Origin of the sequence: Pseudomonas sp. dw_612 (assembly GCF_018449725.1) — a bacterium.
In the GTDB taxonomy this organism is placed as follows: domain Bacteria; phylum Pseudomonadota; class Gammaproteobacteria; order Pseudomonadales; family Pseudomonadaceae; genus Aquipseudomonas.
The window spans coordinates 288,358-345,400 of sequence record NZ_JAAVVC010000002.1; the positions used below are offsets into that span (position 1 = coordinate 288,358).

A 57,043-nucleotide genomic window follows, 5' to 3' on the forward strand; every position below is an offset into this window, starting at 1 on the left:
CAATGGCTGCCTTCGGATCGTTCAGCAGTTGATTACCCGCAGCGTTCAACTTTTGCTTCGCCGCCTGCGCATCGCCTTTGGCATCGAGCGTGCCATTGACCGTGGTCTCCAGGCCTTTGGCGATTTCCGTCACCGCGCTTTCGCCCAACTTGCCGGCATCGTTGAGAATGCCCGCCAGTTTGGGTTGTGCCTGCGTCACAAAGTCATCGATGGTGCCGACGATCGTGGCATTGAGGTGCCCGACCAACACCTCGATCATGGAATCACCCAGCAGCATCTTGGCGCTGTTGCGCAGTTCCTGACGCACCAGAAACAGGGTCGGGCGCAGGCTCATGCGTGCCGCCGCCATGGTCGGTGGCGCGGGTAAAACTCCGATCAGGTTAATACCGAGGCTGACCCAGTCGAGCAACGCCCGTTGCTTGCTTTTGGCCAGGGTGACGATGTCGCCCAAGGCGTCCACCAGCGCCATGATATTGCCCACCACCGGCAGCGCGCCGGCGACGTTCCTGATCCGGTCGAGGGTGACGACACCGCCGCTGATGGACCGCAACCACGCATCAAATACCGCAGCGCCACGTCCGACGTCCTGGATATCGATGGTATTGAGCGGGACGACTGCGACCTGGGGCTCACGTTTTGCCGTAACGGTTTCAGTCGTCATGACAGCCACCCGCCTGCCAGGAGATGGGGTGCTTTGGGGGCCGGTGCGAACATTCCTTGTTCCTCGTGCGATGACGCAGCATTCGTCGACGGTGATTGGCTCAAGGGGCAGATCGGACGGCGTGATTGTTTGCCCCGCTGTCGAAGTTGAGTTCAAAACGCGTGCCAGCCATTGCCTAGCCTTTACGTTTCAAAGATTTAGGAAAAACCCTCAGCCGTATTCAGATGTTTGCCGTGGAAAATCACCGCCAAGTGCGCAAGAAGTTGCGCAGTACTGCGCAACTTCTTGCGCACTTGGCTGCAAGCCTCTAACAACGTGGCTTGTGGCGGTTTCCGTGTATAGATGCCAGCCGCCACTGCGCAACTTCTTGCGCACTTGAAATCCCTGGTTCGGCTAGCGCTGTATCGCCCAAGCGGATTTTCATCGTCGCCACCGTCTGAAACCACCACAAATCCTGTGGGAGCGGGCTTGCTCGCGAAAGCGGTGTGTCAGGCAACATCAATATCGACTGACACGGCCCCTTCGCGAGCAAGCCCGCTCCCACATTTAATCTGTGCATCAACACAAATCCACTGTGTGCGAGCCCGCTCGCGAGGGCATCAGACCAGCCCCTGCAAACTCAGGCGTTCACTCCCGCGACTCAACCCCCAACTCATCCCACACCGATTCAGCCAGGTGGAACGTGGCATTGGCCGCCGGGATTCCGCAGTAGATCGCGCTCTGCATGATCACTTCCTTGATCTCGCCCCGGGTCACGCCGTTGTTGGCGGCGGCGCGCAGGTGCAGTTTGAGTTCTTCGTTGCGGTTCATGCCGATCAGCATGGCGATGGTGATCAGGCTACGGGTGTGGCGCGGCAGGCCCGGGCGGGTCCAGATGTCACCCCAGGCGTGGCGGGTGATCATTTCCTGGAACTCCGAGTTGAACTCGGTCAGCGCATTCAGGCTGCGGTCGACATGGGCATCGCCAAGCACGGCGCGACGGACTTTGAGGCCTTCGTTGTAACGTTGTTTCTCGTCCACAAACAGTCCCTCAATGATTCGTCAGAAACGCCCGCACCCGCTCGCTGAACGCGGCGCCAGCCTGGACGTTGGACAGGTGCGCGGCATAGAACTCGGCGTATTCGGCGCCCCGCACATGTTGTTGAATAAAGTGCCCGCCAGACGGCGGCGTAACCGCGTCTTCGGTACCGGCGATCACCAGCAGCGGCACCTTGATCGAAGACAACTGATCACGGAAATCGGCATCCCGCACGGCCGCGCAATTGGCTGCGTAACCTTCAGGCGACGTGGCGGCCAGCATGTCGGTGATCTTCGCCGCCGCCGCCGGATTGGCTTCGGCAAAGTCCGGGGTAAACCAGCGCGCAATCGAGGCATCACGCAAGGCCACCATGGCCGCCGGACCGTCACGCAGCACGGTTTCGATCCGTGGGTTCCACACCGACGGATCGCCGATTTTCGCCGCGGTGTTGCACACGATCAATTTGTTCAGACGCTGGCCCGCGTTGATCCCCAGCCACTGCCCGATCAAGCCGCCCATGGACAAGCCACAGAAATGCGCACGCTCGATGTGCAAGGCATCCAGCAGCGCCAGCACGTCACGGCCCAATTGTTCGATGCTGTACGGCCCCGGTGTTACCAGCGACTGGCCATGACCACGGGTATCGAAACGCAGCACCCGGAAATGCTCGGTGAACGCGGCAATCTGCGCGTCCCACATGTGCAAGTCGGTGCCCAACGAGTTGGACAGCACCAACACCGGCGCACCTTCCGGGCCATCAAGCTTGTAATGCAGTTCGCCCTCGGCGAGTTGTACGAATGCCACAGCAGCCTCCTTCAGGCAGTCAACGCAAAATGTTCCGCCACCGCGCGCTCAACCCAGGTATGGGCCTGGCCGAGGTAGTGGGCTGGGTCCAGCAATTGATCCAGTTCAGCGTCCGAGAGGTGCGCCGTCACTTGCGGCTCATCCCCGAGGACTTCACGCAGATGACGTTGCTCAGCCACGGCGCGTTTGCAGCATTGCTCCAGCAGATGATGCGCGCTATCACGACCGACCCGTTGCGCGAGGACGATGCTGACCGCTTCCGCCAGCACCAGGCCTTGTGTCAGGTCGAGGTTGCGTGCCATGCGCGTCGCGTCCACTTCCAGGCCATCGGCCAGCAGCAGCGCTTGTTGCAGGCTGCCGGACACCAGGCAGCAAATCTCCGGCAGGGTTTCCCACTCGGCATGCCACAGACCCAGGCTGCGCTCGTGTTCTTGCGGCATGGCGCTGAACAGGGTCGAGAGCAGGCCCGGTACCCGCGTCGCCGCACTGATCAGCACGGCGGCGCCGACCGGGTTGCGTTTGTGCGGCATGGTCGAGGACCCACCTTTGCCTGGCGCCGCCGGTTCGAAGACTTCGCCGGCTTCGGTCTGCATCAACAGGCTGATGTCGCGGCCGAATTTGCCGAGGCTGCCGGCGATCAAACCGAGCACCGCGCCGAACTCCACCAGACGATCGCGTTGGGTGTGCCACGGTTGTTCCGGCAATGTCAGTTGCAGCTCTTCAGCCAAGGCCTTGGCAATTGGCATGGCCTGATCCCCAAGGGCCGCGAGGGTCCCGGAAGCGCCGCCGAATTGCAGCACCAGCAAGCGCGGCTTGAGTTCGCGCAAACGCTGGCGACTGCGAGTCACCGCGCCCAGCCAACCGGCGATTTTCATGCCGAGGGTCACCGGCGTCGCGTGTTGCAACCAGGTACGCCCGGCCAACGGCGTGGCGACGTAGCGCCAGGCCTGGGTCGCCAGGGTTTCCCCCAGTTGCGCCAGATCGTGTTCGATCAGCGCCAGGGCTTGGCGCAACTGCAGCACCAGACCGGAATCCATCACGTCCTGACTGGTGGCGCCCAAATGCACGTAGCGCTCGGCCTCGGCATCGTTCGCGGCAATCTGTTTACCTAACGCTTTGACCAGTGGAATCGCCGAATTGCCCGCCGTGGCGATCGCTTCACCGAGGGCGGCGAAATCGTAGTACCCGGCCTGACACGCCGCTTCAATAGCAGCGACCGCACTGTGCGGAATCAACCCGACCTGCGCTTCAGCCCGGGCCAGCGCCGCTTCGAAATCGAGCATGGCCTGCACCCGGCCCTGATCGCAGAACACGTCGCGCATATCGCGGGCAGTGAAATAGGCATCGAACAATTGATTGTTCGGTCGCTGGTTCATAAACAATCCTTGAGGGCGTGGGCCGCTGGGGCCCACGGGTAAAGATCAAAGGTCGTGGTGCAGATATTTCGCCTGTTTCGGCAGGCGCAGGCTGAACAAGAACGCCACCGCCATCATCACCGTCACGTACCAGTAAAAGGAGTTTTCCATGCCCACGGCTTTCAGGCTCAGGGCCACGTATTCCGCCGAACCGCCGAAGATCGCATTCGCCACTGCGTACGCCAGGCCGACGCCCAGTGCGCGCACTTCCGGCGGGAACATTTCGGCTTTCACCAGGCCACTGATCGAGGTGTAGAAACTGACGATCGCCAACGCCACGGTAATCAGCACAAAGGCCAGGAACGGACTGCTGACGCTTTTCAGGCTGAGCAGGATCGGCACGGTGAACAACGTCCCCAACGCACCGAACCACAGCATCGAGTTACGCCGGCCGATCTTGTCCGCGAGCATGCCGAACAGCGGCTGCATGCACATATAAAGGAAGAGCGCGCCAGTCATGATGTAACTGGCGGTTTTGGCATGCATGCCGGCGGTGTTCACCAGGTACTTCTGCATGTACGTGGTGAAGGTGTAGAAAATCAGCGAGCCACCGGCGGTGTAACCAAGCACGGTGATGAACGCGGCTTTATGGTCGCGGAACAGCGCCATGATGCTGCCGGCGTCCTTGTTTTCGCGCATTTCCTTGCTGGTGGTTTCCTTGAGCGAACGACGCAGGAACAGCGAGATCAACGCCGCCACCGCACCGACCACAAACGGAATCCGCCAGCCGTAGGCACGCAAATCATCTTCAGTGAGGAACTGTTGCAGGATCACCACCAGCGACACCGCCAGCAATTGCCCGCCAATCAGCGTCACGTACTGGAACGACGCAAAAAAACCGCGCTGGCCCTTGAGCGCGACTTCGCTCATGTAGGTCGCGGTGGTGCCATATTCGCCGCCCACCGACAAGCCCTGAAGCAGGCGCGCGAACAGCAACATGATCGGCGCCCAGACGCCGATGTCCTTGTAAGTCGGCAGGCAAGCGATGAGCAATGAGCCGAAGCACATCATCAGAATCGAGATCAGCATCGAATTCTTGCGCCCGTGCTTGTCCGCCACACGGCCGAAAATCCAGCCGCCAATGGGCCGCATCAGGAACCCGGCGGCGAATACACCGGCGGTGTTGACCAACTGCACCGTGGGGTTGTCGGACGGAAAAAAGGCTGGCGCGAAATAGATGGCGCAAAAGGCGTAAACGTAAAAGTCGAACCATTCGACCAGGTTGCCGGACGAGGCGCCGACAATGGCGAAGATGCGCTTGCTGCGCTCTTCCCCGGTGTAGTGCTCTGTTGAAACAGTAGTCGTTGTCATTGTTTTTCACTCAATGGGGACAGTGAGAGTCTAGACACACTTAGCAACAGTCCCGTTCCGCAGATGCATCGGCAACACAAATCCCTTGTGGGAGCGGGCTTGCTCGCGAAAGCGGTGTGTCAGTCACATTAATGTTGAATGTGCCGACGCTTTCGCGAGCAAGCCCGCTCCCACAGGGTTTGCGCTGATCACTCAATAATCAAAAAACACCGTCTCCGCATCAGTGCCCTGCAGAATCACATTCCACTGATAAACACCCGACGCATCCGCCTTCGCCAGCAAGGTGCTGCGGCGTTCAGCCGGCACGCATTCGAGCAACGGGTCCGAAACGTTCGCCGGTTCCCCATCAAAGTAAATCCGCGTCAGCAGGTGTTTCACCAACCCACGTGCAAACACCAGCACCACCAGGTGCGGCGCCTGGGTCGTGGCGTTCAGCCCTTCCACCGTCCCGGGCTTAATCGTGGTGAAACGAAACCGCCCTTCGGCATCCACCGGCACCCGGCCAAAGCCTTCGAAGTGCGGGTCCAGGGGTTTGTCCTGATCGTCGTCGGGGTGGTCGTATTTGCCGGCGGCGTTGGCCTGCCAGACTTCCAGCATCGCGTCGTTGACGAAATCGCCGTTGCCATCGACGACTTGCCCGGTGATCGCCACCCGTTGGCCGAGGGTTTGTTCGACGGTCAGGTCTTCGCGGTTCAGCCAGGTCAGGCCGATGTGGTAATACGGCCCGACGGTGTGGGACGTGGTCGCGTTCAGCGTCATCTTATTTCTCCATCGGCGTGGCTTCGCGGCCGCGCAAGACGATGTCCCAGCGATAACCGAGGGCATAGGAAGGGATGGTTTTTTCCAGGTCGAAACTGGCGATCAAACGCTCTTTGGCGCGGGTATCGGGTACGCAGTTGTAGATCGGGTCATAGGCCAGCAACGGGTCGCCCGGGAAATACATTTGGGTGACCAGCCGCGTCAGAATACTCGGCCCGAACAGTGAGAAATGGATGTGCGCCGGGCGCCAGGCATTGTGGTGATTGCCCCACGGATAGGCGCCGGGCTTGATAGTCTGGAATTGATACCAGCCCTCGGCGTCAGTCACGGTGCGGCCGGTGCCGGTGAAGTTCGGGTCCAGCGGTGCGTCGTGCAGGTCGCGGGCATGGTTGTAGCGCCCGGCGGCGTTGGCCTGCCAGATCTCCACCAGAATTCCCGGTACCGGCAAGCCATCTTCATCCAGCACGCGGCCGTGGATGATGATGCGCTCGCCCAAGGGCTCGCCGCTGTGCTGGACGGTCAGGTCGTTGTCGCGTTCGTTGATGCGCTCGGCACCGATGGTCGGGCCGGTGATTTCCGACAGCGAATGCGGCAAAAACACCAACGGCTTGGACGGCGCGCGGCGGTTGGTGGATTGGTAGGTCGGGTGCAAGTATTCCGGCTGGGTGCCTTCTTGCGGGCGACGGTAACCAGGCTTGTCAGTCATTTCGCTTTCCTCTGTTCTTATTGGTCGGCGGCTGTCAGACGCGTTCGATGGCGAGTGCCAGACCTTGGCCGACGCCGACGCACATGGTCGCCAGACCATTCTTGCCGCCGGTCTTTTCCAGTTGATGCAACGCCGTCAGCACCAGCCGCGCACCGCTCATGCCCAGCGGATGGCCCAAGGCAATGGCGCCACCGTTCGGGTTGACCTGGGCTGCATCGTCCGCGATGCCCAATTCACGCAGCACCGCCAAGCCCTGGCTGGCGAAGGCTTCGTTGAGTTCGATCACGTCGAAATCGCTGACCGCCAAACCGAGGCGTTCAGTGAGTTTGCGCACCGCCGGGACCGGGCCGATGCCCATCACCCGAGGAGCGACACCGGCGCTGGCCATGCCGAGCACTTTGGCGCGGGCAGTCAAACCGTGTTTTTTCACTGCTTCGGCGGACGCCAGGATCAACGCGGCCGCGCCGTCGTTCACCCCCGAGGCATTGCCGGCGGTAACGGTTTTGTCGGGACCGTTGACCGGTTTGAGTTTGGCCAGGGTTTCCAGGGTGGTGTCAGCGCGCGGATGTTCGTCCTGGGTGACCACGGTTTCGCCTTTCTTGTGGGCAATCCGCACTTCAACGATTTCCTCGGCGAAAAATCCTGCGGCTTGCGCGGCGGCGGTACGCTGCTGACTGCGCAGTGCGAAAGCGTCCTGATCCTCGCGGGAAATTTCGTAATCGTCCGCCACGTTGTCAGCGGTTTGTGGCATCGCATCGACGCCGTACTGGGCTTTCATCAACGGGTTGATAAAACGCCAGCCAATGGTGGTGTCTTCCAGCTTCATGTTGCGCGAGAACGCCGCATCGGCCTTGCCCATCACGAATGGCGCGCGGGACATCGACTCGACGCCGCCGGCAATCGCCAACTCCATCTCGCCGCTGGCGATGGCGCGGAACGCGGTGCCGATGGCGTCCATACCCGAGGCGCAGAGGCGATTGAGGGTGACGCCGGGAATGCTTTCCGGCAGGCCCGCCAGCAGCAGCGCCATGCGCGCCACGTTGCGGTTGTCTTCGCCGGCCTGGTTGGCGCAGCCGAGGAACACCTCGTCCACGGCGTTCCAGTCCACCGACGGGTTGCGTTCCATCAAGGCCTTGATCGGCACAGCGGCGAGGTCGTCGGCGCGAACCGCTGACAAGCCACCACCGAAACGGCCAATGGGCGTGCGAATCGCGTCGCAGATATAAACGTCACGCATCACGCTTCTCCGGGTGCTTGGCCGTGGGCGGCAGCGGTGCGGGCTTCCAGATCCCTTAAGGCTTTGAGTTCAACCTCGGATGGCTCGGCGGTGTTTTCAACGTGCTCGGCAAAACGAATCGCCCAACCGGTGGCGGCGGTCACTTGCTCGCGGGTCACGCCTGGGTGCAGCGCGGTGACCACGAATTCATGGGTGCCGGCTTCCGGTTCCATGATGCACAGGTCGGTGATGATGCCCACCGGACCGGCGCCCGGCAGGCCCAGACGTTTGCGCGAATCACCGCCCTCGCCATGGCCGACCGAGGTGATGAAGTCGAGTTTGTCGACAAAGGAGCGCGCCGACTGTTTAAGGATGATCAACACGCTCTTGGCGGAACCGGCAATCTCCGGCGCGCCACCGGCACCCGGCAGGCGGACTTTCGGCTGGTGATAATCGCCCACGACCGTGGTGTTGATGTTGCCGAAGCGATCGACCTGCGCCGCGCCGAGAAAACCGACGTCGATGCGCCCGCCCTGCAACCAATAGCGAAAAATCTCACCGGTCGGTACGACGGTGTCGGCAGTTTCCGCCAGTTCACCGTCACCGATCGACAACGGCAGTACGCTCGGCTTGGCCCCGATCGGCCCCGATTCGTAGATCAGGACGACATCCGGCGAAGACGTCAGCCGCGCCAGGTTGGCGGCTTTCGACGGCAGGCCGATGCCGACGAAGCACACCGAACCGTTCTTCAAACGGCGGGCGGCGGCGACGGTCATCATTTCATTGGTGGTGTACGTCATTATTTGGCCTCCGAAGCAGCGGCCAGCTTGGCCTGGAACTCGCTGAAGTCAGCGCAGCCGTGGATGTACTCGTTGATCCATGCGGTGAAGGTGTCACGGTCCCGGGCAATCGGGTCCCAGGCCTGGTAGAAGCGGTTGTCGCGCTCGTTGTAACCGTGGGCGTAGGACGGATGCGCGCCGCCAGGAACGTGGCACACCGCGCTCAAGGCCCAGGTTGGCAGTACGCAGGCATTCATCGGGGCATTGAGGTCGTCGACGATCTCTTCGACGGTGACGATGCAGCGCTTGGCCGCCAGCGCCGCTTCTTTCTGCACACCGAGAATGCCCCACAGCAGCACGTTGCCCTTGCGGTCAGCCTTCTGCGCGTGAATCACGGTGATGTCCGGGCGCACCGATGGCACGGCGGCAAGCACTTCGCCGGTGAACGGGCAGGTCACGGTTTTGATCAGCGGGTTGACCTTTGGCAGGTCGGAACCGGCGTAGGCCCGCAGCACCGCGAACGGTAGGCCGGAGGCGCCAGCGACGTAGGCGTTGGCCAGGTCGGCATGACTGTGTTCTTCGATTTCCAGTGGCTGCGGCCACTGTTTCTCAACGGCATCACGCAGACGGTGCAGCGAACCCACACCCGGATTGCCGCCCCAGGAAAAAATCAGCTTGCGAGCACAACCGGCACCGATCAGCTGGTCGTAGATCAAGTCAGGCGTCATCCGCACCAGCGTCAGATCTTTCTTGCCCTGGCGAATGATTTCATGACCCGCTGCCGTCGGAATCAGGTGGGTGAAGCCTTCGAGCGCGACGGTATCGCCGTCGTTAACGAATTGCTTCACCGCGTCATGCAGCGAAAGGATTTCAGCCATGGGGCAGGCTCCCGTTTTGTGGTGTACCGACAGTGGAAGAAAAAGGCGCGAGGTTCAGCGCCGAAGTCACTGAAGAGTAAGCCGCTGAAAATGGCCAAACAATCCGATAATCGACTGAGTGTTCGTTTATCGAACAGATTGTTGTCTGGCTATCATTCCGTGTTGCCCCAAAAAGATCGCAGCCTTCGGCAGCTCCTACAGTGGAATGTGCGCACCTGTAGGAGCTGCCGAAGGCTGCGATCTTTTCCTGCAACACCGCTACTTCAACCTGGAATCAGGTCGCATCCGCATGACTGACCATGCCCTTGATCACCACCGCCGTGGTCGCCAGTGCCGCCGGAATCACCAGCGCCGTCAGCACCTGCTCGAAATTCCAGCCCAGCCCCAGCAACGTCGCGCCCATCCACGCTCCAAGAATCGCGCCGAAACGGCCAATCCCGAGCATCCACGAGACACCGGTCGCCCGGCCCTGGGTCGGATAAAACCGCGCCGCCAGCGAAGGCATCGCCGATTGCGCACCGTTGACGCACATCCCGGCCACCAGCACCAACGTCGCCAGCAGCGTGATGTGCCCCAGGCTCTGCCCGACCGCGTAGGCAAACACCCCGGCCAGCAGGTAGAAAGTGCCGATCACCTTGTGCGGATTGAACCGGTCCATCGCCCAGCCTACGCCGACGGCACTCAGCACCCCACCAAACTGGAACAGTGCGCCGATAAACGCCGCCTGCTCCATGCTCGCGCCGCTGTCACGCATCAGCGTCGGCAACCAACTGGTCAACAGGTAAACGATCACCAGGCCCATGAAGTAGGTCAGCCACAGCAGCAAAGTGCCGGTGCTGTAGGTGCCATTGAAAATCACCGCGAACACATTGCGCGCCTTCACGGTTTTCTGTTCCGGCACACTAAAACTGGACGCCTGCGCTACCACCACCGGGTCAATCGGCGCCAGGGTTTTGCGCACTTTGTCGGTGCCGCGGTTGCGGACTACAAGGTAACGCGCCGATTCTGGCAGCCAGAACAGCAATACGACGGCAAGGATCAGCGGCAGAATCCCACCGATCAGCAACAGGCTGTGCCAGCCGAACGCAGGGATCAGCTTGGCGGATATGAATCCGCCGCCGGCCATGCCGAGGTTGAAGCCACAGAACATGCTGGTCACCAGCAGGGATTTCTTGCGCTCCGGGGTGTATTCCGACAGCAGCGTGGTGGCGTTCGGCATGCCGGCGCCCAAGCCCAAACCGGTGAGGAAGCGCAGCACCAGCAATTGGTCGACGTTGCTGCTGTAGGCCGAAGCCAGGCTGAAGATGCCGAACAGAAATACCGCGCCCACCAGTACGACTTTTCGTCCAAAGCGGTCAGCCAATGGCCCGGAACCCAGTGCGCCGAAGACCATGCCGATCAGCGCGGCGCTCATCACCGGGCCAAGGCTGGCGCGGTCGATGCCCCAGTCCTGGGACAGGGCCGGTGCGATGAAACCCATGGCCGCGGTGTCGAGGCCATCAAGGAAGACAATCAGGAAACACAGGATCACCACTCGCCATTGGTAGCGCGAAATGGGTTGGGCATTGATGAAGGACTGCACGTCGAGGCAGTTTCCTACAGCAGACTGAGGCTGATTCATTATTTTTATTCCACGCCCGGAACGCGTGGCCTCTTCTCATTGTTATGGGGGTTCGTCGTCCGGCGTGACCGAGGGTCAACAGCGCCGGATGACGCTGCCGCGACATTAATGATCCGAGGGAAACAGCGTCAATTCGATAAACGCGACTCTGTGCGTTTATCGAACAGCTTAGATGAATGCTGCTTATGCGAAGAGCTGCGCGCTGAGGTCGCGGCTGGCGCTCAGCAAACCGGGGAGGAAGCGTTGTTCCAACTCGTTGCGGCTGACGCGCCCGGCATGGGTACTGACATTCAGCGCCGCCACCACCTGGCCGGACGCGTCGTACACCGGCACCGCAATCGAGCGCAGGCCTTGTTCCAGTTCCTGATCGACGATGCACCAGCCCTGCTGTCGCACCGCTTGCAGGCATTCGAGCAACGCCTCGGGGGTGTGCAGGGTGCGGCTGGTCTTGGCTTGAAACTCCGCGTGATCGAGGTATTCGCCCAGCGTCGTGTCGTCCAGGGCCGCGAGCAGAATTCGGCCCATGGAGGTGCAATAGGCCGGCAAACGCCCACCGACCGACAAATCCACCGAAATCAGACGCTGGGTCGTTGCCGAACGGGCGATGTACAGAATGTCGTCGCCTTCCAGAGTCGCCATATTGCATGCCTCGTGCAACTGCTCGCTCATGCGGTCGAGATACGGCTGAGCGGACACCGCCAGTGGCGTCGAGGACACGTAGGCATGGCCCAGGGTCAGGACTTTGGGCAACAGCGAATAGGTGCGCCCGTCGGTGGTGGCGTAGCCGAGTTTGATCAAGGTATGCAGGCAGCGTCGCACCGCAGCACGGGGGATTTCCGTGCGGTGGCTGATCTGAGCGATGGTCAGGTGGCGCTTGCGCTCCTGAAACGCCTGCACCACCGCCAGGCCACGGGCCAGGGACGTCATGAAGTCGGGGTCGCCGGTCATGGCCTGGATCCGCTTGGCCGGCGAGGCGACGATCGGCGGCGCCACTGAAGCGAAGGAGTTGCGCAGTTGATCGTTCATATCAGGTCCTTTTCCTACACGGATCAGTGGCTATTACAAGCGGCTCTTGACTGAGACACAAGCCACTGGCTGCAAGATTGGGCGATTATCGAACCATCGACCGATAATCGCAATCGACGGCAGAGTCGTGCGGTGCGGCGCTGTTGTTCTTACTCAGAAGCGGCCCAGACTTACAGATAACTGTAATGGTTAGAACTTGTCCGACTTGTTGGCGTCAGAAACAGGGCGCTGAAAAGTAGCATGCCGGAACACTCTAATTACCCGTAAAAGTTGCGAGTAACAAAATCATCACACACCAGGAACCACTTTTAACTCTCTGGAGATAGTGTTCTTCAAATCGACCGCTATAATGCACCTCAGTGGCCCGCCGGTTTCTTACTTGCGATTAAGCCATCCGGAGCGCGATGTCCCATCGCCGCCGCCCGCAGCAAGCGCCTGACGCTCATTCTTTATGCAACGCCAACGCGCGCGCTGAAACAGGACACTGAAGCTACGTCAGCTGTTTTCTCTGGTGCCGTGGCCGCCTGCAACATGGAAGTGTTGATTATTGTGTCGTAAAAAGGCCGATGCCCTTTCAGGTATTGTCCTTTCTACGAGCGTGGTCAATAAACTCGCTGCAGCGCGTTTCACCAGAATTTATCTCAACTCAATCAGGTAGCACTGTGACGAAAGACGAACTGCGCGCGGAACTTGAGCGCCAGGAACAACGTTACAAGGAAGTTTACGGCGGGGAAGTCACCACCTACGCCGCCCAGCCCGAACCGGAGCGCAAGCCCTGGCGTAAACGCGCCACCGTTCAGGATCAGGCCTTCACCCAGGAACTGCAGAAGATGGAAAAGGAACTCAAAGCCGAAGAGCCTTGACCGCACCCGGCCTGAATCCTTAAAGGGTCTGCGTCTGCATCCGCTAAAAGCGCGGTGTATCGACCATGCCTTTCGCGCCCGCTACAAGCGGGCAGCGGCCACCTCACCCACCGGATGAGGCAAATGGCGCATGTCCGACCCTCTTCTCAGATATTTCACACAAGTGTTTTCGCCTCTCGCGCCCTCGAGCGAAATCCTTGTGGTCGCTCGCTTTTCAAAGAAAATCAATAAGTTGCAAAACCCAGTAAAAACCTGGGGCTTAGGGCTTTGCTACAAACTAATTCGTTGAAGAATGTTACCGATGAGCAGCTAGTGCATCGATTTCCAGTCTTTTCTGGCATAATCGCGCCCCCTTACGACCGGGTCAGAAAACCTTCATGATCGATTTATTCAGCGGACTGGATGCTTGGGTGCTTGTGAGCCTCTTGCTCGCCCTGGCCTTTGTCCTCGCCTTCGAGTTCATCAACGGCTTTCATGACACTGCAAACGCGGTGGCCACTGTTATCTACACCAAAGCCATGCCGCCTCACCTGGCGGTGTTCTTTTCCGGTGTGTTCAACTTCCTCGGCGTTCTGCTGGGCGGTGTGGGCGTGGCGTATGCCATCGTTCATTTGCTGCCGGTAGAGCTGCTGATCAATGTGAACACCGGACACGGACTGGCCATGGTGTTCTCGTTGCTCGCCGCCGCCATCACCTGGAACCTGGGCACCTGGTACTTCGGTATCCCCGCCTCCAGTTCCCACACGCTGATCGGTTCGATCCTCGGTGTCGGCCTGGCCAACGCCCTGATCAACGACATTCCGTTGGCCGATGGCGTGAACTGGCAGAAGGCGATCGATATCGGCGCGTCCCTGGTGTTCTCGCCGATGGCCGGCTTCATCGTGGCCGCGCTGGTGTTGATCGGCCTTAAATGGTGGCGCCCGCTGTCGAAGATGCACAAGACCCCGGACCAACGCCGCAAGCTCGACGACAAGAAGCACCCGCCGTTCTGGAACCGCCTGGTGCTGGTGATTTCGGCCATGGCCGTGAGCTTCGTGCACGGTTCCAACGACGGTCAGAAAGGTATCGGCCTGATCATGCTGGTGTTGATCGGTATCGTGCCGGCGCAGTTCGTTCTCGACCTGAGCAGCACCACTTACCAGATCGAACGCACCCGCGACGCGACCCTGCACTTGAGCCAGTTCTACAAGCGCAATGCCGACACACTGGGCGAGTTCCTGGCCCTGGGCAAAAGCGTGGAAGGCGATCTGCCGGAGAAATTCCGTTGCAACCCGCAACAGACCGAACCGACCATCAGCGCCCTGCTCGACACCCTCAAGGGTGTAGCCGACTACCATTCATTGCCGGCGGAAAGCCGTATCGAAGTGCGTCGCTACCTGCTCTGCCTGGACGACACTGCGAAGAAAGTCAGCAAATTGCCAACCCTGGCCGCCCGTGAAAAGGCTGACCTGGACAAGCTGCGCAAAGACTTGACCACCACCACCGAATACGCCCCGTTCTGGGTGATCCTGGCGGTTGCACTGGCCCTGGGCCTGGGCACCATGGTGGGCTGGAAACGCGTAGTCCTGACCATCGGCGAGAAGATCGGCAAGCAAGGCATGACCTACGCACAAGGCATGTCGGCGCAGATCACCACCGCGTGCATGATCGGCCTGGCCAACATCTTCAGCCTGCCGGTGTCCACGACCCACGTCCTGTCCTCGGGCGTGGCCGGCACCATGGTCGCCAACAAAAGCGGCCTGCAAGGTGGCACGGTCAAAACCATCCTGCTGGCCTGGGTCCTGACCCTGCCCGCCACCGTGGCCCTGTCGGCTGGCCTGTTCTGGCTGGCGTCGAAGGCGCTGGGTAGCTGATCCATCGCTGCAACGAAAAAGGCGCGCCTCGTAAGAGTCGCGCCTTTTTCATACCTGCTGATTTATCCCCAACATTGCATATCCCCCTGTGGGAGCGGGCTTGCTCGCGAAGGCGTCGTGTCAGTCCCCATTAATATTGCCTGACACACCGCTTTCGCGAGCAAGCCCGCTCCCACAGGATTTCGGTGTGACGCCTAAAAATCGTGGGCGAAAAAAAGGGCAACCGAAGTTGCCCAAAATGCCTTGCGTGCTCATTGCTCTGGAAAGAACTACGGTTTGCGCTTGTGCGAATCCTTCCAGATGAAATATCCAAACCCTGCGAAAAACAGAACCATGAGGCCGACTGTCAGCACTCCGGCGATCACCACGTTGTCGAAAAACATGACTGGCCTCCTGCACTTGCCCTGTTGCGATGGGGCTAAGTTAACCAATCAGGCAGGAGAGAAAATTGACCGGGATCAATGTCGCCCGCGACGGGGCGTAAAGGAGGGGAAATAACTGACCTGCATCAATCGATGCAGGGGGGTTCAACGCTTTTTCGGTTTGTTTTTCGGCTTTTTCTTCGCTTTACCCAACGGCATGGCCTGTTCGAAGGCCTGGCGCACTTCGTTCAGGCGCTTGTCGTTGAGGTCATGAACCCGCTTGGCGCGTTCGGCATTCAGGTCGATCAGTTTGTCGTCTTGGCTCATGGCGTTCAGTGCATCGCTGGAAAAAGTTCGGTCGGGATTGCGCCAATAATGCGGTCTGCCGCCCGCGCTGACCAGTCACCCGCGCAACGGGGCCTTAACAAAATATGTGCTCACGCCGTTTTTTCACCGCACAATCGGCGCTTTGCGACGGACCAAAGGACCCTACCGTGGAATTGCACCAGGATCTGCCGCCCTTGATGGCCCTGCGCGCCTTCGAGGCCGTGGCCCGCCATTTGAGTTTTATCAAGGCTGCTGACGAGTTGTCGGTGACCCAAAGTGCGATCAGCCATCAGGTGCAGAAACTTGAGCAATTCCTCAACCAACGGCTGTTTATCCGCCGTACCCGGGCCATCGACCTGACACCGGCCGGCGAAACGTACTACCGCAAGATCCAACCCGCACTGGAAGCCATTGCCTCGGCCACCCGCGAGTTGCGCGATCACGAACAACAGGAAACCACCCTGCGCATCGGTCTGCTCGCTTCGTTCGCCACCTTGTGGCTGGCGCCGCGACTGGCCGGTTTCAACGCGCGGCACCCGCACATTCATGTGGAGCTGCTGCCTTCGGTGCAACTGGCCGACGTCAATGGCGGCGAAGTGGACCTGGCCATTCGTTATGGCAAGGGCGGATGGCCCAAGGTGTTGGCCCGGCGCTTTATGGGGGAAACACTTACGCCCGTGTGCAGCCCGGCGTTCAAGGCGCAAGGCGTCGACAAAGGCCCCCTGTTGATGGCCAAGTCAACGCAACCTTTCGAGTGGATCGACTGGAGCGCGCTAAACGACATCGACCTCGCGCCCTACCCCAGCGTGATGCTCCACGACTACAACATCGTCGTCGAAGCCGCCGTGGCCGGCCAAGGCATCGCCATGGGCCGCCGGCGCTTGATCGAGCGCCGGCTAAAAGAAGGTGCATTGGTAGAAGCCTTCGACACCCCGCCGTTCAGCAGCGACATCGGCTATTGGCTGGTCACCCCGGATCGCCCGCCGAGCCATGCCGCCGAATGTTTCGCCCAATGGCTGGACGACATCACCGACACATGAGCCATTTGAATACGTCGGATTAAATCTATCCGTTTGTCGCACCAGCGCTGCGCCAGCATGCTGATTCCTTCATTCAGGAGGATTCACCATGACCGACTCACTCGCCCTACGTGTCCAGCAACTCGGCCTGGCCCTGCCAACCCCGAGCCAGCCGGCCGCCAACTACGTCAATCATGTGGTCAGCCAGAACCAGCTATTCATTTCCGGGCAGATCCCGTTGCTCGACGGCAAGCCAGCGTTCATCGGACGCCTGGGTGAGTCGATCAGCGACGAAGAAGGGGTCAACGCCGCCGAACTGGCGACCCTCGGCCTGTTGTCACAGCTCAGCAACGTATTGGGCGATGACCTGAGCAAACTGGTGCGCATCATCCGCCTCGGCGTGTTCATCGCCAGCGCCGGGGACTTCAAGAACCAGAGCGCGGTAGCCAACGGCGCGTCCAACCTGGTGGTCAACGCCCTCGGTGAAAAAGGTAAACATGTGCGCACGGCGGTCGGTGTTTCCAGCCTGCCCGCTGGCGTGGCGGTGGAAGTCGACGCGATATTCGAGCTGCAACCATGAACCGCGCCGAAGTGGAGCGTTTGCGGGCCGCCACACCGGGATGCGCCAGCGTGATTCACTTCAACCACGCTGGCGCCTCATTGCCGAGTCAGGCGACCCTCGACGCCATCCTTGCGCAATTGCAACGTGAAGCCCTCGGCGGCCCGATGGAGGCCGCCGATCAAACCATCCAGGCCCGCGCCCGAGCGGCGGCAGCCAGACTGCTGAACACCGTGCCCGAGGCCATTGCCTTTGCCAGCAGCGGTTCGGCGGCCTGGGGCATGGCGTTCAATGCCTTGGGACCGTGGCAAAGCGGCGACCGGATTCTGATCGGGCGTCACGAATGGGGCGGCAATCTGGCCTGCATCGCCCAGGCTGTCGGCGCCGGGGCGCAACTGGAGGTGATCCCGTGCGACGCAACGGGTGCGGTGTCGGTGACCGCGCTTCAGCAAATGATTGATCCGAAGGTGAAGCTCATCGCCCTGACCTGGCTGCCCGCGAATGGCGGCCTGATCAATCCCGCCGAAGTGATTGGCGCCGTGGCGCAACAGCACGGCATCCCTTATTTCATCGACGCCGGCCAGGCACTGGGGCAACTGCCCTGCGATGTACAGGCCTTGAACTGCGATGTGCTCAAGGGTGCCGGGCGCAAATTCCTGCGCGGGCCACGGGGCACGGCGCTGCTGTTTATCCGGCCAGGATTTATGCAGCGGCTCAAACCCACGCAACTCGATGTGCTTTCCGCCCCTTGGAACGGCGAAGGCTTTGCCGTGCGCAGCGATGCCCGGCGCTTCGAAACCAGCGAAGTGTCCGTCGCGTTACTGGCCGGGTTGGCCAATGCGCTGGAGGAATGCAACGGTTTGGGACTGGCAAGGATTCGTCAGCGAATTGATTCGCTCAGCCATGGTTTACGCGAACGCCTGATAACGATCCCCGGCCTGACGCTACACAACCTCGGCCCGGCAGATCATCAATCCGGGCTGATCGCGTTCACGCTCAAGGGTTGGGACAGTCTCGAGTTAAAGCAACGACTGGCAATAAGCGGGATCAATATCGGCGCCAATGGCGTGGCGTATACGCCGTTGGATATGCAGGCACGCGGATTGGACAGCATTGCGCGGATTGCAGTGAGTTACTTGAACACTGAGGAGGAAATCGAGGTGTTGTTGGGGTGTTTGCGGGAATTGGCCAAAGAACGCGGCGTCTGAAAAGATCGCAGCCTTCGGCAGCTCCTACGGGGGCCGAGTCGAGTTTTAGATTTGGATATCGACCCACAGCCCCTGACGCGGCTGATCGTCTATCAACGGCGCGACCGGCACGGTGTTGTCGGCATTGAGCTCGTCACCGGGGATCGCCAGGTGTTCCGCAGGATCTTCATCGGCTTCCTGGCGGCGGCGATCCTGTTCCTGGCGACGGCGTTGTTCCTCGCGCAGTTGCAGGGCGGCCTCTTCCGGGTCGCGTTTTTGCAGGTCGATCGTGCTTTCGCTGGAGCTTTCCTGCACAGGCACCACCGGCGGAATGTCCGGACGCTGGCGGATCGGGTCCTGCTGTGAGGTGATCGGCACGGCACTCAAGGGAAGCATCGGTTGCAGCATAATGTTTAATCTCCTGTCATCAGGCTGTCGGCTGCACAGGTGGCGACTTGAGCCATCGGTCGCAAAGTTGTGAACCGGCGCACGCACGCGCGACGATGTTTTATCCGACAACACACAACGCAAGCGTTCCCGAACATCGAAAAATCGCGGCCTTCACCCGCGCCGACGCGAGTTATCCTTTGGCCCTGAAGGCTCATTCCGTTAAGATAGCCCGCTTTTTCAAGGTGGGAGTCAGGCAGCATGGCGCAGCAGTATCAACCGGGGCAACGCTGGATTAGTGACAGCGAAGCCGAGCTGGGTTTGGGCACCGTTCTGGCACAGGACGGCCGCTTGTTGACCGTGCTCTATCCGGCCACTGGCGACACTCGTCAGTACGCGCTACGGAATGCGCCCCTCACACGTGTGCGGTTTTCCCCGGGCGACTCGATCACTCACTTCGAAGGCTGGAAACTGACCGTACAGGAAGTCGACGATGTCGATGGCCTGCTGGTCTACCACGGCCTCAACGCGCAGAACGAAGTGGTGACCCTGCCGGAAACCCAACTCTCGAACTTCATTCAGTTCCGTCTGGCCAGCGACCGTCTGTTCGCCGGACAGATCGACCCGCTGGCCTGGTTCTCCCTGCGTTATCACACCCTGGAACACACCAGCCGCCAGCTGCAATCTTCCCTTTGGGGCCTGGGCGGCGTACGTGCGCAGCCGATTGCGCACCAGTTGCACATTGCCCGTGAAGTCGCTGACCGTATCGCGCCGCGGGTTTTGCTGGCGGACGAAGTGGGACTGGGTAAAACCATCGAAGCCGGTCTGGTGATCCATCGCCAACTGCTGTCGGGCCGCGCCAACCGCGTACTGATCCTGGTTCCAGAGAACCTGCAGCACCAGTGGCTGGTGGAGATGCGCCGCCGCTTCAACCTGCAAGTCGCGCTGTTCGACGAAGAACGCTTTATCGAAAGCGATGCCGCCAACCCGTTCGAAGACACCCAACTCGCCCTCGTGGCGCTGGAGTGGCTGGTGGACGACGAGAAGGCCCAGGACGCGCTGTTCGCCGCCGGTTGGGACTTGATGGTGGTCGACGAAGCCCACCACTTGGTCTGGCACGAAGAAAAGGCCAGCGCGGAATACTCGCTGGTCGAACAACTGGCCGAAGTCATTCCCGGCGTGTTGCTGCTGACCGCGACCCCGGAACAACTGGGCCAGGACAGCCACTTCGCGCGTCTGCGCCTGCTCGACCCGAATCGTTTTCATGACCTGCACGCCTTCCGCGCCGAGAGCGAAAACTATCGCCCGGTGGCCGAGGCCGTTCAGGAGTTGCTGGATAAAGGTCGTCTGTCGCCGGAAGCACACAAGACCATCCACGGTTTCCTCGGCAACGAAGGCGAAGCCCTGCTGACCGCCGTCAACGATGGCGACGTCGAAGCCAGCGCCCGTCTGGTGCGCGAGCTGCTCGACCGTCACGGCACCGGCCGCGTGCTGTTCCGCAACACCCGCGCCGCCGTGCAGGGTTTCCCGGAGCGCAAACTGCACCCGTACCCGCTGCCGTGCCCGGACGAATACCTCGAACTGCCGCTGGGCGATCACGCCGAGCTGTACCCGGAAGTCAGCTTCCAGGCTCAGCCGGATGCGAACGAAGAAGAACGCTGGTGGAAATTCGACCCGCGTGTCGAGTGGCTGATCGATCAACTTAAGATGCTCAAGCGCACCAAAGTGCTGGTGATCTGCGCCCACGCCGAAACCGCGATGGACCTGGAAGACGCCCTGCGCGTGCGTTCCGGCATCCCGGCCACGGTGTTCCACGAGGGCATGAACATCCTCGAACGTGACCGCGCCGCCGCCTACTTCGCCGACGAAGAATTTGGCGCGCAAGTGCTGATCTGCTCGGAAATCGGCAGTGAAGGTCGCAACTTCCAGTTCTCGCATCACCTGGTGCTGTTCGATCTGCCGGCGCACCCGGATTTGCTGGAACAGCGCATCGGGCGTCTGGACCGGATCGGCCAGAAGCACATCATCGAACTGCACGTGCCGTACCTGGAAACCAGCCCGCAAGAGCGTCTGTTCCAGTGGTACCACGAAGCGCTGAACGCCTTCCTCAACACCTGCCCGACCGGCAACGCCTTGCAGCATCAGTTTGGCCCGCGCCTGCTGCCGCTGCTGGAAAATGCCGACGACGGCGAGTGGCAAGCGCTGATCGACGAAGCCCGCAGCGAGCGTGAACGTCTGGAAGCCGAGCTGCACACCGGCCGCGACCGTTTGCTGGAACTCAACTCCGGCGGTTCGGGCGAAGGTGATGCGCTGGTCGAGGACATTCTTGAGCAAGACGATCAGTTCGCCCTGCCGATCTACATGGAAACCCTGTTCGATGCGTTCGGTATCGACAGCGAAGACCATTCGGAAAACGCGCTGATCCTCAAGCCGAGCGAAAAAATGCTCGACGCCAGCTTCCCGCTGGGCGACGACGAAGGCGTGACCATCACTTACGACCGTAATCAGGCGCTGTCTCGCGAAGACATGCAGTTCATCACCTGGGAGCACCCGATGGTGCAGGGCGGCATGGACCTGGTGCTGTCCGGTTCGATGGGCAACACCGCCGTGGCGCTGATCAAGAACAAGGCACTGAAACCGGGCACCGTGCTGCTGGAACTGCTCTACGTCAGCGAAGTGGTCGCCCCGCGTTCGCTGCAACTGGGCCGTTACCTGCCGCCGGCCGCCCTGCGTTGCCTGCTGGATGCCAATGGCAATGACTTGTCGGGCCGGGTGTCGTTCGAAACCCTGAACGATCAACTGGAAAGCGTGCCCCGCGCCAGCGCCAACAAGTTCATCCAGGCCCAGCGCGATCAGCTGACGCCACGGATCAACGCTGGCGAAGAGAAGATCGCCCCGCGTCACGCCGAGCGTGTGGCCGAGGCGCAACGTCGCCTGGCCGCCGACACCGACGAAGAACTGGCGCGCCTGACCGCGTTGCAAGCGGTCAACCCGACCGTGCGCGACAGCGAACTGGTGGCCCTGCGCAATCAACGCGAGCAAGGTTTGGCCATGCTCGACAAGGCTGCGCTGCGACTGGAAGCGATTCGGGTGTTGGTGGCGGGTTAAGTCCCCTGCTCCACCGGTAAAACAAAGAGGCCCGCAGCGATGCGGGCCTCTTTTTTGTTTCTGTAGGTTTGCGGTGACATGGATGACGCCAAGATCTCAGCCTTCGGCAGCTCCTACATTGGAATGCGCTCCCCAGTAGGAGCTGCCGAAGGCTGCGATCTTTTGATCTTATGCCGGCACCACGTCGATCTGCGGCTCAACCACCGCCACCAGCCCCGCCTTCATCCGCTTCGCATCCCGCACAAAACACCGCGATGCCATAAACAGAAACACCATGGTGAGAAACAGCGCCACCGGGATCAAATACATCGCGTCATGCAGCCCGACAGCCTTGAACGCCTCGGTCATCTCAGCGGCGCCCGCCGCCAGCATCGCGGTGTGGGCGAAGTGATCGGACAAACCGCCCACCACCACCGGCCCCAAACCACCACCCAGCAAATACAACCCGGCAAAGAACAGCGCCATGGCCGTGGCCCGCAGGCGCGGTTCGACCACGTCCTGAATCGCCGTGTACACGCAGGTATAGAAGTTGTACGCGAACAGCCAACCCAGGCTGAACACCGCGACAAACATCCCGATGTCGATGCGCCCGGCGTGCAGCGCCCACGCCGTGCACACGGTCGAGATGATCAAACTGAACGCAGCAAACAACAGGCGCCCATTGGCCACACGTTGGTGGATCTTGTCCGCCACCCAGCCGCCCAGCGTCAGGCCGAACAGCCCGGTCACGCCGACAATCACACCGGTCGCCACCGCCGCTTCATGCAACGGCATCAGGAAATAGCGCTGCAGCATCGGCACCAGGAAGGAGTTGCAGGCATAGGTCGCAAAGTTGAAACACAGCCCCGCCAGCACCAGCCACAGGAACGTCGGCACCGCCAGCACTCGACGGATCGGCCGGTCCACGCGCTCCTGGGAGACTTGCACGCTTTCCGCCGCGCCGCGTTTCGGTTCTTTGATGAAGAACATGAAGATGGCCAGGATCAGCCCCGGCACCGCGGCGATGAAAAACGGCGCGCGCCAGCTATCGAACGCCTTGACCATCGCGCCGATGGTGAAGAACGCCAGCAACAAGCCCAACGGCAAGCCCAGCATGAAAATGCCCATCGCCCGCGCGCGGCGGTGAGCCGGGAACAGGTCGCCGATCAGCGAGTTGGCGGCAGGTGCGTAGCTGGCTTCACCGATACCGATGCCCATCCGCACAATCAGGAAACTCCAGAAACTGCCCACCAGCCCGTTTACCGCGGTGAGCCCGCTCCAGACCGCCAGGCCCCAACCCATCAATTTGGCCCGGGAACCGGTATCGGCCATCCGCCCCAGCGGCAGGCCGGCAATCGCATAAACGATGGTGAAGGCCGTACCGATGATCCCCAGCTGAAAGTCGCTGAGGTGCCATTCCATGCGGATCGGTTCGATGATGATGGCCGGGATGGTGCGATCGAAGAAGTTGAACAGGTTGGCCAGGAACAGCAGGAACAGAATGCGCCAGGCATTCGCCGCTTGGGTCGAGTTCTGCATGGGGTCCGTCTCTTTTATTGTTATGAAGGCGTCTCTGCCCCCGGAGTCTGCAATCTAGTCAGGCGCGCCAGAGCTGTCTGTAATTATTCGTAATGCTGATACCTGCCCATGGCAACCGCCCCCTCAAAACACCACAAAACCCTGTGGGAGCGGGCTTGCTCGCGAAGGCGTCGTGTCAGGCAACATCAATGCTGAATGACACACCGCTTTCGCGAGCAAGCCCGCTCCCACAAGGGGAATTGTGGTGTTTCCATCGTCCGACCAAGCGTTGAAAAATACCTGCGCGCCCCCCTTCCCAAGCCCAAGGCGAAGCCTAGAATAGCGACCTGTTCTGCCCCACCGTTGCCCCCATCCCTCTTTGACTATCGCCCATGTCCGAAGCCAGTCCGTGTCTGAATTGCGGTGCCTGCTGTTCTCATTTTCGCGTGTCTTTTTTCTGGGGTGAATGCACCTCGGCGGGAGGAACGGTGCCCGACGATCTGGTCGCGCCGATCAGCCCCAGCCGGGTCGCCATGCTCGGCACTGACTGCAAACCCACCCGCTGCATCGGGTTGGTGGGCGAGGTCGGCAGCCAGGTGCAGTGCTCGATTTATGATCAGCGCTCCAGCACCTGTCGCGAGTTCGACGCGTCCTGGGCCAATGGCGAGGCGAACGTGGATTGCGACGCGGCGCGGGCGGCATTCGGGCTGCCAGCCCTGCAACCGGAGTTCGAAATAGCCGTATAAGCACAGCCCCAGAGGTTTAGCGCCAATCGCTATCAGGCTCATATCGAAATCATTGGCGTCACCGTGCCATCACGCCTTGCGCTCTGTACATGACCTCTATACTCCAAAGCATTCGCCAGGGCTCATGGCGCAGAGACGGGGCATGCTATGGAGTGGCTTGGTTTGCAGTTCCTTACCGAGCTGCCGGAAGGTGGACAGGTCATACTCAACTGCACCCACAACCCTTTTTTGGTGCTGTTGGCCTACGTGGTGGCCTGCGCGGCCGGTTTCGCCACGCTGGACATGACCGAACGGGTCGGCCATGTGGAAAACCGCAGTTCCCAACGACTCTGGGGCTGGGTCGGTGCCGGGTGCCTGGCGGGTGGCATCTGGGCCATGCATTTCATCAGCATGCTGGCGTTCCAGGCGCCGGTCGAAATCCGCTACCAATTGCCCGTCACCCTGCTGTCGCTGATCTTCGCCCTGATCGCCTCATGGCTGGCGATGCACACCCTCAGTCATCCTCATGTGACGTTCTGGCAATACCTGCGCGCGGCGGTCTGGATCGGGCTGGGCATCGCGACCATGCATTACGTGGGCATGGCCGCCATGCATTCGATTGCGACGGCGTATTACAACCCCGTTCTGTTCGCCCTCTCCATCGTCATCGCCATTGGCGCCAGCCTCGCCGCCCTGCTGATTTCCAGTCATCTGCGTGACGGCAACGGGATGTTCCATCAACTGCTCAAATACACCGCCAGCCTGGTGCTCGGGGCGGGCATCGTCAGCATGCATTTCACCGGCATGGCGGCGCTTACCCTGGTGGTGCCCATCGGCAGCCTGCCGATGCTGCCCGGTGAAAACAATCACCTGCAACTGGGGCTGACCGTGGCGGTCATGACACTGCTGATCATCGGCAGTTGCATCAGCGCGGCACTGGCCGACAAGAAACTGCAAAACAAGGAATACGACCTGCGCCGGGTCAACACCCTGCTCAGCCAACTGGATCAAGCACGCTTGTCACTGCAACAGGTGGCGCACTACGACGCTCTGACCAACCTGATCAACCGTCGCGGCTTCAACCAGATCTTTGCCGAGAAACTGATCGAAAAGACTAACGAGGGCGGCATGCTGGCCGTGATGTTTCTCGACATCGACCACTTCAAGCGCATCAACGACAGCCTCGGCCACGACGCCGGCGACGAACTGCTCAAGGTGCTCGCCGGCCATATCAAAGGCGCGGTGCGCAGCCACGAAGACGTGGTGGCACGCTTCGGCGGCGACGAGTTCTGCATCCTCATCGGCCTGCACGACCGTGAAGAAGCCCGGCACATGGCGCAACGCATCATGTTCAAAATGAAAGAGCCGATCGAGCTGTCCGGGCGGCGCATGGTGATGACCACCAGCATCGGCATCAGCCTGTTCCCCGAAGACGGCAAGACCTGCGAAGAACTGCTGAAAAACGCTGACCTGGCGCTGTATCAGTCCAAGGGCAGCGGTCGCAACAGCCTGCATTTCTTCAGCTCGAACCTCAGAACCCGAGCCACGATGGAACTGCAACTGGAAGAAGAACTGCGCCATGCCCTGCGCGAAAACGCCGGGCTGATGCTGTATTACCAACCGATCTACGACCTCAAAAGCGGCCAGGTCACCAAGCTTGAGGCGCTGATTCGCTGGCAACACCCGATTCACGGGTTACTCACGCCGGACCGCTTCATCGCCATCGCCGAAGCCAACGGCCTGATCGCCGACCTGGACAACTGGGTGCTGCGCAAGGCCTGTGAAGACTTGGGCGAGTTGTCCCGCCACGGCTGCGAAGCATTGAAGATCGCGGTGAACTGCTCGCCGCTGAACCTGGCCCGAGAAGAACTGGCCGAGGAAATCGAAGAGGTCCTGCGCGTCACTGGCGTCGCGCCCGAGCGCCTGGAACTGGAGGTCACAGAAAACGCGTTGATGGGCAACATCGCCAACACCCTGGTGCTGTTGCGGCAGATCCGCGCCCTCGGGGTGTCGCTGTCGATCGACGACTTCGGCACCGGTTACTCATCCCTGGCCTACCTCAAGCGTCTGCCGCTGAACACGTTGAAGATCGATCGTACCTTTATCCAGGACATCCCCAAGGCCACCCCGGACATGGAGATCGTCCAGGCAATCATCGTCATGGCGCACACCCTGCATTTGCAGGTGGTCACCGAAGGCGTCGAAACCGTCGAGCAATACGAGTTCCTCGAACGCCACGGCTGCGATTTCGTCCAGGGTTACCTGCTCAGCCGCCCGGTGCCGCTGGAAGAGTTGCGTCCGGTGCTGAACGAAATCAACCAGCGCAAGCACGCGCACACGGTCAGTCCACTGAATCTGGCTCGCGGTATAGCCGGACTAACGTTGACGGGTCCTTTTCCAAAAAGCCCTGGCCCCCATGCAGGCGCATCAATTGTGCGGCCAATCCGCTGATTGGCGTGGCCGAGCCCTGTTCACGAGAGAATTTCACCGCCGTGTCCAAATCCTTGAGCAGCGTGCGCACGTGCCATTTCACCGGTTCGAAACGACTCTCGGCCATTTGCGGGGCGAGGATCTGCAAGGGCTTTGAATCGGCGAAGCCACCGGCCAGCGCTTCGGCAATAAGGCTCGCGTCGACACCGGAACGTTCGGCCAGCGCCACCACTTCGGCGATCACCAGGGCATTGCAGGCGACGATCATCTGATTGCAGGCCTTGGTCACCTGGCCGGCACCGACGGCGCCCATATGAGTGACCCGTTGGCCCAGACTCAGCAACACCGGTCGCACACGCTCAAGGTCCGCCGCTTCACCACCGACCATGATCGCCAGACTGCCCGCCTCGGCGCCGACCACCCCGCCCGACACCGGCGCATCCAGCCAACTCATGCCGGTCTGGCTGATCAACGCGGCTGCCATTTCCCGCGTGGCGGTGGGTTCCAGGCTGGAAAAATCCACCAGCAGTTGGCCACGTTTCCCACCCTCGGCAACGCCTGCCGGACCAAACACCACCTCGCGCACCACGGCCGTATCCGCCAGACACAGCATCACCACGTCTGCGTGCTGACACAGCTCGGCGGGCGTCGCCACTTGCCGCGCGCCGGCTTCCACCAAGGGTGCGCATTTGTGCGGATTGCGATTCCACACCGTCAGCGGGTAACCCGCAGCCAGCAAGCGCTGGCACATCGGCAGGCCCATCAGGCCGATCCCGGCGAATCCGAGGGAAGGTAACGCGGCCATCATTTTGCCTCCTTTTGATTAAAGATCGCCGAATATTGGCCGATTCATCATAAATCAGGAAGGGACTCCCCTGAGCGGCGCACCGGCCAAGACCCAGTCGCTTGGGCAAATCACACGCGCAAAAAGACGCGAAAACACATTCCGTGAAGTTCGATGACACCGTGTTGTCGAACCAACCAGTCCAGGTACATGGCGCACAATGACTTCTAAAAATAATCCGGCCACTGCGGTATCCGATTTGACGTTGAGCCCAGCGGCCAACAGCCCTTCATCGTCGAAGCCATTGATCCCGTCGCGCCCGCTGGCGACCCAGCAGTACCTGTACTTCACCGAAACCAATACCGACCGCATCCTCGATAACCTCGATGGCCTGCGCGACATGGTGTTCCCGCGCCCACCGCACCTGGAAGGCGACAACGAACAGCACAACGAGCAGGAATTCCCGTCGGTGTGCCTGATCGGCCTGGGCCGTTGCGGTTCGAACATCGCGCTGGACGTCGCCGAACTGGTGTACAACGCGCGCAAGTTCTACCTCAACGAATTCAACAACGAAGATCGCCTGTCGCCGGACAAACGCTACGCCGAAAAAGGCTACAGCCCGGCGCAATGGATTCGGAACAACCTGCGCCTGGGGCCGAACAAGGCCACCAAACCGGTGTTCCTGGTCGAGCCGCTGGTCATGCTCGGCGACCTGGACAAAGACATCGCCGGTCGCATCCGCTTCTCGCGCAAGGGCGAAAAAAGCGGCTTCCTGCGCGACTACAGCAAAATGAAAATCATGGACTTGTCGGAAGTCCACGCCGGTGGTGCCGGTAACGCGCCGATCCTTGGCCAGTACCTGGCCAAGATCATCCTGAACAAGGACACCCAGCGTTTTTCCAGCCCGGACTGGAAGATGATTCACTCGTACCTGATCGACAGCTGCGGGATCAAAGCCAACCAGTCGCGCCTGTATTTCTCGATTTTCAGCGCCGGCGGCGGCACCGGTTCGGGCATGGCGTCGGAGTTCGGCCTGGCCCAGCAGCACTCGTACATGAACAAGACGTTCGACACCAAGCCGATGGACGAGCACGACAGCAAAAGCGGCCACGCGTTTGTCTTCGAGCCGATCTTCACCAGCGGCATTTGCGTATTGCCGAACATTTCCGACCACCGCAGCGAAATGTCCGAGGCGCTGCACATCAACGCCGGTCGCCTGCTGTGCAAATACCTGTCGGAAGAATGGGACTTCTCCTACAACTTCGACAATGAAGACAGCAGCGAAGCCAGCGTCATGGGGCGTATCCGCCCATGGAACGCAATGATGCTGATCTCCAACGACATCATGCGTTACGCCGAAGAAAGCGATGACGGCAACATCCAGAACATTGATGTCAATGCGATGGAAAAGCACGCCAACCAATACATCTCGCAGCAGATCTTCAACATTCTGACGGCGCAGGCGGTCACGACTGACTACGACCAGAACTATTTCCGTCGTGCCGGCATCGACATTGGCGAAACCATTCGCCTGGACGCCAACGATCTGTTTATGAGCCTGGCCGGCCCGGTGGCGATTGCCTACGCCGAGTCCGTGGTGCCGGAAACCCCGGCGCCGAGCAGCGACAAGTTCAAGGTGTTCGATAAAGAGCCGCAGCGCCTGAACATTGATGACCTGTTCTTCCGCTCCATCGACCTGCCGCACTTCAACAAGGTCACCCAGGCCATCGAAGGCATCAGCCTGTTGCCGATCGAATCCAAGCGCTATCGCGCTTCGCTGGAGCAGTACAAGAATTCCGGCTATGACGCGGCCGCGTTGCACGACCTGCACTTCTTCAAGAACTGCTCGTCGGTGGTGTCGATCGTGTCGTTGCCCAAGGACTACAAGCTGTCCTACATGGACCTGAACCGGTTGAAGACGCACCTCAACAGCCTGTTCCCGAACACCACGCTCAAGCGTTACGCACTGGTGATCGGCGCCTCGGCCAACCTGTCGCTGACCACGCTGATCGCCAAGAGCCCGTGCCTGTCGGATGACTTCCTGACGTTGATCGTGGCCTTCATCAAGCGCTGCTTCGCGAAAAACCCGTACCGCTTCGACGAAACCCTGGACAACTCGATCCTCGACTTCATCATCCATGAAGACTTCGACGAAGACCTGATCGACGACCTGCTCAACGAATTCGAAAACCCGGCGAAGATCCTCGATACCAACTGGTACGCGATCAAACCGATGTACGAGAAGAAGTACCGCGAGCTGATCAACGACAAGGACAAGTTCGTGTCGATCAACGACATTCGCCTGTCACGGGATTGCGTGAAGAAGGCGATCAAGTACCTGCGCGAGATTTATCGTCACCGGATTGGCAAGACCAAGGTTATTTCGCTGAATAACCATACTGGCAAGACTTTCTAAATCCGCGTCGCCCCATTCGCGAGCAAGCCCGCTCCCACATTCGACCGCATTCATTCAGGAAGAACGCGGTCACCTGTGGGAGCGGGCTTGCTCGCGAAGGCGGTATCACATTCACCACATTCCCAACATCCAGAAACAATTAAGCAGCCCTTCGGCTGCCCACAAAACTGTTCCCGTTACGTTTACGTCACCCTCCGTAAGACCCTTCTGTGGCCTTTCTCTACGGCAACATGCCATCACGCTACTCGGCTACACACTTTCCGTCGCTTAAAGTGCGCACCATTTTAGTGCCGACCGTCAGCTCGTCGCCCTTTCCTGGATCAGAATCCACGGCGAAACCACCACGGCCCACAACTCGGGATCACGCTCGAAAAGATCCAGCGCCCGCGTTTCAGAGAGCTTGGCGAGGGTATCGGCAGCCAGCCAGGCAGCCACTTTCTCGCCTTCGTCCGTGGCCACGGCTTCGGCGGCGGCGATCAAATCCAGGCTTGGGTCGACCCACAATAGGGCACCCTTGGCGAAGAACGGTTCCAGTTCCTTCCAGGTAATAGATGCGGTCTCACCAAGCAGCTTGGCATAGAGGGTGCTAGGTTCTTCAGTCATGGGTCCTGTCCGGAAAAGAAATCGGCGTGAATGATAACGTCGGTGGTCTGGCAGAAAAACCCGGATGCAATTGAGTCACCGAACGAAAAGCGCAGGAAAGCCAAGGATTGCTGATGAATCAAGCGATTAGCCAGCTAACAACCCGCCGCAATTCTGTATTTTTCTTTCAAAAAAGCGACACCCTTTGGTTTTGCCCCTCGGCGCCAGCTTCCCAGGCTGACAATCGGCGCTCTACACTGTACCGGTACAGTTGCCGGGGGCATTTTCCGGAGGATATCCAAGATATCTGACCCGGTTCTGCTGCTACGGCGCCAGGACTATAAAAACTACAACAGTAAGAGTGGAGCACTATGACTAAGGCTACTAAGCAGATTTCCAAACTGTTTGCCGCTATGGTTCTGGCCGGGGTTGCCAGCCATTCGTTCGCAGCTGACACCATCAAGATCGGTATCGCCGGCCCTAAAACCGGCCCGGTAGCCCAATACGGCGACATGCAGTTCAGTGGCGCCAAAATGGCCATCGAACAAATCAACGCCAAGGGCGGCGTCGACGGCAAGAAGCTCGAAGCCGTTGAATACGACGATGCCTGTGATCCGAAACAAGCGGTTGCTGTAGCGAACAAAGTCGTCAACGACGGCGTCAAGTTCGTGGTTGGTCACCTGTGCTCCAGCTCCACTCAACCCGCTTCGGACATCTACGAAGACGAAGGCGTGATCATGATTACCCCGGCTGCCACCAGCCCGGACATCACCGCCCGTGGTTACAAAATGATCTTCCGTACTATCGGTCTGGACAGCGCCCAGGGCCCTGCCGCCGGTAACTACATCGCCGATCACGTCAAACCGAAAATCGTTGCCGTCCTGCACGACAAGCAGCAATACGGTGAAGGCATCGCCACCGCCGTGAAGAAAACCCTCGAAAGCAAAAACGTAAAAGTTGCCGTATTCGAAGGTATCAACGCCGGCGACAAAGACTTCTCCTCGATCATCTCCAAGCTCAAGCAAGCCAACGTCGACTTCGTCTACTACGGCGGCTACCACCCGGAGCTGGGCCTGATCCTGCGTCAATCCCAGGAAAAAGGCCTGAAAGCCAAGTTCATGGGTCCGGAAGGCGTGGGTAACGACTCCATTTCGCAGATCGCCAAGGACGCTTCCGAAGGCCTGCTGGTGACCCTGCCGAAATCCTTCGACCAGGACCCGGCCAACATTGCCCTGGCTGACGCGTTCAAAGCCAAGAAAGAAGATCCGAGCGGTCCGTTCGTGTTCCCGGCCTACTCGGCTGTTGAAGTCATCGCCGACGGTATCAAGGCTGCCAAGTCCGAAGACACTGCCAAAGTGGCTGCTGCCATCCACGCAGGTTCGTTCAAGACCCCGACTGGCGACCTGAGCTTCGACGACAAGGGCGACTTGAAAGACTTCAAATTCGTGGTCTACGAGTGGCACTTCGGCAAGCCTAAAACTGAAGTTTCGCCTCAGTAAGGCGTTGCCTGACTGACTGCCAATAAAGCCCACGGCGTGCCGTGGGCTTTGTTTTACGAACGTATTGGGCCGCGCTGGCGTGATCCGCCAGTCTCCCCACCTGAAAATCTCAAAACCGTCATCAGCGGTTCGCTGGCAAACCTCGAATTCGAAGTGGATGCAGATCCACGGGGCTCGAGCGGGAAAATGACTCCACCAGTGAAATGCGTATCAGGTTTTTAGGAGCGCAGTAATGCCTGACATCTATCACTTCTTCCAACAGCTGGTTAACGGTCTGACCGTTGGCAGTACGTATGCCCTGATCGCCATCGGCTATACGATGGTTTACGGCATCATTGGAATGATCAACTTCGCCCACGGCGAGGTGTACATGATCGGTTCCTACGTGGCGTTCATCGCCATCGCGGGCCTGGCCATGATGGGACTCGACAGTGTGCCGCTGTTGATGACCGCCGGTTTTATCGCAAGCATCGTCGTCTGCAGTGCCTACGGCTACAGCATCGAACGGATTGCCTATCGCCCCTTGCGTGGCAGTAACCGTCTGATCCCGCTGATTTCCGCCATCGGCATGTCGATTTTCCTGCAGAACACCGTTCTGCTGGCGCAAGACTCCAAGGACAAATCCATCCCCAACCTGATCCCCGGTAATCTTTCCTTCGGGCCAGGTGGCGCACATGAAGTGCTGATTTCCTACATGCAGATCGTCGTGTTCGTGGTGACCCTGATCGCCATGCTCGGCCTGACGCTGTTCATCTCCCGCTCTCGCCTGGGTCGCGCCTGCCGCGCCTGTGCCGAAGACATCAAGATGGCCAACCTGTTGGGGATCAATACCAACAACATCATCGCCCTGACCTTCGTCATCGGTGCTGCACTGGCGGCCATCGCGGCCGTGCTGCTGAGCATGCAATACGGCGTGATCAACCCGAACGCCGGTTTCCTCGTCGGCCTCAAGGCCTTCACTGCCGCAGTACTGGGCGGTATCGGCAGCATCCCCGGCGCCATGCTCGGCGGGCTGGTGCTGGGGGTAGCGGAAGCCTTTGGTGCCGACATCTTCGGCGACCAGTACAAGGACGTCGTGGCATTCGGCTTGTTGGTTCTGGTGCTGTTATTCCGTCCGACCGGCATTCTGGGCCGTCCGGAGGTTGAGAAAGTATGACTAGGAATCTCAAACAGGCGCTCTTCAGCGCTCTGCTGGTCTGGGCTGTGGCCTACCCGGTACTCGGTCTGAAACTGACCATCGTCGGCATCAATCTTGAAGTGCACGGCACCAGCAACATGACCCTGTCGATCATCGCGATCTGCTCGGTACTGATGTTCCTGCGGGTGATGTTCAACGACCCGATCAGCAAGGCCTGGAAATCCTCGCCGAGCATGCCGTTGATTCCGGCCAAGGCCAGTAACTTCCTGACCCTGCCGACCACCCAGCGCTGGATCATCATTGCGTTGATCATCGGTGCCCTGGTGTGGCCATTCTTCGGTTCACGCGGCGCGGTGGACATCGCGACCTTGATCCTGATCTACGTGATGTTGGGCCTGGGCCTGAACATCGTGGTCGGTCTGGCCGGTCTGCTCGACTTGGGTTACGTCGGTTTCTACGCCGTCGGTGCCTACAGCTATGCGCTGTTGTCGCACTACCTGGGCTGGAGTTTCTGGGTCTGCCTGCCGATTGCCGGCCTGATGTCGGCAACGTTCGGCTTCCTGCTCGGCTTCCCCGTACTGCGTTTGCGCGGTGACTATCTGGCGATCGTGACCCTGGGCTTCGGTGAAATCATCCGGCTGTTCCTGCGTAACCTGACCGACATCACCGGCGGCCCGAACGGCATCAGCAACATCGAGAAGCCGACGTTTTTCGGCCTGACCTTCGAGCGTAAAGCGGCAGAAGGCATGCAGACGTTCCACGAGTACTTCGGCCTGGAATACAACTCGATCAACAAGGTGATTTTCCTCTACCTGGTTGCTCTGTTGCTGGCCCTCGGTGCACTGTTTGTCATCAACCGCCTGCTGCGCATGCCGATCGGTCGTGCGTGGGAAGCGCTGCGTGAAGACGAAATCGCCTGCCGTGCGCTGGGTCTCAACCCTACGGTGATCAAGTTGTCGGCTTTCACTCTGGGTGCAAGCTTCGCCGGTTTTGCTGGCAGTTTCTTCGCCGCCCGTCAGGGTCTGGTGACCCCGGAGTCCTTCACCTTTATTGAGTCGGCGATCATTCTCGCCATCGTCGTACTGGGTGGCATGGGCTCTCAGCTCGGCGTGATTCTCGCTGCCGTGGTGATGATCCTGCTGCCGGAAATGATGCGTGAGTTCAGTGAATACCGCATGTTGATGTTCGGCGCCTTGATGGTGCTGATGATGATCTGGCGTCCTCAGGGTCTGCTGCCCATGCAACGTCCTCACATGGAGCTGCGCAAATGAGCCGCGAGATCCTTAAAGTCGAAAATCTGAGCATGCGCTTCGGCGGCTTGCTGGCGGTCAACGGCGTGGCCCTGACCGTGCACGAAAAACAGGTCGTGGCGCTGATCGGCCCTAACGGCGCCGGCAAGACCACCGTGTTCAACTGCCTGACCGGTTTCTACAAGCCGAGCGGCGGCAGCATCCTGCTCGACGGCCAGGCGATCGAAGGCCTGCCCGGCCACGAGATCGCCCGCAAAGGCGTGGTGCGAACCTTCCAGAACGTGCGGCTGTTCAAGGACATGACGGCGGTCGAGAACCTGTTGATCGCCCAGCACCGTCACCTGAACACCAACTTCCTGGCCGGTCTGTTCAAGACCCCTGCGTTCCGCAAAAGCGAACGCGAGGCGATGGAGTTCGCCGAGTACTGGCTGGACAAGGTCAACCTCAAGGAATTTGCCAACCGTACCGCCGGAACCTTGGCGTACGGTCAGCAACGTCGCCTGGAAATCGCCCGTTGCATGATGACCCGTCCGCGGATCCTCATGCTCGACGAACCGGCCGCCGGCCTGAACCCGAAGGAAACCGAGGACCTCAAGGCGCTGATCGGCATGCTGCGTGAAGAGCACAACGTCACCGTGCTGCTGATCGAACACGACATGAAACTGGTCATGAGCATTTCCGACCATATCGTCGTGATCAACCAGGGCACACCCCTGGCCGACGGCACGCCGGAACAGATCCGGGATAATCCTGAAGTGATCAAAGCCTACCTGGGGGAAGCGTAAATGCTGCAATTCGAAAACGTTTCCACCTTTTACGGCAAGATCCAGGCCCTGCACAGCGTCAACGTGGAAATCCGCCAGGGCGAAATCGTCACCCTGATCGGCGCCAACGGCGCGGGCAAATCCACCCTGCTGATGACGCTGTGCGGTTCGCCGCAGGCCCACAGCGGCAGCATCAAGTACATGGGTGAAGAACTCGTGGGGCAGACCTCGGCGCAGATCATGCGTAAGAGCATTGCCGTGGTGCCGGAAGGTCGTCGGGTGTTTGCCCGTCTGACCGTGGAAGAAAACCTCGCCATGGGCGGTTTCTTCACCGACAAGGGCGACTATCAGGAACAGATGGACAAGGTTCTCGGACTTTTCCCACGCCTGAAAGAGCGCTTTGCCCAACGCGGCGGCACCATGTCCGGCGGCGAACAACAAATGCTCGCCATCGGCCGCGCGCTGATGAGCAAGCCCAAGTTGCTGCTGCTCGACGAGCCTTCACTGGGCCTGGCGCCGATCATCATCCAGCAGATCTTCGACATCATCGAACAACTGCGCAAGGACGGCGTGACGGTGTTCCTGGTGGAGCAGAACGCCAACCAGGCACTGAAAATCGCTGACCGCGCGTATGTGTTGGAGAACGGCCGGGTGGTGATGCAAGGCACCGGTGAAGCGCTGCTGACTGATCCGAAAGTGCGCGAAGCGTATCTGGGTGGTTGAGGTTTTGCGGTGAACAAAAAACGGCCTTCGGGCCGTTTTTTTTATGCCCAGAAACCCGCAGTGATTACGGCGAGACACGGTGTGTCAGATAGTCTATCGCCGCTTGAACCGTTCTAATCATTTCGACGTCTTCGTCCGGAATCTCCAATTCAAACGCTTCCTCCAAGCCCATGACTATTTCAACGCCATCCAGGGAATCGGCTCCCAGGCCCTCAATAAAAAGGGCTTCGTTCTTTATCTCAGCTTCGGCTATACCCAATTGCTCAGAGATTATTTTTTTAACACGCTTTTCTATGTCGTCCATTTTTCGCTCCCTGATCGTAACCAACTTAATCTGAATTTATTAAAGACGCGGGAGATTTTCTACTGTCAGAAATAACAGGTCTGGATAACTAATCGTGATGAGCAACTTTCTGTTTATTCCAAACACGTCCATCAAGAAATATCACCAGTCCCCTGTGGGAGCGGGCTTGCTCGCGAAGGCGTCATGTCAGACAAAATGAATGCTGCCTGACACACCGCTTTCGCGAGCAAGCCCGCTCCCACAGGGTCTGTGCCCGGCCTGACGTTATCGCTGAAGTCGGTCCAGCGCCTCACCACTGCGCTTGAACCAGCCAATCAAATAATCCGCCAGCACTTGGGTGCGTTTCGGTAACCCGCCCTGATACGGGTGCACCAGGTACATCGGCATGCGCCGGGTCTGATAGTCCCGCAGGAGCCAGCGCAATCGGCCGTCAGCCAATTCCGCTTGCAGCAGGTACGACGGCAATCGCGCAATGCCGGCGCCGGCCAGTGCCGCTTTTTTCAGCAGGCTGTAATGGTTGCTGGCGAACGGACCCGACACGCGCACCCGCAGCAACTCGTGTTGCTGGTGATACAGCCACTCTTCGCGTCCGCTGTAGTGGCTGTTGAGCAGACAGCGGTGTTCAGCCAGTGACTGCGGTGTCAGCGGTTCGCCGTATTGCTCAAGGTATGCCGGGCTGGCGCAGGTCATTTCGTTCCAGGCCAGTAGCGGCCGGGCCACCAGGCGCTCGTCATTGCCCACTTCCGAGCGAACCGCCAGGTCAAAACCGTCCCGGGACAAATCACGAAAGTTGTTGCTCAGGTCCAGCTCGATTTGCACTTCTGGATACTGGCTGGAGAACTCCAGCAACAAGCCGTCGAAGAAGGTTTCTCCCAGGGAAACCGGAACCGTCATACGCACCGGCCCGGCCATGTCGTCCTTCAGTCGCGCCAATGCCTGACGCGCCCTCTCGACTTGGACTACAAGCGCCTGGGCTTGCGGCAACAGTGCCGCGCCCGCCGCCGTCAAACTCAAACGGCGGGTGGTGCGTTGCAGCAGGACCACGGAAAACCGCGATTCCAACAGGCTGATGCGCTTGGAGAGCTGGCCCTTGCTGCAACCCAATTGCTGGGCCGCCAGGGTGAAACTTCCGGCTTCGATCAACACTGCGAACGCCGCCAGGTCATCCATTTCGCTCATGGATTGTTTCCATTTGAAAACCAAAGGTTGCCCATTAGCGCGCTTATCAAGCAGAAAATCCACTTTAGACTGAGGCCTCGTTCAACCACTTCGAGGAACAGCACGATGAAAATTCTTTTGATAGGCGCAGGCGGCACCATCGGTTCGGCGGTCGACAAGGAGCTGTCCCAGCGTCACGAAGTCATTCGCATTGGCCGCAACAGCGGTGATTTGCATGTGGATATCAGCGACAGCGCCTCGATTCGCACGCTGTTCGAAAAAATCGGCAAGTTCGACGCGCTGGTGTGCGCCGCCGGCAACGTAACCTTTGCCCCGCTGGACGAAATGACCGCCGACAGCTTCGCCCTGGGCCTGAAAGACAAGTTGATGGGCCAGGTCAACCTGCTGCTGATCGGCCGCGAATTCGCCAATGACGGTGCCTCGTTCACCTTCACCACCGGCGTGCTCAGCCACGACCCGATTCGCAGCGGCGCTTCGGCAGCGTTGGTCAACGGTGCGCTGGACAGTTTCGTGCGTGCCGCCGCTATCGAATTGCCTCGCGGCCTTCGGGTGAATTCGATCAGTCCGACCGTATTGCTGGAAGCCATGGGCAGCTACGCGCCGTACTTCCGTGGTTATAAGCCGGTTCCTGCGGCGGATGTGGCGTTGGCCTACGCCAAAAGTGTCGAAGGCCTGCAAACCGGTCAGACCTTTCACGTAGGTTGAGCCGGCGCGATCCGTAGGAGCAAGGCTTGCCCGCGATGGCGTACTTGAGATCGCCATCGCGAGCAAGCTTTGCTCCTACACGCGATGTGTTTGAGGACGCCTTCGCGGGCAAGCCTCGCTCCTACACGGATCGACACATCGGCGGGGTTGTGATGAACGGTCAGGCTGCGTAACGTGGCGGCACTTGTCTGGAGAACCAAAGATGCGTGTTGCCCGTTCCCTTGTCCTCGTTGCCCTGCTTCCGTTGTTCGCCGCGTGCCAGTTGTTCGATGGCCCGCGGCAGAGCGCCTCCCATGTCGGCCAGACCCGCATGCAGGGGCAATTGACCGCGGCGGACGGCAAACTGATGTTCCAGCCGTGCAATGAATCGCGCAGCCTGGTGGTCAACGACACCGGCGGCACCAGCGTGCTGCAAGAGGCCGCAAGCCTGGCCGATGATCAGGGCAAGTTGTTCGCCGACGTGCGTGGCCGGATCAACGGGAGCAGCCTCGATCTGGAGCAGTTGTACCGTGTCGAGCGCTCGGGCACGGCGTGCGACGATCCCAATTTCAAACTGCTGATCCTGCGCGCCGCCGGCCATGGGCCGGAGTGGAACGTCAAGGTCAGCGGCAAAGGCATGGCCATCGACCGTGCCGGCGAACCACCGCTGGCCGTGCCATACGTTGAAGAACAACTGGGCGATGGCCGTTTCAATCTCAGCAGTGAAGCCAACGGCAAGCACATCGAACTGTGGGTCGCGCCCAATCGTTGCGTCGACAACAGCACCGGCAGCATCCAGCACATGAGCGCCGAACTGCGGATCGATGGCCAGGTGCAGCGCGGCTGCGGGTATTTCGGCGGCTCGCGTAACGACTGATCGTTTTTGCCTCACGGGACCGGCGTTTGGGGCTTATAATCGCCGCCTTCAAACGCCTTGGCGCAGTTGTGCGCCCCGCGAACCGGATCCCGTCATGTTACGAATCACCGAACTCAAGTTGCCGATCGACCATCCCGAAGAAGACCTGCGCCCTGCCATCGTGCAGCGCCTGGGCATCGCCAGCGATGACCTGCTCGATTTCACCTTGTTCAAGCGCAGCTACGATGCGCGCAAGAAATCCTCCGAACTGTGCTTCATCTACACCATCGACCTCACCGCCAAGGATGAGGCGGCACTGCTGCACAAGTTCGCCGATGACCGTAACGTCAACGTGGCGCCGGATGTCAGCTACAAAGTGGTCGGCCAGGCGCCGGCCGATCTGCAACAACGTCCGATCGTCGTCGGTTTCGGCCCGTGCGGGATTTTCGCCGGGCTGCTGCTGGCGCAAATGGGCTTCAAGCCGATCATCCTCGAACGCGGCACCGAAGTGCGCCAGCGCACCAAAGACACGTGGGGCCTGTGGCGCAAAAGCGTGCTCAACCCCGAATCCAACGTGCAGTTCGGTGAAGGCGGCGCGGGAACATTCTCCGACGGCAAGCTCTACAGCCAGATCAAGGATCCGAAATTCATCGGGCGCAAAGTCCTGCATGAGTTCGTGAAAGCCGGCGCGCCGGAAGAAATCCTCTACGTCAGCAAACCGCACATCGGTACGTTCCGTCTGACCGGCGTGGTGGAAAACATGCGTGAGCAGATTCGTGCGCTGGGCGGCGAAGTACGCTTCCAGCAGCGGGTTACCGACGTGTTGATCGAGGACGGCCAACTGGTCGGCGTCGAGCTTAATGGCGGCGAGCAGATTCATTCGAAACACGTGATCCTGGCCCTCGGCCACAGCGCCCGGGACACCTTCCGCATGCTCCACGGCCGTGGCGTGTTCATGGAAGCCAAGCCGTTCTCGGTGGGTTTCCGCATCGAACACCCGCAGTCGCTGATCGACCGCGCACGCCTGGGCAAATACGCCGGCCACCCGAAACTCGGGGCGGCCGACTATAAACTGGTGCACCACGCCAAAAACGGTCGTTCGGTCTACAGCTTCTGCATGTGCCCGGGCGGCACCGTGGTCGCCGCGACTTCAGAGCCGGGCCGCGTGGTCACCAACGGCATGAGCCAGTACTCGCGTAACGAACGCAACGCCAACTCCGGAATCGTTGTCGGCATTACTCCGGAAGTCGACTATCCGGGCGGCCCGCTGGCCGGTATCGAGTTGCAGGAACGCCTGGAATCCCACGCCTTTGTGCTCGGCGGCAGCAACTACGAAGCGCCAGCACAACTGGTCGGCGACTTTATCGCCGGCAAGCCGTCCACCGAACTGGGCAGCGTCGAACCGTCCTACAAACCGGGCGTGGCCCTGGGTGATTTGGCCCTGGCCCTGCCGGCATTCGCCATCGAAGCGATCCGCGAAGCCTTGCCGGCGTTCGAGAAGCAGATTCGCGGTTACTCACTGCACGACGCGGTGTTGACCGGGATCGAGACGCGCACCTCGTCGCCGTTGCGAATTACCCGAAACGAATCGATGCAGAGCCTGAACGTGAAAGGCTTGTTCCCGGCCGGCGAAGGCGCGGGTTATGCGGGTGGAATCTTGTCGGCAGGTGTTGACGGGATTCGGATTGCAGAAGCCATTGCCCGCGACATCCTCGGTCTAGAGGCTTGATCAGCAACACCTGAACACTGCAAAACCCTGTGGGAGCGAGCTTGCTCGCGATGACGGCGGAACATTCAACAGAGATGTTGGCTGGTCTATCGCTTTCGCGAGCAAGCCCGCTCCCACATTGGCTTCATGGTGTGAACGCCATTTGTGCCACTGCGAAGATCCCTTGTGGGAGCGGGCTTGCTCGCGAATGCGGATTAACATTCAACAGAAATGTTGACTGATCTACCGCTTTCGCGAGCAAGCCCGCTCCCACATTTGATCTGCGGTGTGGTCAGATATTGGCGCGCAGGATGCTGGCTGGAAGCGGTTCGCCGCGCTCGACACTTGCCGCCACAGCATCGATCAACCCACTCAATTCATACCCCTGGCCCTTGAGCCAATCCTGGTCGTAATAGGTGGTGGCGTAACGTTCGCCGCCGTCGCACAGGATCGCCACGATCGACCCCGACTCCCCCGCCGCCACCATTTGCTGGGCCGCGATCAAGGCGCCGATCAGGTTGGTGCCGCTCGACCCGCCCACGCGCCGGCCCAAACGCTGCGCCAGGTAATGCATGGCCGCCAGCGACAAGGCGTCCGGCACTTTGACCATCGCGTCGATCACCTTGGGCAGGAACGACGCTTCCACCCGTGGCCGGCCAATGCCTTCAATCCGCGAGCCGCAGTCCAGGCGCAACGTGGCATCGCCAGTCTGGTAATAATCGAAGAACACCGAACGCTCGGCATCGGCGCACAGCACGCGGGTGCAATGCTGGCGATAACGCACGTAGCGGCCGAGGGTCGCGGTGGTGCCGCCGGTGCCGGGGCTGGAAATCAACCAACTCGGTTCCGGGTGTTGCTCGAAACGCATCTGCTGGAAGATCGACTCGGCGATGTTGTTGTTCGCGCGCCAGTCGGTGGCGCGTTCAGCGTAGGTGAATTGATCGATGAAATGGCCATCGTGTTCGCGGGCCAGACGCTCGGACTCGGCGTAGATCTGGGTCGGATCGTCCACCAAATGGCTCTTGCCACCGTAAAACGCGATCTGTGCGATCTTCTCCTTGGAGGTGGTCGCCGGCATCACTGCAATGAACGACAACCCCAGCAAACGGGCGAAATACGCCTCGGAAATCGCCGTCGAACCGCTGGACGCCTCGATCACCGGCGCGCCGGGCTTGAGCCAGCCATTACACAGCGCGTAGAGGAACAGCGAGCGCGCCAACCGATGTTTCAGGCTGCCGGTGGGATGGCTGGACTCATCCTTGAAATACAACTCGATGCCCGGCAAACCCGGCAGCGGCAAAGGAATCAGGTGGGTGTCGGCGCTACGCTGGAAGTCGGCTTCGATGATCCGGATGGCTTCGCGGGCCCACTGTCGGTTGTCGCTCATGGTGGTGATCTCGTTGAATAGTCGGCCTTGTTGCAAGGCTCAGCCACTAAGCTTAGGAAAAAACCTACATCACGCACAGATACAGCTGAGGTCCAATACGTCCGGCAACTGCTAGGCTCAGTCCTCATTGGGCCTTACGGCCGATCACGTTGTAACGGCATATAACAAAAAAGAATATAACTTTTGTTTTAACAACTAACGGTACGGGTTAGGGTGTGCCACCTTTTGAATTCATCGATGGAGAGCGACCTTGCCTCTGCGTAGCACGTTCACGCGTTTCTTTCAGTTGGAAGCTGCCAGCGGTCTGTTACTGATCGCCGCGGCAGCCCTGGCTTTAATCATCAACAACTCTTCGCTGTCGTGGCTGTATAACGGCTTGCTGGACACCCCCGTGGTGGCTCAGATCGGCGCGCTGAAAATCGCCAAGCCCTTGCTGCTGTGGATCAACGACGGCCTGATGGCCATGTTTTTCCTGCTGATCGGGCTGGAAGTGAAGCGCGAAGTCCTTGACGGCCAGTTGTCCAAGCCTTCGCAAATCGTCCTGCCCGGCGCGGCGGCGATTGGCGGCATGGTCGTGCCGGCGCTGGTCTACTGGTTCCTGAACCGTGATGACCCGACGGCGCTGGGTGGCTGGGCCATACCGATGGCCACCGACATTGCCTTCGCCCTAGGCGTACTGGCGCTGCTGGGCAAGCGCGTACCGGTGTCGCTGAAACTGTTCCTGATGACCTTGGCGATCATTGATGACCTGGGTGCCATCATCGTTATCGCGATTTTCTATTCCGGCACGTTGTCGACGCTGTCCCTGGCGCTGGCCGGAGCCTGCATCGTCGCATTGATTGCGATGAACCGGCTCGGTGTGGTCAAGCTCGGGCCGTACATGATCATCGGCCTGATCCTGTGGGTGTGTGTGCTCAAGAGCGGTGTCCACGCGACACTGGCCGGCGTGACCCTGGCTTTCTGCATCCCGTTGCGCACCAAGAATGCCGAACCGTCGCCGCTGTTGACCCTGGAGCACGCCCTGCATCCGTGGGTGGCCTACGGCATTCTGCCGCTGTTTGCCTTCGCCAACGCCGGTCTGTCCCTGAGCGGCGTGACCGTGGAAAGCTTTACCCACCACGTGCCGATGGGCATTGCCGTCGGCCTGTTGCTGGGCAAAACCGTGGGCGTGTTCGGCCTGACCTGGCTGGCGGTGAAAATCGGCATCGCTGCCCTGCCCCAAGGCGCCAATTGGGGCCAGGTGTTGGGCGTTGCGATCCTCTGCGGGATTGGTTTCACCATGAGCCTGTTTGTCGGTTCCCTGGCCTTCGTGCCGGGCGCCAGTGAATACGCCGGGATGGACCGGATGGGGATTCTGACTGGTTCGATACTGGCGGCGTTGATCGGTTATGCGGTGACGGCGGCGGCGAGTCGCAAGGGTGTCGCGCTGCAATCCTGAGTAACAGAGAACACTCCTAGGAACATCGGAGACTCGTCCTACAGCCACGATTAGCCACGTTCGTTAACGTCGTGCAGCCCCCCTTTCGGGGCTGTCGACGGACGAATTTCAAGGACGATCAGTGGCTGGTAACAAGGACATTCCCCGGGTAAAAAACCCGCCGTCAGGTGACGGGCATCGCGTCACCCACCGCTACATGACCGCCGCCGAACTGGCCGAGCGTGATGCCCGGCAGCAAGCCTACGACGACATGCTCGCCCGGCAAGAGGCCTTCGAACGCAGTCTTGTGGTCACCTCCTCCAAAGCCGAATCCGTTCGCGCGGGCTGCGTTTTCGCCAAGTCCTGCAAGCTGCCGGACGCCATCATCGATTACTCAAACCCTTCGGGCATGGTGCCCACCGACAGCCTCAAGGAATACGGCGAAGTCGCCTGGCTCGGGGCTCGCGAAGCAGATGATGCCGGGCTGCTGAATCTGCAAACGATCAGCGCCAATACCCTCCCGATTGGCATCGGACAAATCGCCCTGCGTGCCCCGGCCATTCCTGCCGCGCCAGCCATTGGCGCGGCAGGCGCCACCGTTTTGGCCGGTCTGGTCGCGTTGTTCTGGACGCCAAGCCTCGGCGATAGCGCGCTCTACACCGAAGACCAATTGCGCGCCCTGAAACAGGCTCGCACCCGTGCTCGGTTAAGGGTCGAGCAACAGGCGGATGGCAGTCTCAAGGGGTATGCCTTCTACACCGGCAAGAACCGCGATTGGGAAATGGTCGATGTCGCGCAGTTCGAGTTGCGTGGCAGTCAGCAGGTGGCGGATCTCGGCGACGGCGTTGAGTTGATCTGGACGCCGGCAGTGGATGGGTCCGACATCCTCGGCATTCCTAAACTGGAAGCCGCCCCGCAAGCGCCGCATATCTGGGTTTATCCACCGACTAAAGCGGCGGACAGCATTATCGTGAATCCGGTTTACCCGCCTGAGTACAAGGATTTCATTCTTGTGTTTCCGGTGGGGTCGGGGGTTAAGCCGGTTTACATTGTTCTGAGTGTTCCGAGAGACCTGAAGTACTACCCGGCACCGACAGCATTACCAGCTTTTCCAGATATAAAACCTGCGCCGATGAAAACTTCCGTGCAGGGCGGCGGAAAAAAACGCAGACGCTGGAAGGATCCGTCAGGGAGAATTTACGAATGGGACTCACAACATGGCAAGGTTGAGTTGTACACGAAACAAGGAAAACATCTGGGAGAGTACAACCCGGAAACCGGAAAGCAGACAAAACCTGCCGACCCCGCAAGGAGAGTAGAAAAATGAAACATGTAATAGAGGTTTTCGACCGCCGGACTGAAGATCTGCTGCTTACCGTCGATGTTCCGGGCAGTCGCCGCGAAGCTTTGAGAACGCTGATGAGTTGGCAGCAGCCGGAAGACGAATTCGACGGTCACGACTTGTCTCCAGAACAAATAAAGGTACTGGAAGACTGGACCGGAAAATCCCTCTTAGGTGCAAATCACATCGTACAACTGGTGTGCACAGAGTGACCTTGCGCAACTACGCAACCCAATAATTCTCCTACTCACACAAACAATAAAACCCCGACCAGTCGCCTGATAGGGGTTTCGTTTTATTTACCGCCTGCGCTTAGTGCGAAACGCGACTGGTCCCGCCAACAGTAGAAATCCGCACCCGCTCGCCAACGCGGAACACTTCATTCTCCTGAACCTGCTGCACATAGGCGCGCATGCTGCCGTCGTCTTCACGCACGGTAATCTCTACGCCCTGAGTACGCGTCAGGCCTTCTTCAGTGGCCGAACCGATCAAACCACCCGCAACGGCACCGATGACCGCTGCAACGATGCTGCCGCGACCGCCACCGATGGCGCTGCCGCCAACACCGCCCACTGCGGCACCGGCGATACCGCCGATTGGGGTCTTGGTGCCTTCGATTTTCACCGGACGCAGGGATTCGATGGTGCCCATGCGAATCGTCTGCACGCGACGCGCTTCGTCACGGGAGTAGGAGTCACCGGTCAGGCTGGATTGGCAGCCGGTGAGCAACATCGCCATCGTGGAAAAGGAAGCAACCAGCAAAACAGACTTACGCATAGCATCAACTCCAAAGGACAGGTATTCATTAAACCCCGCAGCTTGACGCCTGTCACGGCGTCGCCCGGATAAAATTGGTTTCATTCAGGCCCGGTACAGGCGCCTCTGAACTCACAACACAGTAGCGTCAAATCACCAAAAACGCGCCGTTGACCCAAGGGTTTTTCATGGATTACTTCATCATTATCGTCACGACTGTGGCCGGTTTGTACTTCCACGGGTGGCTATACGTTCGGATCAAACGCTGGATGGACCGCGATTTGGCATTAGCCCTGGCCGGGAAGGACGAGCACAAAAAAGCCTTTATGCTCCAGCAACTGGCGAACGCTCAGGCGCAGAAAATCAAGCGAAGGGACCTGCCGCAGTGGCTTGAGGCTGCGGCGGCAGGCTATCCCGATCGGTAGACTGCTTAGGGTGCCAGACGTTCAAGAATCCAGTCGGCGCCTTGTAAGCGGTAGTTGAGGCGATCGTGCAGGCGGCTCGGACGGCCTTGCCAGAACTCGATGCGCTCGGGGAGCAAACGGTAACCGCCCCAATGTTCCGGGCAGTGTGGCTGGGTGTCGGTGAAGCGCTGCTCGGTGATCTTGAGCAACTCTTCCAGTTCACCACGATCGGCAATCACCCGGCTCTGGGGCGAAGCCCAGGCACCGAGGCGGCTGCCCAGGGGCCGGACCTGGAAGTAAGCGTCGGACTCTTCAGGCGAAACCTTGACCACGCGCCCTTCGATGCGCACCTGGCGCTCCAGGGTCGGCCAGAAGAACGTCATGGCGGCGAACGGATTCACCGCCAAATGCTGGCCCTTGGCACTGTCGTAGTTGGTGAAGAAGGTAAAGCCCTGAGCATCCAGGCCCTTGAGCAGCAGAATGCGGCAATGGGGCCGACCGTCCAGATCGACGGTGGCCAGGGTCATTGCATTGGCCTCGACCGGCACCTGTTCGGTTTTCACCGCATCGGCGAACCACTGATGGAACAGCGCGAACGGCTCGGCCGGGGCTTGCGCCTCGGTCAGGCCGTCACGGGTGTAGTCGCGACGCATATCAGCCAGGGCCTGGGTCATGGCACATTCCTTCTGGTTATCGATCAGTTCTTCTTAACGATCAGTTCTTCGCAGCATCCGCGGCGACGGCTTTCTTAGGATCGACCGCAGCTTTGGCCGGCGCAGGCTTTTTCGCCGGGGTCGCGGCTTTGGCGGGCGCTTTCTTGGCCGGAGCCTTGGCAGCGGCTTTCTTGGCTGGGGCCTTTTTCGCGGCAGGCACTGCGGCTTTCTTGGCGGCCGGTGTCGGTGCCACAGGCACTACCACTGGCTTGGCGGTCTGGGCAGCGACCATGGTCACCGGTGCCGGGGCAGGCATGTTGTACTTGCTCAACAACGCCACCATGGTGTTTTGCGGGGTCACCAGCAATTCCACGCGACGGTTCAAGGCACGGCCTTCATTGCTGTCGTTGGCGGCACGCGGCGCTTCGCCGCCCATGCCACGCAGCATCAAGCGATCACGCTGCAAGCCGCTGAGACGGAAAATCGCTGCCACAGCCTGCGCGCGCTCTTGGCTCAACTTCACGTTGGCCGGGGCCGCGCCCGAGGTGTCGCTGTGGCCGAGCACCAGCACAGCGGTCTTCGGATCGACTTCGAGGATTTTCGCGACGCGACTGAACGGGCCCAGGGTGACCGGCAGCAGCATGGCCGGGCGGTCCGGGTTGAACGAGCCGTCCACCGGCGCCGTCACCACCAGCACGTTTTCACGGCGCTCGAGTTGCAGGTTGCTGTCCTTGATCGCTTCACGCAGGCGCGGCTCGTAATCGTCGAGCCAGGCCTGGGTCACTTTCGGATCCGGCATCGGCACGGCTTTGGCGGTGCTCTGTTCCTTGCCACCGAACGGCCACCACCACTTGCCACCTGCATCGGCGTCAGCCTTGGCGACGTCGGCCGGCTTGGCTTCGGGTTTAGCTTCAGGCTTCACGTCTGCCTTGGCCACAGGCTTGTCGGTGCTGTCATCGGAACCGAAGGGCCAGTACCAACGGCTGCTACTTTCAGCCTTGACCACCGGCGCGGTGATCGCCGCTTTCAATGGATCAGGCTTCGGGGCCGGGGCCGGATCTTTGGCGGCGACTTTGTCGGAAGAACCGAACTGCCACCAGTGGCTGCCGCCCTCGGCGTCATTGTGCGGAGTTTGCGCACAACCGGTGATGGCGAAGCACAGTGCCAAAGCGAGGGTTTTATTGGAAGACATTGGATATCCACAAAATGAAGTAATAAACACAGGCCCGCATCGGGACCGCATAAACAGACGCTTTGAATCGAAAAAGGTTACGAGGTTCCGGCGCAGGAACTTTCAGCAAAGCTTTACAGACAAGTGGCAAGCACCCGTACAAGCTGCTGCGCGCGTGGATCCATCAAGACATACGGTCCCAACGTATTTGTCACAAAGCCAAAGGCCACATCGTGCTCTGGGTCAGCAAAACCGATGGAGCCGCCTGCGCCCGGATGACCGAACGCCCGTGGACCGAGGCCGTAGGTGGCATTCGGAACGTCCGGTTGATCGAGCATGCACCCCAGGCCGAAACGGGTCCGGGTCAGCAACGTCTTGTCCTCACCGAGGCTGTGTTCGCGGGTCAGCTCGTCGAGCATTTCGCTTTCCAGCAGGCTGCCGTCCAGCAGACCGGCGTAGAACCCGGCCAGGCTGCGGGCATTGCCGTGGCCATTGGCGGCGGGTTGTTGCATGCGCCGCCATTCCGGTTTGTTGGTGCTGGTCATGATCGACGGCGGGTTGGTGAACGCCCGGGTGGTCATGGCCGTTGGCTCGCGCATGGTCACTTGCAGCAGGCGCTGAGCCGCGGCGTCGCCGACGTTGCCCTTGCCCCGGGCGATGTGCGCCACACGGTGAAATTCTTCGTCCGCCAGGCCGACATGGAAATCCAGGCCCAATGGCTTGGCCACTCGCGCGACGATGGACTCCCCCGGCCCACGACCGTCAGCACGACGCAGTAATTCGCCCACCAGCCAGCCGTAAGTGATCGCGGCATAGCCGTGGCCTTCGCCCCGCGTCCACCACGGCGTTTCGGCGGCGAGCGCGTTGACCATGATTTGCCAGTCATACAGCGCTTCGGGGGCCAGCAACTCACGCAGGGCCGGCAGACCGGCCTGATGGCAGAGCAATTGGCGCAGGGTCACGGATTCTTTGCCGGCAGCAGCGAATTCAGGCCAGTAGCGAGCCACCGGGGCATCGAGTTGCAGCTTGCCTTCGGCCACCAGTTGCAGCGCGGTGACGGCGGTAAAGGTCTTGGTGCAGGAGAACAGGTTGGCGATGGTGTCGCTGTGCCAGGCTTCGGTCCCGTCCTTGTCGGCGGTACCGGCCCAAAGGTCGAGGACGGTTTCACCGCCGACCTGGATGCACAACGCCGCGCCGCGTTCCTGGGGATCGTCGAACAGCGCGGCGAAGGCTTCGCGCACCGCGTCGAACTTAAGCTCGTAATGACCCTGAATCTGCAAACGCAACTCCCCCGGATAAACGCTCTACAAAGTGGTCCGCATTGTTCCAGCCCTGGAGGGTTTTGGGAACAGGGGCGGGCTGGGCGGTGTAGCCGCCCATAGATTTGTTCTGAAAATAGTGTGTGAGTGAGCACCGCAATCTTTGTGGGAGCGAGCTTGCTCGCGATGACGGATTTACATTCAGCACATGTGTTGAATGAACTACCGCTATCGCGAGCAAGCTCGCTCCCACGGGGGGCTCAAATATTAATGCCCATTCCCGGAATGCCCACCCGCATGCCCGGCGCCCTGCCCCGGGCCTTTGCCGGCGTCGGCTTTCCTGCCGCCCTCGGCTGCATGGCTGGCTTTATCCGCCTCGGCCTTGGCCTTCTCGGCCTCTTTGCCGAGTTGATCGACGGTTGCCAGGTTGCTTTTGCGCACGCTGTCGACGAAGCCCTGGTACGGCAGGTCGGTAATGCCCACCAGACCGAAGTGGCCGTTTTCGCCATCCAGCAGGCGGCCGGTCACCGGTTGATCGAGGTACTGGAACCAGTGCACGCCGACAATCGAGGGTTCGCTCAACGCCTGCTTGAGGAAGTTGGCGTAGGCCGGGCCGCGATCTTCTTCTTTCGCCAGTTGCGTCACGCCGCCCCAGAACGGGCCGCGATCCGCCGAGCCGAAGTTGAACTCGGTGATCAGCACCGGTTTGTCCAGGCTGCGCAGTTTGGCGAAGTCATAACCATCCTGGGGTTGCAGGGTGTACATGTTGAAGCTCAACACATCGCAGTACTGCGCGCAGGACTCGACCGCTTCCGGGGTGCTGATGGCGAAACGGCCACCGAGCAATAACTGGTTCGGCGCGTGCCACTTGAGCGAATCGGAAATGGTTTTGAAGTAGGTGTCCGCAAAGACCTTCTGGAAGTATTTGTAGTCGGCTTCGATTTCCGGGTGATCGGCGCTTGGCAGCGGCGCCACGAAGCCCGGATCCTCCATCAATTCCCACGCCGGCAGGTCAATGCCCCAGGCCTTCGACAGGCCCGCCTGGTTGCGGTACTTGTCGCGCAGTTGCTTGAGGAACGCGCGTTTGGCCGGCACGTCAGTGGTCATTTTCAAAGTGCCGTAGGCCAGGGCGTAGCGGGCCTTCGGGTCATTGCCGGGACCGGCCCAGGCCAGTTCGTTGTCGGCGAAGTAGCCGATCAGCCACGGATCGTCGCGGTGATCCCGGGCGGCAATGGCCACCGCACGCTCGGTGGCCATGGCGAAACGCGGATCGAACGGGTCGGGCATGCCGCCCCACCAGTCGGTGCCGGTGCTGATGCTGGCGTAATCGCCGACGATCGACAGCGGCAAGGTGTACGGCACGCGATCCGCGTTGCCCAGCGCCGGCTCGCTCCAGTTGCCGACGGTGTTGAAACCCCAGGCCTGCAGGCGATCGAGGGTGTGGTGAGTCCAGCGTTGCTCATCCACCACCGCTTTACACGGCTCGACCGTTTTGGCGACGGTGGCTTCGGCGGCGTTGGTTTTGGCGGCTTCGGCGACACCGGATTCGGCCGTCGAAGGCACGACAGGTTGCTCAGCGGCTTTTTCCGCCGTCTGCGCCACCGCATCCGCCTTGGCCGCTTCGGCAACACCGGCCTTGGTTTCGCTGGTCACCGCACAAGGCTGACCGTAAAGGCGTTGCAGGTTGGCCGCATAAAAATCGTACCAGCGCCCGGTGTTGTAAGCCCGGCCCTGATCGGCGCCGTTGCCGCCCCGGTTATCGCCTTCGCCATAGTGACTAGCCAGCGGTTCGTCGGGTTTGGGCAGGGATTCGAACATCCACTCCCGACCAGCGATGTAGGTTTGATCGACATCCGGGGCGACGGTGTTCACGCCCAGGGAATAGAACGGATGCCCTTCCGGGGTCACCAGATACCAACGACCGTCACGCTTCTCGGTGCGAAAAAAACCGCTGGCCTTGAATGCCGGGCCTTTGTTCCAGCCACCGAATTTGTCCAGGGACGACTTCTCGCGCTCGGCCAGCCAGGTTTTCAGTTGTTGCTGTTCTTTCGCGGCGGCGGCTTTCAGTTGTTCGTCGTTGCTGACTTTTTCCGGCCATTTGGCCCGGGTCGATTGGCCGTAAGCGTCCACCAGGGCGCCATACACGGCTTTGCTCACGTCCTCGCCGTCCTGCACGCCGAAGCGCTCCAGCAGGATGCTCTGGGCCACGTTCGGCTGGTCCATCGACAAACTCACCGACACCACCTGGCTGCGATCCAGTTCACCACTGCTGCTGGCGAGTAATACGCGCTGACCGTCGACCGTCATGGGCATCGGCGGCCCGGCTTTCATGCCCTGGCTCAACGGCGAACTGGCCACCAATGGCACCAGCAGGGTTTGCGCCGGGCCGGCCGGCAGATCGACGCGGCTGACCAGGGTCTTGCCGTCGTTGCTCTGGATGGTCACGTAGAGGGTCAAGGCCCAGTTCATCGCGCTCTGGACCCGCAGACTCATGACACCCGACTGCGACCAGTCCCAGGCGCCGGTCTGCGGAGTCAGGCGCAATGTTGGCTTGGCCACGGGGTTGAAGGTCACCCGGCGCAGCACTTCGCCTTCAGCCGTTTGCTCGGCGTTGGATTGCGGCAGGCTGGCGTCCTGGGTCGCCACCTGGACCACATCGGCGGGGCGAACAAAGTTGAACAGCGTCTGCTGGCCGGCGGGCGCGGCGAGCAAAGGCGTTGCGAACAACAGGGCAAATACAGCGGGCAACGAACGACGAATCATGAGAACGAAATTCTCCCTAACGACCAACAATGGCCAGTGGAAAAGCGATGGCAGAGAGATAGACAACGCGGTGGGCAAAACTGCCCACGCGTATATCAGGAAATTTCACGTCGGAAGGGAGGCAACGCATTCAGGATCGCTTTGCCATAGCGCTGGGTGACCAGGCGCCGATCGAGCAAGGTGATGGTGCCGCGATCTTCTTCGGTACGCAGCAGGCGACCGCAGGCCTGGACCAGTTTCAGCGAAGCGTCCGGCACGGAGATCTCCATGAACGGATTGCCGCCCCGCGCTTCGATCCACTCGGCCAACGCGGCTTCCACCGGGTCGTCGGGCACCGAGAACGGAATCTTGGCGATCACCACGTGTTCGCAATACGCGCCGGGCAAATCCACGCCTTCGGCAAAACTCGCCAGGCCGAACAGCACGCTGGAATCCCCGCCGTCGACCCGCGCCTTGTGCTTGTTCAGGGTTTCCTGTTTCGACAGGTTGCCTTGAATGAACACTTGCTTGCGCCAGTCGCGGTCCAGGCCGTCGAACACGTCCTGCATCTGTTTGCGCGAGGAGAACAGCACCAACGTGCCGCGAGAGCCTTCCACCAGCGACGGCAGATCACGAATGATCGCAGCGGTGTGGGCCGGCGCATCACGCGGATCGGCCTTCAGATCCGGCACTCGCAGCACGCCAGCGTCAGCGTGATGGAACGGGCTCGGGACCACGGCAGTCACGGCTTTTTTCGGCAGGCCGGCGCGCATGCGAAAACGGTCGAAGGTGCCGAGGGCGGTCAGCGTCGCCGAGGTCACCAGTGCGCCGTAGGCCACGTTCCACAGGTTGCGACGCAGCATTTCCGCCGCGAGGATCGGACTGGCATTGACCTCGATATCGAACAGCGAACCACTTTCGGCCAGGGTCAGCCAACGGGCCATCGGCGGGTTGTCTTCCGGGTCTTCAGCGGTGAACGCCACCCACAACTCCCAATTGCCCGAAGAACGGGACAACAGGCTGCCAAACAGCGGATACCACTCTTCGGCCTGGTTGCTGGCGATGCCAATGTTGACCTCGCCGTCCATGCCTTCCTTGAGCAGTTCGGTGAGGCGGGTGAACAAATCGGTCAGGCGGGCGAAGCCTTTCTTCAGCTCGGCGCCCATCTCACGCATGTGCTCGGGAATCCCCCCGCCGACGAAACGGTGACGCGGCCGCTCACGGCCTTCGACGTCTTCGCCGGGTTTGAAATCGGCGACCTGCTCGCACGCGGTGAACATGAACTGCTGCTGGGTCTTGATCTCCCGCGCCAGTTCCGGCACCTGCTCGATCAACTTGCCCAGATCGCCCGGCAATGGGTGTTGGGCGAGCAATTTGGTGAGGTTCTTGGCGGTGGTTTCCAGCCAGTCGGCGGTGGAACGCAGGCGCGTGTAGTGGGCGAAGTGACCGATCGCCTTGTCCGGCAAGTGGTGGCCTTCGTCGAACACGTAGATGGTGTCGCGCGGGTCCGGCAGCACGGCACCGCCGCCCAAGGCCAGGTCGGCCAGGACCATGTCGTGGTTGGTGACAATCACGTCCACCTTGCCCATGCCTTCGCGGGCCTTGTAGAAGGCGCACTGGCCGAAGTTCGGGCAATGGCGGTTGGTACATTGGCTGTGATCGGTGGTCAGGCGCGCCCAGTCGGCGTCTTCGAGGGCGGTGGACCAACTGTCGCGGTCGCCGTCCCATTTATTGCCGGCGAGCTTCTCGATCATGCTGGTGAACAGCTTTTGGCTGGCTTCATCCACTTCGATCTTGAAACCTTCTTCTTCGAACAACTGCGCGGTGGCGGTTTGTGCGTGGCCTTCCTGGAGCAACATGTCGAGCTTGGACAGGCACATGTAGCGCCCGCGCCCCTTGGCCAGGGCGAAGCTGAAGTTCAGCCCGCTGTTGCGCATCAGGTCGGGCAAATCCTTGTAGACGATCTGCTCTTGCAGGGCCACGGTGGCCGTGGCGATCACCAGGCGCTTGCCGGCAGCCTTGGCGGTCGGGATCGCCGCGAGGCTGTAAGCCACGGTTTTGCCGGTACCCGTGCCGGCTTCCACCGCGACAATCGCGGGGTCGCCACTGCGCCGGCCTTCGTCGTCGGTGTCGATGTCACCGAGGACTTTGGCAATTTCGGCGATCATCAGGCGTTGGCCGTAGCGCGGCTTGAGGCTCTTGGCTTCAAGAAAACGCGAGTAGGCGCCCTGGATCGTGGTTTTGAGTTCAGTGCTGATCATGGATTGTCGGGCGCAAAAAACGCTGGATAAATTTTCAGTGGTTTCGGATGGCGGCTATCATACCGCGCTAATTAATCCCGCGCAGAACGGAGTACCTCAATGACCGCTTTTAGCCTCGTGTATACCCTGCATGTCCTGTCCGCCCTGGTGTGGGTCGGCGGCATGTTTTTCGCCTGGATGGTCCTGCGCCCGGCGGCGATGAAGGCCCTGGAAGGCCCCGGCCGGTTGAAGCTGTGGGTAGAAGTGTTTCAAGGTTTTTTTCGCTGGGTCTGGGTCGCGGTGGTGGTTTTGCCGATCAGCGGCGTGGGCATGATTCATCTGCAATACGCCGGTTTTGAGGCGGCACCGCGTTATGTGCAGGTGATGATGGGCTTGTACGTGGTGATGACCGCGCTGTTTATCCGGATTCAGGCGTTGTTGCTGCCGGAACTGCGCACGGCGGTGGACGCGCAGGATTGGCCGGCGGGTGCGGCTGCGCTGGGGAAGATTCGCAAGTTGGTGGGGATTAATCTGATTGTCGGGTTGGTGTTGGTGGCGATTGCGGCGGCTCGGCCGATGTTTTGATGGTTTTGGGGGATTTTGAGTTTTGTGCTGGACTCAGGATCCCCCCCTCACCCTAACCCTCTCCCCAAGAGGTAGAGGGGACTGACCGAGTTGTTTGTTTGAGTTACATCGACCTGGAAGTCCGAGCCGAACTCAAGTTTTGAACGGCATGAAGATCGGCTCCCTTTCCCCCTCTCCCCTCTGAGGAGAGGGCTGGGGTGAGGGGGGGTCTAACTGACCCACCCCAAAACCCAATTACAACCGCTGAACCGTCACCGATCCCGCCGCACCCGCAGGCCCTGGCTGACCATCAACGCCCGGACGGCCACTTTTGCCGCCATCAGCCTTGTACACCAGGCAACCCTTGGCCTTGCCTCCCGCACCCGGTTTACCGCCAGGCCCGGCCAGACCACCGGCACCGCCGGCGACTTGAACCTTGATCTGTTCGGCCGGGTAATCGCGCGGCACTTCCAGGCGCACCAGTGCACCGGCCGCCCCTGGCTGGCCGTCGCTGCCATTGCTGCCGTCGAAACCACGGCCAGCCTGGCCCCAGGTGCAACCCGGCTCTTCGCCGTTGGCGCCATCAAGACCGACAAACCCCGGCGCACCCGCACCGCCGCGCGCATCGACCGTCAATGTCGGTGCGTTCAGGGTTTTGATCAGCAAATTCAGATTGCGCCCCGAGCGCGCAGCCTTGAGGTAAGTCCCTGGCGCACCGCGAGCGGTAATCAGGCTGCCTTCGGACAACTCGGCGCGACTGACTTTCAGTTCCAGCGCTTGTTCGCCGGGCACGATGGCGATCCGTGCGTCACGCCCCAGGTGCAATTCGCCGACGATGACTTCAGTCACGTTCGAAGGGATCAGCAAAGTGCCATAGTCGGCGACTTCAAGTTTTTCCAGCTGCAAGGTACTGGCGGTGTTGGGCAAGCGCATCAGGGAATTGGTTTCGACACTCACCACTTGGGCGCAGGCCAATGGGCTGATGAATGCAGCGAGCAGACAGAGTTTACGCATGGGAGGCCCCTTGTGCGGCCGGGGCCGGAATGGTTTGCAGATGGAAAACGCCAAAGAACAGAATCTTCAGGCGATCACGCCACGGATGGGCGCGACCTTTGAGGCTGCGGTTACACAGCAGCACTTCCAGAAGATGGATAACCGCCAGAAGAGCGCCGGCCATGCTGACCAGCAGGTGCAGCGGATTGATAAACGGGATCAACAGATTGACCAGCACCACCAACCAGAACAGCAGGGTCAACAGCTTCCCCAGCCCCCAAAACACCTTCATACGCTCCCCCGTTGAGAATTATTCTTTGAGCGCACAGTAACGGCTTCCACAAGGGATGCGCCAGAGGGCAAGAGAAAATTCTTCAACACGGCCGCCGGATGGCCGACTTTCGTCGTCCGGCGGCTCTAGATCAAGGTTCTGCGTCAGGCATCAACGGTTGATGTGCAACTCCACACGTCGGTTTTTCGCCCGCCCCTCTTCCGTTTCGTTGTCAGCCACCGGCTCGCTTTCACCCTTGCCTTCGCTGGTGAGCTTGTTCGGTGCCAGGCCCTGGCTCAACAGATAGGCGGCCACGCTGCTGGCACGACGTTCCGACAAGGCTTGGTTATAAGCGTCCGAACCTTTGCTGTCGGTATGGCCCACCACTTTGATGCTGACCACGTCAGCGTTCTGCAGCTTGCCCATCAATGCATCCAGTTGGCTGCGGGCGGCGGGGGTCAGGTCGGATTTGTCGAAAGCGAACAGCACGTTGCCGGCATCGCTCAGGGTAACGACTTCAGAGACCGGTGCAGGCTCGACAGGTTTCACGCTGGCCGGGTATTGCGGCAACGGGCAACCACGATGATCGACCGGGGTATTTTCCGGCGTATCCGGGCAACGATCGCGCCGGTCGAAGACACCGTCGCTGTCTTCGTCGCCATCCTGGGCGTAACAGATCAATCCGCCGGTCAGGATACCGAGCGCCGCACCACCGGCCGCCCAACCGCCACTTTCGATAGCACCCAGGCCACCGCCGACCAGTCCGCCAATGACGCTGCAGATCGGCCAGGTACGTTGATTCAGGGGGGCAGTGCCATCGCTGTGAGTAGCGCAACCGGTCAACAGGCTGCCAAGCAGCAGAACCGGTAAGACGGTCCTTGTGAGAACGCTCATTTGTGAATGCTCCTGTGTTACCGGCCCATACCGGTTACACAGGAGTAAAGACCCGCATCCGCGACTGCACAAGCCGCGGAGCGGAAGGGGCTTTAACGCTCGATTTTGATTTCGGTGCGACGGTTCAACGCGCGGCCATCCGCTGTTTTGTTATCGGCCACTGGCTGACTTTCGCCGGCACCGGTTACCGAGACGAAGCTGCTGCGCGGTACGCCATCGTGGATCAGGTATTCCACCACCGAATGCGCACGTTTATCCGACAGTTTCTGGTTGTAGGCATCGCTGCCCACGCTGTCGGTGTGGCCGGTCACGGTCAGGCGCGCGGTGGACGCTTCCTGTTTCAGGCGAGTAGCGACTTTGTCGAGCACCTCTTTATCGGATGGAGTCAGTGTGGCTTTGTCGAACTGGAAGTGAACATCGCGGATGACGATGGTTTCTTCCTTGACCACCACGGCCTCTTCCACCACTGGCGCAGGGACTGGTGGAGGGCAACCGTCGGCATCGACCTGTACGCCTTTAGGCGTATGCGGGCACTTGTCGCGGCTGTCCGGC

The 57,043-nt window shown here is 60.4% G+C and carries 53 protein-coding genes and 1 pseudogene (2 of these 54 running past the window's edge); 23 read left to right on the forward strand and 31 right to left on the reverse strand.

Going from position 1 to position 57,043, the window contains the following annotated elements:
- From HB680_RS04490 to pcaR, 12 genes are all read right to left on the reverse strand, one after another.
- On the reverse strand, positions 1-661 hold the start of the coding sequence (locus HB680_RS04490) for an RHS repeat-associated core domain-containing protein (protein WP_213937413.1). It extends 4,010 nt beyond the left edge of the window; 661 of the gene's 4,671 nt are visible here — the first part of the coding sequence; the start codon lies at positions 659-661; the stop codon falls past the left edge of the window.
- Positions 662-1,288: 627 nt separating this feature from the next.
- Entirely contained in the window at positions 1,289-1,681 is a 393-nt protein-coding gene (gene pcaC, locus HB680_RS04495; RefSeq protein WP_213937414.1) for a 4-carboxymuconolactone decarboxylase, read from the reverse strand.
- Positions 1,682-1,691: 10 nt separating this feature from the next.
- Positions 1,692-2,483 (reverse strand): 3-oxoadipate enol-lactonase, encoded by a 792-nt coding sequence (gene pcaD, locus HB680_RS04500; protein WP_213937415.1) that lies wholly within the window; start codon positions 2,481-2,483, stop codon positions 1,692-1,694.
- Between the two features lie 11 nt (positions 2,484-2,494).
- Positions 2,495-3,859, reverse strand: a complete 1,365-nt coding sequence (locus tag HB680_RS04505) for a 3-carboxy-cis,cis-muconate cycloisomerase (RefSeq protein WP_213937416.1) — start codon at positions 3,857-3,859, stop codon at positions 2,495-2,497.
- A gap of 45 nt (positions 3,860-3,904) precedes the next feature.
- Entirely contained in the window at positions 3,905-5,209 is a 1,305-nt protein-coding gene (locus HB680_RS04510; RefSeq protein WP_213937417.1) for an MFS family transporter, read from the reverse strand.
- A 192-nt stretch (positions 5,210-5,401) separates the two neighbouring features.
- Positions 5,402-5,968, reverse strand: a complete 567-nt coding sequence (gene pcaG / locus HB680_RS04515) for a protocatechuate 3,4-dioxygenase subunit alpha (protein ID WP_213937418.1) — start codon at positions 5,966-5,968, stop codon at positions 5,402-5,404.
- Position 5,969: 1 nt separating this feature from the next.
- A complete protein-coding gene (gene pcaH, locus HB680_RS04520) occupies positions 5,970-6,674 on the reverse strand; it encodes a protocatechuate 3,4-dioxygenase subunit beta (RefSeq protein WP_213937419.1) in 705 nt (234 codons plus the stop codon).
- A 34-nt stretch (positions 6,675-6,708) separates the two neighbouring features.
- Entirely contained in the window at positions 6,709-7,914 is a 1,206-nt protein-coding gene (gene pcaF / locus HB680_RS04525) for a 3-oxoadipyl-CoA thiolase (RefSeq protein ID WP_213937420.1), read from the reverse strand.
- Entirely contained in the window at positions 7,911-8,693 is a 783-nt protein-coding gene (locus HB680_RS04530) for a CoA-transferase subunit beta (RefSeq protein ID WP_213937598.1), read from the reverse strand. The genes pcaF and HB680_RS04530 overlap by 4 nt, the downstream gene beginning before the upstream one ends.
- Positions 8,690-9,547: a CoA transferase subunit A gene (locus HB680_RS04535; protein ID WP_213937421.1), complete on the reverse strand. Its 858-nt coding sequence runs from the start codon at positions 9,545-9,547 to the stop codon at positions 8,690-8,692. The genes HB680_RS04530 and HB680_RS04535 overlap by 4 nt, the downstream gene beginning before the upstream one ends.
- A 274-nt stretch (positions 9,548-9,821) precedes the next feature.
- Positions 9,822-11,168, reverse strand: a complete 1,347-nt coding sequence (locus tag HB680_RS04540) for an MFS transporter (protein ID WP_213937422.1) — start codon at positions 11,166-11,168, stop codon at positions 9,822-9,824.
- A gap of 183 nt (positions 11,169-11,351) precedes the next feature.
- Positions 11,352-12,194 carry an IclR family transcriptional regulator gene (gene pcaR / locus HB680_RS04545; RefSeq protein WP_213937423.1) on the reverse strand — a complete coding sequence of 281 codons (843 nt, stop codon included), beginning with the start codon at positions 12,192-12,194 and terminating at the stop codon, positions 11,352-11,354.
- Between the two features lie 662 nt (positions 12,195-12,856).
- Between pcaR and HB680_RS04550 the strand changes: the two genes are divergently transcribed.
- From HB680_RS04550 to HB680_RS32670, 3 genes and pseudogenes are all read left to right on the forward strand, one after another.
- Entirely contained in the window at positions 12,857-13,057 is a 201-nt protein-coding gene (locus HB680_RS04550) for a hypothetical protein (RefSeq protein WP_007935837.1), read from the forward strand.
- Positions 13,058-13,434: 377 nt separating this feature from the next.
- The gene (locus tag HB680_RS04555; RefSeq protein WP_123507415.1) at positions 13,435-14,910 is read left to right on the forward strand and encodes an inorganic phosphate transporter; all 1,476 of its coding nucleotides are present in this window, start codon (positions 13,435-13,437) and stop codon (positions 14,908-14,910) included.
- Positions 14,911-14,974: 64 nt separating this feature from the next.
- Positions 14,975-15,088 (forward strand): annotated as a pseudogene (locus tag HB680_RS32670) (metal ABC transporter ATP-binding protein); the annotation flags it as partial.
- A gap of 91 nt (positions 15,089-15,179) precedes the next feature.
- Here HB680_RS32670 and ccoM read toward each other — a convergent pair.
- Entirely contained in the window at positions 15,180-15,293 is a 114-nt protein-coding gene (gene ccoM / locus HB680_RS33020) for a cytochrome c oxidase subunit CcoM (RefSeq protein WP_054046898.1), read from the reverse strand.
- Positions 15,294-15,437: 144 nt separating this feature from the next.
- Positions 15,438-15,599, reverse strand: coding sequence for a hypothetical protein (locus HB680_RS04560; RefSeq protein ID WP_008016476.1), 162 nt, complete (start codon positions 15,597-15,599; stop codon positions 15,438-15,440).
- Positions 15,600-15,766: 167 nt separating this feature from the next.
- Between HB680_RS04560 and HB680_RS04565 the strand changes: the two genes are divergently transcribed.
- From HB680_RS04565 to HB680_RS04575, 3 genes are all read left to right on the forward strand, one after another.
- Positions 15,767-16,639 carry a LysR substrate-binding domain-containing protein gene (locus tag HB680_RS04565; RefSeq protein WP_213937424.1) on the forward strand — a complete coding sequence of 291 codons (873 nt, stop codon included), beginning with the start codon at positions 15,767-15,769 and terminating at the stop codon, positions 16,637-16,639.
- A gap of 88 nt (positions 16,640-16,727) precedes the next feature.
- Positions 16,728-17,198, forward strand: a complete 471-nt coding sequence (locus HB680_RS04570) for a RidA family protein (RefSeq protein WP_213937425.1) — start codon at positions 16,728-16,730, stop codon at positions 17,196-17,198.
- Positions 17,195-18,385, forward strand: coding sequence for an aminotransferase class V-fold PLP-dependent enzyme (locus HB680_RS04575; RefSeq protein WP_213937426.1), 1,191 nt, complete (start codon positions 17,195-17,197; stop codon positions 18,383-18,385). Before HB680_RS04570 ends, HB680_RS04575 begins: the two co-directional genes overlap by 4 nt.
- A gap of 45 nt (positions 18,386-18,430) precedes the next feature.
- On the opposite strand, the gene HB680_RS04580 is transcribed toward HB680_RS04575, so the two are convergent.
- Positions 18,431-18,772 carry an aspartate-semialdehyde dehydrogenase gene (locus tag HB680_RS04580; protein ID WP_213937427.1) on the reverse strand — a complete coding sequence of 114 codons (342 nt, stop codon included), beginning with the start codon at positions 18,770-18,772 and terminating at the stop codon, positions 18,431-18,433.
- Between the two features lie 240 nt (positions 18,773-19,012).
- Here HB680_RS04580 and rapA point away from each other — a divergent pair, with 240 nt between their 5' ends.
- Positions 19,013-21,859 (forward strand): RNA polymerase-associated protein RapA, encoded by a 2,847-nt coding sequence (gene rapA, locus HB680_RS04585; RefSeq protein ID WP_213937428.1) that lies wholly within the window; start codon positions 19,013-19,015, stop codon positions 21,857-21,859.
- 168 nt (positions 21,860-22,027) lie between these two features.
- Here rapA and HB680_RS04590 read toward each other — a convergent pair whose 3' ends face one another.
- A complete protein-coding gene (locus HB680_RS04590; RefSeq protein WP_213937429.1) occupies positions 22,028-23,377 on the reverse strand; it encodes an MFS transporter in 1,350 nt (449 codons plus the stop codon).
- Positions 23,378-23,748: 371 nt separating this feature from the next.
- Here HB680_RS04590 and HB680_RS04595 point away from each other — a divergent pair, with 371 nt between their 5' ends.
- The gene (locus HB680_RS04595; RefSeq protein ID WP_213937430.1) at positions 23,749-24,102 is read left to right on the forward strand and encodes a YkgJ family cysteine cluster protein; all 354 of its coding nucleotides are present in this window, start codon (positions 23,749-23,751) and stop codon (positions 24,100-24,102) included.
- 147 nt (positions 24,103-24,249) lie between these two features.
- Positions 24,250-26,532, forward strand: a complete 2,283-nt coding sequence (locus HB680_RS04600) for a bifunctional diguanylate cyclase/phosphodiesterase (RefSeq protein ID WP_213937431.1) — start codon at positions 24,250-24,252, stop codon at positions 26,530-26,532.
- Here HB680_RS04600 and HB680_RS04605 read toward each other — a convergent pair.
- Positions 26,423-27,319 carry an NAD(P)-dependent oxidoreductase gene (locus HB680_RS04605; protein ID WP_213937432.1) on the reverse strand — a complete coding sequence of 299 codons (897 nt, stop codon included), beginning with the start codon at positions 27,317-27,319 and terminating at the stop codon, positions 26,423-26,425. The two genes, HB680_RS04600 and HB680_RS04605, sit on opposite strands and share 110 nt — an antisense overlap.
- Before the next feature lie 196 nt (positions 27,320-27,515).
- Here HB680_RS04605 and HB680_RS04610 point away from each other — a divergent pair, with 196 nt between their 5' ends.
- Positions 27,516-29,711, forward strand: a complete 2,196-nt coding sequence (locus tag HB680_RS04610; RefSeq protein ID WP_213937433.1) for a hypothetical protein — start codon at positions 27,516-27,518, stop codon at positions 29,709-29,711.
- A 297-nt stretch (positions 29,712-30,008) separates the two neighbouring features.
- Here HB680_RS04610 and HB680_RS04615 read toward each other — a convergent pair whose 3' ends face one another.
- Positions 30,009-30,314, reverse strand: a complete 306-nt coding sequence (locus HB680_RS04615) for a DUF2288 domain-containing protein (RefSeq protein ID WP_213937434.1) — start codon at positions 30,312-30,314, stop codon at positions 30,009-30,011.
- A 350-nt stretch (positions 30,315-30,664) separates the two neighbouring features.
- Between HB680_RS04615 and HB680_RS04620 the strand changes: the two genes are divergently transcribed.
- From HB680_RS04620 to HB680_RS04640, 5 genes are all read left to right on the forward strand, one after another.
- Positions 30,665-31,792 (forward strand): branched-chain amino acid ABC transporter substrate-binding protein, encoded by a 1,128-nt coding sequence (locus tag HB680_RS04620; RefSeq protein WP_213937435.1) that lies wholly within the window; start codon positions 30,665-30,667, stop codon positions 31,790-31,792.
- A gap of 232 nt (positions 31,793-32,024) precedes the next feature.
- Complete coding sequence (gene livH, locus HB680_RS04625; RefSeq protein ID WP_054046925.1) at positions 32,025-32,948, forward strand: high-affinity branched-chain amino acid ABC transporter permease LivH; 924 nt, start codon at positions 32,025-32,027, stop codon at positions 32,946-32,948.
- Entirely contained in the window at positions 32,945-34,201 is a 1,257-nt protein-coding gene (locus HB680_RS04630) for a high-affinity branched-chain amino acid ABC transporter permease LivM (protein WP_213937436.1), read from the forward strand. Before livH ends, HB680_RS04630 begins: the two co-directional genes overlap by 4 nt.
- The gene (gene livG, locus HB680_RS04635) at positions 34,198-34,965 is read left to right on the forward strand and encodes a high-affinity branched-chain amino acid ABC transporter ATP-binding protein LivG (RefSeq protein ID WP_213937437.1); all 768 of its coding nucleotides are present in this window, start codon (positions 34,198-34,200) and stop codon (positions 34,963-34,965) included. The genes HB680_RS04630 and livG overlap by 4 nt, the downstream gene beginning before the upstream one ends.
- Positions 34,966-35,667, forward strand: coding sequence for an ABC transporter ATP-binding protein (locus HB680_RS04640; RefSeq protein ID WP_059407957.1), 702 nt, complete (start codon positions 34,966-34,968; stop codon positions 35,665-35,667).
- Positions 35,668-35,731: 64 nt separating this feature from the next.
- Here HB680_RS04640 and acpP read toward each other — a convergent pair whose 3' ends face one another.
- Both acpP and HB680_RS04650 read right to left on the reverse strand, forming a co-directional pair.
- The gene (gene acpP, locus HB680_RS04645; protein ID WP_213937438.1) at positions 35,732-35,971 is read right to left on the reverse strand and encodes an acyl carrier protein; all 240 of its coding nucleotides are present in this window, start codon (positions 35,969-35,971) and stop codon (positions 35,732-35,734) included.
- Positions 35,972-36,235: 264 nt separating this feature from the next.
- The gene (locus HB680_RS04650) at positions 36,236-37,150 is read right to left on the reverse strand and encodes a LysR family transcriptional regulator (protein WP_213937439.1); all 915 of its coding nucleotides are present in this window, start codon (positions 37,148-37,150) and stop codon (positions 36,236-36,238) included.
- Positions 37,151-37,255: 105 nt separating this feature from the next.
- Between HB680_RS04650 and HB680_RS04655 the strand changes: the two genes are divergently transcribed.
- The 3 genes from HB680_RS04655 to HB680_RS04665 all read left to right on the forward strand — a co-directional run bounded on the left by HB680_RS04655 (position 37,256) and on the right by HB680_RS04665 (position 40,419).
- Positions 37,256-37,855 (forward strand): short chain dehydrogenase, encoded by a 600-nt coding sequence (locus HB680_RS04655; protein WP_213937440.1) that lies wholly within the window; start codon positions 37,256-37,258, stop codon positions 37,853-37,855.
- A 202-nt stretch (positions 37,856-38,057) separates the two neighbouring features.
- Positions 38,058-38,711 carry a hypothetical protein gene (locus HB680_RS04660; protein ID WP_213937441.1) on the forward strand — a complete coding sequence of 218 codons (654 nt, stop codon included), beginning with the start codon at positions 38,058-38,060 and terminating at the stop codon, positions 38,709-38,711.
- 94 nt (positions 38,712-38,805) lie between these two features.
- Entirely contained in the window at positions 38,806-40,419 is a 1,614-nt protein-coding gene (locus tag HB680_RS04665; RefSeq protein WP_213937442.1) for an NAD(P)/FAD-dependent oxidoreductase, read from the forward strand.
- 271 nt (positions 40,420-40,690) lie between these two features.
- On the opposite strand, the gene HB680_RS04670 is transcribed toward HB680_RS04665, so the two are convergent.
- Entirely contained in the window at positions 40,691-41,785 is a 1,095-nt protein-coding gene (locus HB680_RS04670; protein ID WP_213937443.1) for a PLP-dependent cysteine synthase family protein, read from the reverse strand.
- 250 nt (positions 41,786-42,035) lie between these two features.
- Between HB680_RS04670 and nhaA the strand changes: the two genes are divergently transcribed.
- From nhaA to HB680_RS04685, 3 genes are all read left to right on the forward strand, one after another.
- Complete coding sequence (nhaA, locus tag HB680_RS04675) at positions 42,036-43,223, forward strand: Na+/H+ antiporter NhaA (protein WP_213937444.1); 1,188 nt, start codon at positions 42,036-42,038, stop codon at positions 43,221-43,223.
- Positions 43,224-43,344: 121 nt separating this feature from the next.
- Complete coding sequence (locus HB680_RS04680; protein WP_213937445.1) at positions 43,345-44,529, forward strand: colicin E3/pyocin S6 family cytotoxin; 1,185 nt, start codon at positions 43,345-43,347, stop codon at positions 44,527-44,529.
- Positions 44,526-44,756: a hypothetical protein gene (locus tag HB680_RS04685; protein WP_213937446.1), complete on the forward strand. Its 231-nt coding sequence runs from the start codon at positions 44,526-44,528 to the stop codon at positions 44,754-44,756. The genes HB680_RS04680 and HB680_RS04685 overlap by 4 nt, the downstream gene beginning before the upstream one ends.
- A 100-nt stretch (positions 44,757-44,856) precedes the next feature.
- Here HB680_RS04685 and HB680_RS04690 read toward each other — a convergent pair whose 3' ends face one another.
- Positions 44,857-45,321, reverse strand: coding sequence for a glycine zipper 2TM domain-containing protein (locus tag HB680_RS04690; RefSeq protein ID WP_213937447.1), 465 nt, complete (start codon positions 45,319-45,321; stop codon positions 44,857-44,859).
- A gap of 167 nt (positions 45,322-45,488) precedes the next feature.
- Between HB680_RS04690 and HB680_RS04695 the strand changes: the two genes are divergently transcribed.
- Positions 45,489-45,725, forward strand: a complete 237-nt coding sequence (locus tag HB680_RS04695) for a hypothetical protein (RefSeq protein WP_213937448.1) — start codon at positions 45,489-45,491, stop codon at positions 45,723-45,725.
- Positions 45,726-45,730: 5 nt separating this feature from the next.
- Here HB680_RS04695 and pdxH read toward each other — a convergent pair whose 3' ends face one another.
- From pdxH to dinG, 5 genes are all read right to left on the reverse strand, one after another.
- Positions 45,731-46,378 carry a pyridoxamine 5'-phosphate oxidase gene (gene pdxH / locus HB680_RS04700; RefSeq protein WP_213937449.1) on the reverse strand — a complete coding sequence of 216 codons (648 nt, stop codon included), beginning with the start codon at positions 46,376-46,378 and terminating at the stop codon, positions 45,731-45,733.
- A gap of 40 nt (positions 46,379-46,418) precedes the next feature.
- Entirely contained in the window at positions 46,419-47,549 is a 1,131-nt protein-coding gene (locus tag HB680_RS04705; RefSeq protein WP_213937450.1) for an OmpA family protein, read from the reverse strand.
- Positions 47,550-47,662: 113 nt separating this feature from the next.
- Positions 47,663-48,808, reverse strand: a complete 1,146-nt coding sequence (locus HB680_RS04710) for a serine hydrolase domain-containing protein (RefSeq protein ID WP_213937451.1) — start codon at positions 48,806-48,808, stop codon at positions 47,663-47,665.
- A gap of 246 nt (positions 48,809-49,054) precedes the next feature.
- Entirely contained in the window at positions 49,055-51,550 is a 2,496-nt protein-coding gene (locus tag HB680_RS04715) for a beta-galactosidase (protein WP_213937452.1), read from the reverse strand.
- Positions 51,551-51,645: 95 nt separating this feature from the next.
- Positions 51,646-53,790: an ATP-dependent DNA helicase DinG gene (gene dinG / locus HB680_RS04720; RefSeq protein WP_213937453.1), complete on the reverse strand. Its 2,145-nt coding sequence runs from the start codon at positions 53,788-53,790 to the stop codon at positions 51,646-51,648.
- Between the two features lie 99 nt (positions 53,791-53,889).
- Between dinG and HB680_RS04725 the strand changes: the two genes are divergently transcribed.
- The gene (locus tag HB680_RS04725; protein ID WP_054615950.1) at positions 53,890-54,354 is read left to right on the forward strand and encodes a CopD family protein; all 465 of its coding nucleotides are present in this window, start codon (positions 53,890-53,892) and stop codon (positions 54,352-54,354) included.
- A 234-nt stretch (positions 54,355-54,588) separates the two neighbouring features.
- On the opposite strand, the gene HB680_RS04730 is transcribed toward HB680_RS04725, so the two are convergent.
- The 4 genes from HB680_RS04730 to HB680_RS04745 all read right to left on the reverse strand — a co-directional run.
- A complete protein-coding gene (locus HB680_RS04730; protein ID WP_213937454.1) occupies positions 54,589-55,347 on the reverse strand; it encodes a collagen-like protein in 759 nt (252 codons plus the stop codon).
- Entirely contained in the window at positions 55,340-55,618 is a 279-nt protein-coding gene (locus HB680_RS04735) for a DUF1145 domain-containing protein (protein ID WP_213937455.1), read from the reverse strand. The genes HB680_RS04730 and HB680_RS04735 overlap by 8 nt, the downstream gene beginning before the upstream one ends.
- A 150-nt stretch (positions 55,619-55,768) precedes the next feature.
- Complete coding sequence (locus HB680_RS04740) at positions 55,769-56,491, reverse strand: OmpA family protein (protein WP_213937456.1); 723 nt, start codon at positions 56,489-56,491, stop codon at positions 55,769-55,771.
- Between the two features lie 92 nt (positions 56,492-56,583).
- Positions 56,584-57,043, reverse strand: partial view of an OmpA family protein gene (locus HB680_RS04745; RefSeq protein ID WP_213937457.1) — the 3' portion only. Its footprint extends 236 nt past the window's final position; 460 of the gene's 696 nt are visible here — the last part of the coding sequence; the start codon falls outside the window, past its right edge; it ends in the stop codon at positions 56,584-56,586.

What these genes read in the sequence shown, in the direction of transcription:
- HB680_RS04620 (WP_213937435.1), top strand. Translation starts at nt 30,665, where the DNA reads ATGACTAAGGCTACTAAGCAGATTTCCAAACTGTTTGCCGCTATGGTT.
- HB680_RS04740 (WP_213937456.1), bottom strand. Translation starts at nt 56,491, where the DNA reads ATGAGCGTTCTCACAAGGACCGTCTTACCGGTTCTGCTGCTTGGCAGC.
- livG (WP_213937437.1), top strand. Translation starts at nt 34,198, where the DNA reads ATGAGCCGCGAGATCCTTAAAGTCGAAAATCTGAGCATGCGCTTCGGC.
- HB680_RS04605 (WP_213937432.1), bottom strand. Translation starts at nt 27,319, where the DNA reads ATGATGGCCGCGTTACCTTCCCTCGGATTCGCCGGGATCGGCCTGATG.
- HB680_RS04555 (WP_123507415.1), top strand. Translation starts at nt 13,435, where the DNA reads ATGATCGATTTATTCAGCGGACTGGATGCTTGGGTGCTTGTGAGCCTC.
- dinG (WP_213937453.1), bottom strand. Translation starts at nt 53,790, where the DNA reads ATGATCAGCACTGAACTCAAAACCACGATCCAGGGCGCCTACTCGCGT.
- HB680_RS04690 (WP_213937447.1), bottom strand. Translation starts at nt 45,321, where the DNA reads ATGCGTAAGTCTGTTTTGCTGGTTGCTTCCTTTTCCACGATGGCGATG.
- pcaR (WP_213937423.1), bottom strand. Translation starts at nt 12,194, where the DNA reads ATGAACGATCAACTGCGCAACTCCTTCGCTTCAGTGGCGCCGCCGATC.
- acpP (WP_213937438.1), bottom strand. Translation starts at nt 35,971, where the DNA reads ATGGACGACATAGAAAAGCGTGTTAAAAAAATAATCTCTGAGCAATTG.
- ccoM (WP_054046898.1), bottom strand. Translation starts at nt 15,293, where the DNA reads ATGTTTTTCGACAACGTGGTGATCGCCGGAGTGCTGACAGTCGGCCTC.
- HB680_RS04510 (WP_213937417.1), bottom strand. Translation starts at nt 5,209, where the DNA reads ATGACAACGACTACTGTTTCAACAGAGCACTACACCGGGGAAGAGCGC.
- HB680_RS04560 (WP_008016476.1), bottom strand. Translation starts at nt 15,599, where the DNA reads ATGAGCCAAGACGACAAACTGATCGACCTGAATGCCGAACGCGCCAAG.
- HB680_RS04610 (WP_213937433.1), top strand. Translation starts at nt 27,516, where the DNA reads ATGACTTCTAAAAATAATCCGGCCACTGCGGTATCCGATTTGACGTTG.
- pcaG (WP_213937418.1), bottom strand. Translation starts at nt 5,968, where the DNA reads ATGACGCTGAACGCGACCACGTCCCACACCGTCGGGCCGTATTACCAC.
- HB680_RS04580 (WP_213937427.1), bottom strand. Translation starts at nt 18,772, where the DNA reads ATGCTGCAACCGATGCTTCCCTTGAGTGCCGTGCCGATCACCTCACAG.
- HB680_RS04670 (WP_213937443.1), bottom strand. Translation starts at nt 41,785, where the DNA reads ATGAGCGACAACCGACAGTGGGCCCGCGAAGCCATCCGGATCATCGAA.
- HB680_RS04630 (WP_213937436.1), top strand. Translation starts at nt 32,945, where the DNA reads ATGACTAGGAATCTCAAACAGGCGCTCTTCAGCGCTCTGCTGGTCTGG.
- HB680_RS04570 (WP_213937425.1), top strand. Translation starts at nt 16,728, where the DNA reads ATGACCGACTCACTCGCCCTACGTGTCCAGCAACTCGGCCTGGCCCTG.
- HB680_RS04730 (WP_213937454.1), bottom strand. Translation starts at nt 55,347, where the DNA reads ATGCGTAAACTCTGTCTGCTCGCTGCATTCATCAGCCCATTGGCCTGC.
- HB680_RS04600 (WP_213937431.1), top strand. Translation starts at nt 24,250, where the DNA reads ATGGAGTGGCTTGGTTTGCAGTTCCTTACCGAGCTGCCGGAAGGTGGA.
- HB680_RS04665 (WP_213937442.1), top strand. Translation starts at nt 38,806, where the DNA reads ATGTTACGAATCACCGAACTCAAGTTGCCGATCGACCATCCCGAAGAA.
- HB680_RS04705 (WP_213937450.1), bottom strand. Translation starts at nt 47,549, where the DNA reads ATGTCTTCCAATAAAACCCTCGCTTTGGCACTGTGCTTCGCCATCACC.
- HB680_RS04505 (WP_213937416.1), bottom strand. Translation starts at nt 3,859, where the DNA reads ATGAACCAGCGACCGAACAATCAATTGTTCGATGCCTATTTCACTGCC.
- HB680_RS04575 (WP_213937426.1), top strand. Translation starts at nt 17,195, where the DNA reads ATGAACCGCGCCGAAGTGGAGCGTTTGCGGGCCGCCACACCGGGATGC.
- HB680_RS04715 (WP_213937452.1), bottom strand. Translation starts at nt 51,550, where the DNA reads ATGATTCGTCGTTCGTTGCCCGCTGTATTTGCCCTGTTGTTCGCAACG.
- livH (WP_054046925.1), top strand. Translation starts at nt 32,025, where the DNA reads ATGCCTGACATCTATCACTTCTTCCAACAGCTGGTTAACGGTCTGACC.
- HB680_RS04695 (WP_213937448.1), top strand. Translation starts at nt 45,489, where the DNA reads ATGGATTACTTCATCATTATCGTCACGACTGTGGCCGGTTTGTACTTC.
- HB680_RS04535 (WP_213937421.1), bottom strand. Translation starts at nt 9,547, where the DNA reads ATGGCTGAAATCCTTTCGCTGCATGACGCGGTGAAGCAATTCGTTAAC.
- HB680_RS04590 (WP_213937429.1), bottom strand. Translation starts at nt 23,377, where the DNA reads ATGCAGAACTCGACCCAAGCGGCGAATGCCTGGCGCATTCTGTTCCTG.
- rapA (WP_213937428.1), top strand. Translation starts at nt 19,013, where the DNA reads ATGGCGCAGCAGTATCAACCGGGGCAACGCTGGATTAGTGACAGCGAA.
- HB680_RS04725 (WP_054615950.1), top strand. Translation starts at nt 53,890, where the DNA reads ATGACCGCTTTTAGCCTCGTGTATACCCTGCATGTCCTGTCCGCCCTG.
- HB680_RS04735 (WP_213937455.1), bottom strand. Translation starts at nt 55,618, where the DNA reads ATGAAGGTGTTTTGGGGGCTGGGGAAGCTGTTGACCCTGCTGTTCTGG.
- HB680_RS04595 (WP_213937430.1), top strand. Translation starts at nt 23,749, where the DNA reads ATGTCCGAAGCCAGTCCGTGTCTGAATTGCGGTGCCTGCTGTTCTCAT.
- HB680_RS04655 (WP_213937440.1), top strand. Translation starts at nt 37,256, where the DNA reads ATGAAAATTCTTTTGATAGGCGCAGGCGGCACCATCGGTTCGGCGGTC.
- pcaH (WP_213937419.1), bottom strand. Translation starts at nt 6,674, where the DNA reads ATGACTGACAAGCCTGGTTACCGTCGCCCGCAAGAAGGCACCCAGCCG.
- HB680_RS04660 (WP_213937441.1), top strand. Translation starts at nt 38,058, where the DNA reads ATGCGTGTTGCCCGTTCCCTTGTCCTCGTTGCCCTGCTTCCGTTGTTC.
- HB680_RS04540 (WP_213937422.1), bottom strand. Translation starts at nt 11,168, where the DNA reads ATGAATCAGCCTCAGTCTGCTGTAGGAAACTGCCTCGACGTGCAGTCC.
- pdxH (WP_213937449.1), bottom strand. Translation starts at nt 46,378, where the DNA reads ATGACCCAGGCCCTGGCTGATATGCGTCGCGACTACACCCGTGACGGC.
- HB680_RS04650 (WP_213937439.1), bottom strand. Translation starts at nt 37,150, where the DNA reads ATGAGCGAAATGGATGACCTGGCGGCGTTCGCAGTGTTGATCGAAGCC.
- HB680_RS04615 (WP_213937434.1), bottom strand. Translation starts at nt 30,314, where the DNA reads ATGACTGAAGAACCTAGCACCCTCTATGCCAAGCTGCTTGGTGAGACC.
- HB680_RS04685 (WP_213937446.1), top strand. Translation starts at nt 44,526, where the DNA reads ATGAAACATGTAATAGAGGTTTTCGACCGCCGGACTGAAGATCTGCTG.
- HB680_RS04640 (WP_059407957.1), top strand. Translation starts at nt 34,966, where the DNA reads ATGCTGCAATTCGAAAACGTTTCCACCTTTTACGGCAAGATCCAGGCC.